General features: G+C 35.7%; 43 protein-coding genes and 2 pseudogenes. 7 read left to right on the top strand and 38 right to left on the bottom strand.

Annotation, left to right across the window (positions count from 1 at the left end):
- Positions 1-194: 194 nt before the first annotated feature.
- The 9 genes and pseudogenes from M3205_RS16930 to M3205_RS16890 all read right to left on the bottom strand — a co-directional run bounded on the left by M3205_RS16930 (position 195) and on the right by M3205_RS16890 (position 8,738).
- Positions 195-626: a GNAT family N-acetyltransferase gene (locus tag M3205_RS16930; RefSeq protein ID WP_251171010.1), complete on the bottom strand. Its 432-nt coding sequence runs from the start codon at positions 624-626 to the stop codon at positions 195-197.
- A gap of 176 nt (positions 627-802) precedes the next feature.
- Positions 803-1,362 (bottom strand): annotated as a pseudogene (locus tag M3205_RS16925) (histidine phosphatase family protein).
- Between the two features lie 177 nt (positions 1,363-1,539).
- The gene (locus M3205_RS16920; RefSeq protein ID WP_251171009.1) at positions 1,540-2,067 is read right to left on the bottom strand and encodes a hypothetical protein; all 528 of its coding nucleotides are present in this window, start codon (positions 2,065-2,067) and stop codon (positions 1,540-1,542) included.
- A gap of 598 nt (positions 2,068-2,665) precedes the next feature.
- Positions 2,666-3,661 (bottom strand): formylglycine-generating enzyme family protein, encoded by a 996-nt coding sequence (locus M3205_RS16915; protein WP_251171008.1) that lies wholly within the window; start codon positions 3,659-3,661, stop codon positions 2,666-2,668.
- A gap of 20 nt (positions 3,662-3,681) precedes the next feature.
- Positions 3,682-5,439, bottom strand: a complete 1,758-nt coding sequence (locus M3205_RS16910; RefSeq protein ID WP_251171007.1) for a WD40 repeat domain-containing protein — start codon at positions 5,437-5,439, stop codon at positions 3,682-3,684.
- Positions 5,432-6,187 (bottom strand): GTP cyclohydrolase II, encoded by a 756-nt coding sequence (locus M3205_RS16905; protein WP_251171006.1) that lies wholly within the window; start codon positions 6,185-6,187, stop codon positions 5,432-5,434. Before M3205_RS16905 ends, M3205_RS16910 begins: the two co-directional genes overlap by 8 nt.
- A 21-nt stretch (positions 6,188-6,208) precedes the next feature.
- Positions 6,209-7,159 (bottom strand): PLP-dependent cysteine synthase family protein, encoded by a 951-nt coding sequence (locus tag M3205_RS16900; RefSeq protein WP_251171005.1) that lies wholly within the window; start codon positions 7,157-7,159, stop codon positions 6,209-6,211.
- 14 nt (positions 7,160-7,173) lie between these two features.
- Positions 7,174-7,719, bottom strand: a complete 546-nt coding sequence (locus M3205_RS16895; RefSeq protein WP_251171004.1) for an NADPH-dependent FMN reductase — start codon at positions 7,717-7,719, stop codon at positions 7,174-7,176.
- Positions 7,720-7,742: 23 nt separating this feature from the next.
- The gene (locus tag M3205_RS16890; protein ID WP_251171003.1) at positions 7,743-8,738 is read right to left on the bottom strand and encodes an aldo/keto reductase; all 996 of its coding nucleotides are present in this window, start codon (positions 8,736-8,738) and stop codon (positions 7,743-7,745) included.
- Between the two features lie 297 nt (positions 8,739-9,035).
- Here M3205_RS16890 and M3205_RS16885 point away from each other — a divergent pair, with 297 nt between their 5' ends.
- The 5 genes from M3205_RS16885 (at position 9,036) to ribD (ending at position 14,918) form a co-directional block, all read left to right on the top strand.
- The gene (locus M3205_RS16885) at positions 9,036-10,886 is read left to right on the top strand and encodes a WD40 repeat domain-containing protein (protein ID WP_251171002.1); all 1,851 of its coding nucleotides are present in this window, start codon (positions 9,036-9,038) and stop codon (positions 10,884-10,886) included.
- Positions 10,887-10,902: 16 nt separating this feature from the next.
- Positions 10,903-11,712, top strand: a complete 810-nt coding sequence (locus tag M3205_RS16880; protein ID WP_251171001.1) for a multinuclear nonheme iron-dependent oxidase — start codon at positions 10,903-10,905, stop codon at positions 11,710-11,712.
- Complete coding sequence (locus M3205_RS16875; protein ID WP_251171000.1) at positions 11,709-12,470, top strand: hypothetical protein; 762 nt, start codon at positions 11,709-11,711, stop codon at positions 12,468-12,470. The genes M3205_RS16880 and M3205_RS16875 overlap by 4 nt, the downstream gene beginning before the upstream one ends.
- Position 12,471: 1 nt before the next feature.
- Entirely contained in the window at positions 12,472-13,725 is a 1,254-nt protein-coding gene (locus M3205_RS16870; protein WP_251170999.1) for an MFS transporter, read from the top strand.
- An 86-nt stretch (positions 13,726-13,811) separates the two neighbouring features.
- Positions 13,812-14,918: a bifunctional diaminohydroxyphosphoribosylaminopyrimidine deaminase/5-amino-6-(5-phosphoribosylamino)uracil reductase RibD gene (gene ribD / locus M3205_RS16865; RefSeq protein ID WP_251170998.1), complete on the top strand. Its 1,107-nt coding sequence runs from the start codon at positions 13,812-13,814 to the stop codon at positions 14,916-14,918.
- A 78-nt stretch (positions 14,919-14,996) separates the two neighbouring features.
- Here ribD and M3205_RS16860 read toward each other — a convergent pair whose 3' ends face one another.
- Complete coding sequence (locus M3205_RS16860) at positions 14,997-15,368, bottom strand: type II toxin-antitoxin system PemK/MazF family toxin (RefSeq protein WP_251170997.1); 372 nt, start codon at positions 15,366-15,368, stop codon at positions 14,997-14,999.
- A complete protein-coding gene (locus M3205_RS16855; protein WP_251170996.1) occupies positions 15,368-15,589 on the bottom strand; it encodes a hypothetical protein in 222 nt (73 codons plus the stop codon). The genes M3205_RS16860 and M3205_RS16855 overlap by 1 nt, the downstream gene beginning before the upstream one ends.
- Positions 15,590-15,900: 311 nt before the next feature.
- Here M3205_RS16855 and M3205_RS16850 point away from each other — a divergent pair, with 311 nt between their 5' ends.
- The gene (locus M3205_RS16850; protein ID WP_251170995.1) at positions 15,901-16,149 is read left to right on the top strand and encodes a helix-turn-helix domain-containing protein; all 249 of its coding nucleotides are present in this window, start codon (positions 15,901-15,903) and stop codon (positions 16,147-16,149) included.
- Positions 16,150-16,251: 102 nt separating this feature from the next.
- Here M3205_RS16850 and M3205_RS16845 read toward each other — a convergent pair whose 3' ends face one another.
- From M3205_RS16845 to M3205_RS16745, 22 genes are all read right to left on the bottom strand, one after another.
- Positions 16,252-16,434, bottom strand: a complete 183-nt coding sequence (locus M3205_RS16845; RefSeq protein ID WP_251170994.1) for a hypothetical protein — start codon at positions 16,432-16,434, stop codon at positions 16,252-16,254.
- Positions 16,435-16,644: 210 nt separating this feature from the next.
- A complete protein-coding gene (locus M3205_RS16840; protein WP_251170993.1) occupies positions 16,645-17,172 on the bottom strand; it encodes a hypothetical protein in 528 nt (175 codons plus the stop codon).
- Positions 17,173-17,195: 23 nt separating this feature from the next.
- Positions 17,196-17,951: a hypothetical protein gene (locus tag M3205_RS16835; protein WP_251170992.1), complete on the bottom strand. Its 756-nt coding sequence runs from the start codon at positions 17,949-17,951 to the stop codon at positions 17,196-17,198.
- Positions 17,952-18,066: 115 nt separating this feature from the next.
- On the bottom strand, positions 18,067-20,217 hold the full coding sequence (locus M3205_RS16830) for a type IA DNA topoisomerase (RefSeq protein ID WP_251170991.1): 2,151 nt from the start codon (positions 20,215-20,217) through the stop codon (positions 18,067-18,069).
- A 197-nt stretch (positions 20,218-20,414) separates the two neighbouring features.
- The gene (locus tag M3205_RS16825; protein ID WP_251170990.1) at positions 20,415-20,558 is read right to left on the bottom strand and encodes a hypothetical protein; all 144 of its coding nucleotides are present in this window, start codon (positions 20,556-20,558) and stop codon (positions 20,415-20,417) included.
- Between the two features lie 62 nt (positions 20,559-20,620).
- On the bottom strand, positions 20,621-20,755 hold the full coding sequence (locus M3205_RS25670) for a hypothetical protein (RefSeq protein WP_285885237.1): 135 nt from the start codon (positions 20,753-20,755) through the stop codon (positions 20,621-20,623).
- Between the two features lie 17 nt (positions 20,756-20,772).
- Positions 20,773-21,081, bottom strand: coding sequence for a DUF2325 domain-containing protein (locus M3205_RS16820; protein ID WP_019379899.1), 309 nt, complete (start codon positions 21,079-21,081; stop codon positions 20,773-20,775).
- Between the two features lie 94 nt (positions 21,082-21,175).
- A complete protein-coding gene (locus tag M3205_RS16815) occupies positions 21,176-21,592 on the bottom strand; it encodes a hypothetical protein (protein ID WP_251170989.1) in 417 nt (138 codons plus the stop codon).
- Between the two features lie 133 nt (positions 21,593-21,725).
- Positions 21,726-22,361, bottom strand: a complete 636-nt coding sequence (locus tag M3205_RS16810; protein ID WP_251170988.1) for a hypothetical protein — start codon at positions 22,359-22,361, stop codon at positions 21,726-21,728.
- Positions 22,362-22,388: 27 nt separating this feature from the next.
- Positions 22,389-22,946 (bottom strand): hypothetical protein, encoded by a 558-nt coding sequence (locus M3205_RS16805; protein WP_251170987.1) that lies wholly within the window; start codon positions 22,944-22,946, stop codon positions 22,389-22,391.
- A complete protein-coding gene (locus M3205_RS16800) occupies positions 22,937-23,626 on the bottom strand; it encodes a hypothetical protein (RefSeq protein ID WP_009336449.1) in 690 nt (229 codons plus the stop codon). Before M3205_RS16800 ends, M3205_RS16805 begins: the two co-directional genes overlap by 10 nt.
- A 317-nt stretch (positions 23,627-23,943) precedes the next feature.
- Positions 23,944-24,708, bottom strand: coding sequence for a hypothetical protein (locus tag M3205_RS16795; RefSeq protein ID WP_251170986.1), 765 nt, complete (start codon positions 24,706-24,708; stop codon positions 23,944-23,946).
- Between the two features lie 12 nt (positions 24,709-24,720).
- Positions 24,721-25,305 (bottom strand): hypothetical protein, encoded by a 585-nt coding sequence (locus M3205_RS16790; protein WP_251170985.1) that lies wholly within the window; start codon positions 25,303-25,305, stop codon positions 24,721-24,723.
- 139 nt (positions 25,306-25,444) lie between these two features.
- Complete coding sequence (gene ltrA, locus M3205_RS16785) at positions 25,445-27,250, bottom strand: group II intron reverse transcriptase/maturase (RefSeq protein WP_251170984.1); 1,806 nt, start codon at positions 27,248-27,250, stop codon at positions 25,445-25,447.
- Between the two features lie 568 nt (positions 27,251-27,818).
- Positions 27,819-27,986 carry a hypothetical protein gene (locus M3205_RS16780; RefSeq protein WP_251170983.1) on the bottom strand — a complete coding sequence of 56 codons (168 nt, stop codon included), beginning with the start codon at positions 27,984-27,986 and terminating at the stop codon, positions 27,819-27,821.
- 96 nt (positions 27,987-28,082) lie between these two features.
- Positions 28,083-29,981: a group II intron reverse transcriptase/maturase gene (gene ltrA, locus M3205_RS16775; protein ID WP_251170982.1), complete on the bottom strand. Its 1,899-nt coding sequence runs from the start codon at positions 29,979-29,981 to the stop codon at positions 28,083-28,085.
- A gap of 706 nt (positions 29,982-30,687) precedes the next feature.
- Positions 30,688-33,324 (bottom strand): helicase, encoded by a 2,637-nt coding sequence (locus M3205_RS16770; RefSeq protein ID WP_251170981.1) that lies wholly within the window; start codon positions 33,322-33,324, stop codon positions 30,688-30,690.
- A gap of 93 nt (positions 33,325-33,417) precedes the next feature.
- Positions 33,418-33,603 carry a hypothetical protein gene (locus M3205_RS16765; RefSeq protein WP_236566242.1) on the bottom strand — a complete coding sequence of 62 codons (186 nt, stop codon included), beginning with the start codon at positions 33,601-33,603 and terminating at the stop codon, positions 33,418-33,420.
- Complete coding sequence (locus M3205_RS16760) at positions 33,593-33,832, bottom strand: hypothetical protein (protein ID WP_159866689.1); 240 nt, start codon at positions 33,830-33,832, stop codon at positions 33,593-33,595. The genes M3205_RS16765 and M3205_RS16760 overlap by 11 nt, the downstream gene beginning before the upstream one ends.
- A 29-nt stretch (positions 33,833-33,861) precedes the next feature.
- A complete protein-coding gene (locus tag M3205_RS16755; protein ID WP_251170980.1) occupies positions 33,862-34,755 on the bottom strand; it encodes an ArdC-like ssDNA-binding domain-containing protein in 894 nt (297 codons plus the stop codon).
- Between the two features lie 624 nt (positions 34,756-35,379).
- Entirely contained in the window at positions 35,380-36,381 is a 1,002-nt protein-coding gene (locus M3205_RS16750) for a DnaA N-terminal domain-containing protein (protein WP_251170979.1), read from the bottom strand.
- Between the two features lie 451 nt (positions 36,382-36,832).
- Positions 36,833-37,366, bottom strand: a complete 534-nt coding sequence (locus tag M3205_RS16745; RefSeq protein WP_251170978.1) for an RsfA family transcriptional regulator — start codon at positions 37,364-37,366, stop codon at positions 36,833-36,835.
- 175 nt (positions 37,367-37,541) lie between these two features.
- Here M3205_RS16745 and M3205_RS16740 point away from each other — a divergent pair, with 175 nt between their 5' ends.
- The gene (locus M3205_RS16740; RefSeq protein WP_251170977.1) at positions 37,542-37,928 is read left to right on the top strand and encodes a hypothetical protein; all 387 of its coding nucleotides are present in this window, start codon (positions 37,542-37,544) and stop codon (positions 37,926-37,928) included.
- Between the two features lie 119 nt (positions 37,929-38,047).
- Here M3205_RS16740 and M3205_RS16735 read toward each other — a convergent pair whose 3' ends face one another.
- From M3205_RS16735 to M3205_RS16715, 5 genes and pseudogenes are all read right to left on the bottom strand, one after another.
- A complete protein-coding gene (locus M3205_RS16735) occupies positions 38,048-39,010 on the bottom strand; it encodes a hypothetical protein (protein ID WP_251170976.1) in 963 nt (320 codons plus the stop codon).
- Positions 39,011-39,364: 354 nt separating this feature from the next.
- Complete coding sequence (locus M3205_RS16730) at positions 39,365-40,783, bottom strand: DNA cytosine methyltransferase (protein WP_251170975.1); 1,419 nt, start codon at positions 40,781-40,783, stop codon at positions 39,365-39,367.
- 21 nt (positions 40,784-40,804) lie between these two features.
- Complete coding sequence (locus M3205_RS16725; protein WP_251170974.1) at positions 40,805-41,176, bottom strand: hypothetical protein; 372 nt, start codon at positions 41,174-41,176, stop codon at positions 40,805-40,807.
- A 27-nt stretch (positions 41,177-41,203) separates the two neighbouring features.
- Positions 41,204-41,404: a hypothetical protein gene (locus M3205_RS16720; protein ID WP_251170973.1), complete on the bottom strand. Its 201-nt coding sequence runs from the start codon at positions 41,402-41,404 to the stop codon at positions 41,204-41,206.
- Positions 41,405-41,473: 69 nt separating this feature from the next.
- A pseudogene (locus M3205_RS16715) lies at positions 41,474-41,910 on the bottom strand (DUF6094 domain-containing protein); the annotation flags it as partial.

Below are 41,910 nucleotides of genomic sequence, written 5' to 3'. Positions count from 1 at the left end.
GGGGCGAACAGTTTAGTTGACGAGATCTACCTCCCACGCACCCGTACGTTCTACCCTGGCTACTGAAATAATAGGTCCTATAAAAAAAAGAGCAACCAGTAAAAACTGGTTAACTCTATAATACGAAAGCACCCTATAGTTTAAGTACAATCCTTCACAATCTTGATTTATAACACAAACGGTCATTGGGTAATTTAGATGAGGCTTTTTGCAAATCCAACACTTTTATCTAAATAGCCCATATTTTTATAAAATTTATGAGCATTAATTCTCTCTGGTCGGTTCCCGCTATTTAGTCCTATTCCAGTTGCTCCGATTTTTTTTGCCCAACTTTCTGCTTCCTCTAATAACTGTTTACCTATTCCTTTATTACGATGATTCGAGTCTACAACAAGAGCTACAATACGAACGTACGAGCCATCCAATTCATAATAATACCCTTTAACAAGTCCTATCATTCCAACTATTTTGTCATCATAAGAAGCTAATAAAGTATGATAATCTGGACTTGAATCAATATTATTAAATCGTGTTTTCATATTTTCTATTGTGGTAGGATATCCAAGATGTTCCATCAATTTGGTGATTTCTTTAATATCATTCATTGTTGCTTTTCTAATTTTCACTTTCACACCTCCTATACTCTATTCCTTTTAGATTTCTGCAATTATCGATAATTTCCTTCTTAAGCTAACCTGCCCGTTTGTTCAATAACAAGTACAACAAAAAAGCCGTTAATCCTACCTGGATCAACGCACCCATTAATTTAGAAAGAAAACTAATTTTATTGGTTAACACCCTCTTATAGTCTTCGATTCACTAATAATCCCTTTTCATTAAATTCCATTCTATAAATATCAGGCTTTGGTGTGCTAAGTAAAAAGTTTAAGTCATAATAGGAATCGAAATATCCCATCATCAAGGTCATAACAGCCTTGTGAGTACCTATCAGTATTTTCTTATCTCTATAAGTTTCTAAAAGTTCTTTTAAGACTTTTATCGCTCTATTTTGACAATCAGCATTAGATTCTCCTCCCTCTAAAGAGAAATTTGATTCGAAAAATGACTCCTCCAAAAGTGGAAGCAACTCGATTATCAGATACACGATTGTCATTAGAAGAAAATATCTTCTCCTTTAAATCTTCAAATACTATAACTTCCTGCCCTATTGTTGAGCTACTTTTCAACAGTTAAAAGCGAGCGTATATATAGACTTGAAACAACTGCATCAATTTCTTCATCTTTCAATATATCAATTACTCGTTGAGCATCTAAATAACCTTTTTCGGTTAATCCCCTTGTTCTTTCATTTCCTGCTTTTGGAGACTCACAGTGTCTTACCATATAAACTAATGTACTCATAATTTATTTTCCACCAATACGTTCTCCTTTGTTCCTTCTACTAAACGTGACTTTTAATTGCCATTTTATCTCCTTAAAAGGTTAACCTTCACAATCCCATTCGGCTTAATAATGTAGCAAAAAGGTTTTTTAATCTTCAGCTTTAAGGGATTTATTGGTCCTTTTTTATAATTCATATCAATATACTCCAGCATTTACCACCCGCTCACCAACCTTTTCAATAGATTTTTCAACATACTCCATAAATCCATCTAGTGTTTGTGGATTCTTTATCTTTTTGGCGAATTCTACACCAAATAAAGTACATTCACCGAAAGAAGATGTATTAACAATTTGATAATCGATAGTTTCGTTTGAATAAAATATCGGCTGCCTTTTTATCAATGTGTAGACTTCATTTTTAGTAAAAGCTTTAGTTGTCATCTTGAATTTATGTTTTTGCTCAGCTGTAAGATTAAATTGAAACTCAGTAAAGTCCACATAACCACCACGCCCGACTGAGACTCCGTGTCCAGGCATCTTTTTATGAACAAAGCTTTCATCAAAATGAACTTTTAGATAAGAGGCAATTAAATTAGCTGAAGCATGGCAGCACCAAGGAAATGTATTTATTTTTCCTTTGTGGATCACATTAAAAAAATTGTATAAGTAATATGTATAGTCCTCTGCAATTAGTTCACAAAAGCCTCTAATCTTTTCTGACAACCCCAACACCCCTTAAAATATAGTTCATGCTCTAAGAATTTCTGGTGGATGATACTGCAGTAATTTAAAGATCATGAATAGTATCTAATTATAAACCACCTAATATCAATTAGAAATCAAATTTAATAGCCGCTCTTTTATAAGAACGGCTAATTCTACTATTAGGGCTATGGGTAAAATTCATTAAATAATTTATATATAAAAGTTAGTACCCTAAATCTTCATTATTAGGACCAATACAAGGTATATCATTTTCTTCAAGTACTTCAGCTGGGCAATTGTTATACATATAAAATCTCCCTTTCTGAACTAATAGTCAATCCTAGGGTCAAGAAGCACAACAATAAGTCACAGAATTAAAAAGCTTAATTCTTTCTTTAAATTGATTGCTTTTCCATCATTCTAGCGGTCACCTTTACAATGTCTTTATAATATAGTTCATATAATGCTTTTCTCTCACAATACACGCATCGAAGATCTAAGGTAGTAAGTTTTACATGCGGCACTTTTAACTTTTGAATTCCTTCTATCAAATGACTCTTACATACCCACAGAATTTTAAATTCCTCCCCAATTGCGGAATTTCATTGTTTGTCACTTAAATATCTTCAGCTAATCTGAATCCCATTACATATATATCTTTTGGATATTTTCCATGTCTTCTTTTACATCTTGCTAAATCTTTAAATCTAGTAAAACTTCCACCTCTAGCTACTCTATAATTACCATTGCTTTTGGCTAGATCATCGAAAACACCATTATTCAAATTACCATCATAAGGGTGATAGTAATCACGAACAAATTCTTCAACGTTGCCAGCCATATCTGTAACCCCATAAAATGAGTTGCCAGCTGCAAACATACCTACAGGAGACGATCTTAATAATCCACATTCAACTGTATTAGCGAAACTACTAATAAATTCATTTCCCCAAGGAAACTCCAAACGATCTGGTCCTGCTGCAGCGTTCTCCCATTCATATTCAGTTGGTAATCTGAAATTTCTATTCGTTTTTCTTGAAATCCATTTACAGTAATTATCAGCTGTTTCTGGAGAAATTGAATAGACTGGATGATTAGAAAACTCCATTGGATATCTACCAAACAACCAGGAAGAAGGAATTTCTTCTTGTGGATTCTCTTTAATAAACTCCAAATATTCCTGGTTTGTTACAAGGTATTTACCTATTCTATAACTATCTAAATTTACGTGTACTTCTGGTGTTTCTTTTATGATCCATTCCTCAATAATCCCTGTATCTTTATACTTATTACATACCTTTGCTACATCTTCCGGCTTTAAGCCAATTGTTACTAAGCCTTTTGGGATATTTATCATTTCAGGGTCATATGTGTTGATTCTTGGATCACCTTTTAATGCTAGTAACAGGCCTGCTAAATAACGTTCGCTAATTTCTTTATCTTCACTCTCTAATATATAAACGAGTTCTTCTATATTTATTGAAAATAGTTCTTTATTTACTGAAATGTCATCAAGTTGGGTACTTGAAAATGAGAATGGGAGACCCATTGCTTCTCTGCTGTCTAATTGGTTTAGCTGTCCAGCAAATACACTCATATCTTTAAGTTTCAAGAAATCATCATCTCCCTTATCTAGCATTGAACCAATTTATCAGGGTGCTGAGTAAAAATACGGAATGCTTCATCCAATTTTCCTTTTGAGTCTATAGTATAAACTGCTCCATCGTAGGAAGATGCGAAAACAGTTTCTCCTTTAGATTCTAAGGCACTTATACCGTTTGTACCTAGTCTGATTGGATTTGATATATTATCATTCTCTGGGTCCCAAACAACAATATATCCCCAATAGTCTCCACTAATAATCTGACCTTTATTATTTTGAGTAATACTCTTAATGGAATAGCGGTGCTTGTTGTGTTGCATTAAAATTTTACCAGTTAGCAAGTCGAATACCCTTACTATCTTATCTCTACTAACTACTATTAGTTCATTCTTGTTTTCCATTAAGTGGATGTCGTTTATTATTGCATTAGGTCCCACAAGTACAGTAACATCACTCTTATTATTTTTATTAAATACGTGTATAGTGGCATTGGCTGATACAGTTACTACATGTTCATTATTCACAGCCAAGGATTTTATTGCACCATCTTGCGCTTTCCAGTTTGTGATCTGTTTCTTACTGCTCAAGCTGATAACATGAACATATCCTCCATACGTACCAACATAAAAGTTATTATCTAATTTCGAAAAAAATATTACATTTATCGGTCCGGTGTTCAGGTTGAATCGGTTAATAAATCTATCTTTTAGGTCCACTAAAAATACTTCACCTGCATGGTTACCCCAAGCCGCGATATTCCCATCATCTGTAATACATACACTATTGGTAAGTACATGGTTCTCATCAGAGACAACTTGTCCATTTATTCTAAATTTTCCATCATCAGAAGCGGTGGCAATATCTCCTGTTTCTGAAACTGAGAGGTCGTTTATTGAAGGAGTTGCTAATTCCAAATCATTATTAACAACTTCTCCAGTCTCTAAATTCCATTTGCAAAAAGTTTTTCCGAAGCTTGCCCCAATAATGAATTTTTCGTCTGGTGTCCAACTTAAACAACGCTCCCACTGGTAAATATAAGGGTTTAACTCTTTTACTTTCTTACCTTCTTTAACATCCCAAATATTTATTTTATGATCATATCCTGCGGTTAGCAGTAGATTACCTGAAGGTGAAAAGCTAACTTTCTTTACTCCTTGTTTGTGGGCATCAAAATTAAGTAAAAATTGAAAGGAATTTGCATCATAAATATGGACGCTTCCATCATCTGCACCTAAGGCAAATAAGCCTCTTTCTTTGCTGCCATCTACAGTATCAACTTCATAATTAAATGGACCTAATTCTTTTTTTAGTTCGTTTGTTAAAAAATCCCAAACAAGAACCTTTCCATCATCCCCTGCAGTAAATGCAAGATCTTTATAAATCCATACAGATAAAACGTCCTTTTCATGATGTTGAAATTGGTTTACAATAGATCCACTTTCAATATTCCAAACTAAACAACGTTGATCTCGAGATGTAGAGATTAAGTACCGATCATCTTCAGAAAAAGAAATAGCTTCTACATCATCTGAATGACCAATTAGTTCTTTAATCAATTCGTTAGTAACCGTGTCAAATAACTTTATAGTGTAATCAGATGAAGAGCTTGCGAGGATTCGATTGTCATTTGATAAAGTAATATTGTTTATTAAATGTTCATGCTTTCCAATGAAATTTGAATTATTTCTATCTAAGTCCCATTCATAGATGAAACTATCGTAACCTCCAGTAAAAACCCTATCACCTGTATTATTAGAAACTACAGCAGTAATCGGCCCTTTATGCATTATAAACTCCTCCTACTATGTTAAATTCAGAATTTGTTGTTGCTCTTACATGTCCAGACTTACTAATTTTGGTTTTAATGTATTTTTCATTGTAGGTAGACACTTCATCCCATAAAATAATCTGTTGGGATACCTCTATCCCCATTTTTATTAAATAATTCACTTTTGTAGGATTATTTGAAATGATGTCAATTGGATTACTTCTAAAATATTTTAATAATAGGGCTGGTTCTTTATAATCTCTAAGATCATCTTCAAATCCTAACGCATGATTTGCTTCAACAGTATCCATTCCATCCTCTTGTAATAAATACGTAAGTGCCTTGTTGAACAAGCCTATGCCCCTTCCCTCATGATTTGCTAGGTAAAACAGTGCACCACTTCCGTATTCAATAATGGTTTCTAAACTCTTTTTTAATTGAAATCCACATTCACATCTTTGGCTTCCAAAAATATCCCCGGTATGACAGGTACTATGTAACCTTACAACTGATTGACTACTGCCTCTAAAATCACCATATACAAGAATTGAAGACTGTTGGTATTCATTGTGTTTTAGATTGGTTAAGTTATTCAACAGTGATTGAGTATCTGGAATATCTGATGTACTTATCCAAGAATACCAGTTAAACATTCTTACTTTTTCACCTATTTTTAATGGTAAAGAAACCGGACCAACTAAAAAGATATTCTTATTACCCTCTAATGGAATTACTTTCAGTTTCTCTTCTAGTTTTACTGTTTGCATAGCACATCCTCCCAAATGCTTCTATTGAAAAGCTAAATTCCATTCTTCTTCTGATCCCTGATCAGGAAATATTGTTACTACTGTTGAATTTTCCCCAAGCTTACAACTTATCTCTTTGGCTGCCTTAAGGTTAGCAGCTGCCGATGTTCCGATTTTAATACCTGTTTCATCATAAAACTTTTTCATTTCTTTCAGAGCTTCTGAATATGAACAAAGCCACTGCTGTTTAATATCATTTTCATACTCCATAATAAAAGCTTGTTTTCTACCTAACCCAAACCCGCCGGTTCCGGCCAATTTCTTAAAGCTATTAGGCGGTTCCGTTGATCCATATGGGGCTTCTTCAGGCATTACAAGGTGGAGTTCTACAGAGTCATTTTGTTTTTTTAAAGCTTTATAAACACCTAATAAACTACCTCCTGTTCCAGCAGCTGCCACCCAAGCATCAATTTTAGTATGCTCAAGCTGTTTAATTATTTCTTTTCCGGTTTTATTAAAATGAGTATTTATATTTGTTCTGTTCTGATGTTGATATAAAAAAGTATATTTATCATTTTGTGATAATCTTATTGCCTCCTCTATGACACCATAGAAACCTTTTTGTTTATCTACAAAATGTAAAGTGGCTCCATAACTTTCCAGTTTATCAATTATAGATTGGGATGTACTTTGACTCATAACTAAATCTAATTTTATGCCTAACTCAAAGCATTGGTATGCAAGTGATATACCTAGATTTCCTCCACTGTATTCCAGTATATGGAGTTCCTCTTTATTTTCATTTTTTTCTAGTACTTCTTGTAGCATTGCAAAAGCAGCACGATCTTTTATTGATCCAGTAGGGTTTTCCCATTCGCACTTCGCGTATATAGTTCCACCTCCCGGTACTGCTATTTTTTTTATCGAAGTATTCCCTAAACTATCTTGAAAATCTTGGATAAAGTTATCTTTTTTGGCAATTAATTTTTTCATAGTCTCACTCTTTCTTATTTAGTAGTATGGATAACATTATTGGCGTTATTCAACTGCAGCACTAGATTTTCCACTAACCCAGATAATTGTTTTTCCATATCTTTATCAATAAGCTCTCCATATTCGTTAAAACAAATTGAATCACATACTAATTGCTCAGGTAGCACAATAGAATGTAGTCCTCTTAATACAAGTCTTAGATTGTTTAAAGAGTTGACTCCACCTTTCCCTGAACCAGCTGATGATGTTATAACAGATGGCTTGTTTCTGAAATGGTTCTTGCTTAAGTAGTCAAGTGCATTTTTTAGGGCGCCACTCATGCCATTGTGATATTCAGGTGTACAGAAGAAGAAACCATCTGCTTTTTCTGCTGCACGTAACAGTTCGGTTACTTCAGTATTATTAGAGTTTTCCCCATTGAATAAAGGAAGTGGATTTTCATACGCATCAAAGTATTCCACATTCACATTTTTCGAGGCTAAAACATTCTTTACAAATGTGGCCATCCCCCTAGTTATTGAAGCTTCCCTAGCACTACCACAAAATAATAAAACGTTCATTTTATATTCCTCCAATACATTTATTAATTATTAATCACACTTTTAATTTCTTGAATCAAATCCTCATTTAGCTCTATATCAGATGCTAAGCAATTTTCTTCTAGCTGTTCAATTGATGTTGCTCCTATCAAACAACTCGAAACAGAAGGCTCACTTAACAAGTAAGATAAAGAAAGTTGTGATAATCTCATGTTATATTCATGGGCAATTAAATTAAGTTTTTCGATTTTATCTAAGTAATTATCTTTCAAAAATCTAGAAGCAAATTGTTTTGTTTCTAAATTTCCACCTCTTGAATTTTCTGGAAAAGGTTGGTTCTTTGTATATTTACCAGTTAGAACTCCACGTGCAAGAGCCGAAAACGCTATAATTCCAGTTCCATTTTCTTCACAATAAGGAATTAGCTCGTCCTCAGCCTCTCTTGAAAATAAATTGTACATAACCTGGTTAGCAATAACTCGAGATAATCCAAATTGATTAACTATTTCTAAAGCTTCTTTCAGTTGACGGTCTGTCCAATTTGAGACGCCTATGTATAGGATTTTTCCTGCTCTTATTAGATCATCTAGTGCCCTTAAGGTTTCTTCAAGAGGAGTATATTCATCAAACCTATGACAAAAATAGATGTCTATGTAATCCATCCCTAACCTTTTCAAGCTTTCATTACAATGATGAACAATTTGCTTGCGGGATAATCCCATGCTGTTTGCATGAGTATTTCCACTTCTATTTCCAGGAAAGTAAAGTTTAGTAGATACTACATATGAATCTCTACTATACTTCTGTAAAGCTTTCCCCAATAATTTTTCGGATTCCCCTACTGGTAGGCTGGAGTTTCGATTAGGTAAACCTAAAGGATATATATTTGCTGTATCAAAATAATTTATTCCTAAATGGATTGCTTTATCTATAAGCTTTATAGATTTTTCCTCTGATAAAGTACCTCCGATAGTTATCCAAGTTCCCATACTAATTTCACTAACCTCTAAACCGCTATGCCCTAGATATCTATATCTCAAAAAATCCCTCCTTATTAAATTTTTACCAAATTCAACAACAATATATCAGATTTGTAAAAAAATGTCCAATATTCTCAAAATTCTTCCTAATCTGTTGACCGGCTTCCAGAAATGGGTTATATTGGTAGCATTGAATAGAAAGGGGTGATTAAACATGAAAAAATCTACTAAAAAGCCAGTACGTCGTGTAGTAAATCTTGAGCAGTAATCTAGCATTATTTCACAGTTGCCTTAAGGTCTATTTCACAGGCTATTAAGGCAGCTGTGAAACCTAAATTAATTTATTGGAGGTTTAATATGAATATTCCAGACAGAATTATAAGGATTATATATTCTCCTTCACATGATGTGTTAATCGGAACAGATGTGAAGGGTAGATTACATAAATTTGATCTTGCCTTAAACTTAATTGCCTCTTCAAAAACTACAGAATATAACGAACCAATCAATGCCATTGTTACAGAAGGAAATTATGTATTTACAAAGAATAGAAGGGGCAGCATAGCAAAATATGATCTGAAGAGTTTGCAACCTCTAGATGTTTATGATGACTTTATGCTAAGAAATGAAAGCGATATCCTTGATAAAGATGAAGAGCCTTCACCTACTGCAGCAAGAGGAATAGGCGTAGCTGGTGGTAAATTATATACAAACAATGGTTACAGTCAATTAGTGGTTCTAGATATTGAAACTTTTGAAGTACTAGATATTAGAAAGCCAATGTACGAAGATGCATTCATTGATAATATTTGTTGCGAAAATCCTGACAAGCATGTAGTAGGACAAACAAATGGGATTATCCAGATTGGTAATTTAGAAAATGGAGAGTTTCCTATAGTTAAAAGCATAGATGAGAATAACATTCACTGGATACGGTATGACAAGAGACACGACAGGTTCTGGGCTACTCAAGATGCAGGTGAGGGAGATAATGAATTTAAAAATAATGGAGTAGTTACCTTTGAGTTAGACGGTTCAAATCTAAAATCTCGAACCTTTACTTATGATGATGTAGAAGCTCTTGAATTTGATGAAGATCATCGTTGGATATATGTAGGAGCATTTGATGGAAATATTTATGTGTTTGACAACAAAGATAAAGACTTTAGGCTAAGCAGAATTATTGGTCCTTTAAAGTATCAAATAATTAACATGTGTTATGCAAAAAGCCACTTGTATGTCCTCCTTCAAAATGGTGAACTATTATGTATGGATACATACGGTGATATCAAACATAAAGCCCTTTACCAAGGAAAATGTATTTGGGAAATGGCTCCCCACCCTGAAGATGAAAATTTATTATATATAGCTAAAGATAACGGGATCGAGAAAATTCGTTATAGTGACGGAAAATATAATAGTGTTAACATTGAAAGATTAGAAATTCATCATCATTCTTTAGGCATTATAAAAAGGGTACGACCATTAAGGGACGGATCTTATCTTGCTATAACACAAAATAAATATGTGATGTTAGTAGATACTAATGGAAATATTAATTGGTTTAAAACTATTGAAGGCCACCCAAGAAGTCTAGAAGTAAATACAGAATTTGAGAAAGCGTTAGTAGGTACAGATGCCGGCGTAATTTATGAGTTTGAGATTCAGACTGGTGATATTTTAGAAAGAGCAAGTACCGATGGAACAGCAATCTGGGTTACTGGTTATACAAAAGACGGACGAAAAATGTATGGAACTAAGAATGGTGATCTTCACTTTTATGACACAGATGTAAATCACCCCCTCCATATTATGCGACTAGATGGAGTCCCTAAGAGGTGGATTAACTATCCAGAGGGAAAAACTTATATAGTTGGTACATTTGGATTTTTAGAGTTGGACTTAGAGAACTACGAAGTAATTAAAACTTGGGGAATGGACATATTAGTTAATACAAAAGAAAACGCAATTGTGTTAGATGATCATGTTCATATTGTTTCATATGGATATCAGATGGCATCTTATTCTTATCAGGATCAAGAATTTACTGCATTACATGAGAATTTGCCTGATTTCCCTAAAGCAATTGCAGGAAAAGTGGAAAATGGTAATAAAATTTTGTTAATTGGCGGTAGAGGTAATTATATAAATGCCTATAAAGTTCTAAACGGTGTCCCATATAAAGTAAGAGAATTTTATTTATCTTAATTATAAGGGTGAAAATATGAATAATAAATTTCCAACATTAGGGGTTGGAGCAACCTTCCCCGTTTTTAATCATCAAAAGTATATAAAATTTCTTTCTTCCTTAGATGAAAAAATTGATGTCGTTGAATTAATAATTTCTCCATTCTTAGAAGAAGATATGAAAAGTGTTGTAAAGGAATTAAAGACACCAATTATAGCCCATTGTACATGGCTCTCTTTAGGAACGGATTGTTCGCCAAATAAAGATGTGGTTAAAAAAATAATAAATCAAATTGAATACATCTCTCCTGTGTGGTGGGGAGATCATATTTGCTTTAATGGTGTTCCTGAAATAAGTTCAGGGACACTTCTTCCACCCATTTTAACTAGGAGTTCATTAGAAACCTTTATTAGGAATATTAATAGTATTAAAAAGGAAACAAAATTCCCATTTATGCTAGAGAATGTTCCTTTTTTATTTAACCCTTTAGGTGAAATTGATCCATTGGACTTTATTAACATTTTATTAGAAAGGACTGACAGTGGTTTAATTTTAGGCGTTGAAAATATAGTGGAATCTAATGAGTATTACCCAATTGATTATAAAGAATTTCTAAACTCTATTAATCTTGATAAAATAATCGAAATTCATTGCCCTTTAGTTAAAGATACAAAAAAACAAAAGCAATATAACGAAATCCTAGAATATGCTGCATTATTGGGAGTAAAACCAAAAGCATTTTTGTGGCAATTAAAAGATAATAATACAGGTTTACCTGATAAACAATATTTTAGTGAGTGTGTTAAGTGGGCTAAGAATACTTTCTTTAGTGAGGTTTTAACGTGACTGTAATTAATTTACAAAAATTTATAACCGATTATGTTAGAAACCCTAAAATTAGAAGGTTTCCGTTTGGAAGTATTGATCAATATAACTTTGATCCTGGTGAAAAACAACTACTTAAAGATCTAGATTTCAACATTTTAAATAAATTAGCAATAGATTTACAAAGAAAAAGAGCTAAAAGATTAGAACAACAATTTCCTGAGTTTTTCGAAATGATAAAGTATTCCGGTTCCTACTCAGATTATTTAGAAGAATACTTGAGTAAATTTAATGAGGCATATATTACTCCAGAAAATGAAATGAAAAATTTTATCCAGTTCTCTACTTGTTACATAGAAAATAATAATTTACCTGAATATTTTATCGACGTAGCAAAATATTGCTATTATTTATCTTTGACTCTTATACAAAGCTTCGAAACCTCCCCTAACGAAGGAGATATAAAAATTGATTGTCCATTACAAATAGTGAGGCCCTTCAATATTATTAAACTTAATTATGATTTTGAGTCTATAATGGAAATGATTGATGGAGAAAGAGATAAACCTATTATTCGAAAACATTCTATTATTGTTCAAAAGGATTTTTATGAACCAGGTGACTTAATAATCAATGAAGTGGATGAACAATTGTTAGATATGCTGGTTAGTAATTATAGTTTGTGTGAAATTTTAAACTCATTCAATAATAATGAAGATGTAAAGGAGTTTGTAATCGACCTTTATAATTCAAATTCAATATCCCATAAGGAGAATTAGAATGTATAGCATTCTGCTAAAAGACCCGAGAGTTCTATTTTTGTTAGGAGCGAACTTTTTTTCTGGAATAGGTGCAGGAGTCACTTCAGTTGGAGTGGTTTGGTTGATCCTTGAAAAAGAGAATGGAGAGCAAATCCTTGGAGTAACAACTTTAGCGATAACATTGATAATGTTTTTTATCAACCCTTATGTTGGTGTAATTGTCGATCGTTTTTCAAGGAAAAATCTATATATTTTTAATCAATTACTATGCTTTTGTATTATTTTACCTATAGGGTTATTTGGTTTATACTCCAATAGTTTTCAATTATGGCAATTGATTATCATGGTGTTTTCTGGTTCCTTATATTGGACATTACACTTCCCAACACTACTGGCATTTGTTCAAGAAATATTTGATAAGAAAACATACAGTTCTTTAAGTGGTTTACTTGAAGTAGAAAGTCAAGCTGCTACAGTTGGAGTAGGTGGGTTGTCAGGTATCGTTTTAGGGCATATAGATTATGCCTATGTGTTTTTATTTGATGCTTTTACTTATCTGTTAGCATTTATTTTGGTTTTACTAGTACCGTATACGAAAACTAGTAAGCCAATAAGCAAAACAAAAGTAACATTTGTTAGTGATATTGTAGAAGGCTTTAAATTTATCAAGGGAAAAGCTTTACTGGCTATGTTTTTATTGTGCAGTTTAGTACCCTTTTTGTTTATTATGATTTCTAACTATCTCAAACCTATTTTTGTAAACAACACCCTCAACGCAAGTGTTAACGTTTTTGGTTTTTCAAGTATGATTTATGCTATAGGTGCAGTATTAGCTGGTTTATTCATTCCTTATGCAATAAATAAATTTGGTAACAAACGTTCAATAATACTTATAATGTCAATATTTGCCTTAGCAATAATGATTATGGTTTCAGTGCACACGGTGTTTATATTTTTAGCAGTACAAATTTTCTTAGGAATCGGAAATGCAGGGACGCGTGTTATTCGAAGAACGGTGATGTTACATTTAGTAGATAATAGTATGATAGGGCGAATAAATGCTTACTTTAATACTATTGGCCTGTTATTTAGAGCCTTAATTTTAGCTTTGTTTACTTCAACAATAAGTATAATTGGAGCTAATACAGGCTATTTTATAATGGGTATATTTGTGATTTTGGGTATTATTGGTGTAATTTTCACTAGAAAAATCCTTGATTATCAAATTGAAGAAGTTAAATCAAATGTTCAACCTAGTGCTATGTCTAAGTAACAAAAAAATTATCGCGGCGACATCGAATAAAAGAAACCAGTTAGAATTGATTTATGCATTTATCATTTGAAACGGAGGTAGGGAAAATGAATCGAGATGAAAAATATATGAATATGGCCATTGAAATGGCAAAATCTACTATCGGCCAAACAACTCCCAATCCTTCGGTAGCAGCTGTTGTTGTCCGTGATAATCAGGTTGTTGGCATTGGCGTTCATGTAAAAGCGGGTGAACCTCATGCAGAAGTCCACGCTTTAAGGATGGCTGGAGAAAAAGCCAAAGGAGCAGAAATTTATGTTACATTGGAGCCGTGTAGCCATTTTGGAAAGACACCACCATGTGCAAAAGGTATTATAGATGCCGGGATTAAGCGGGTTGTTATCGCTTCAGTTGATCCAAACCCTAAAGTGAGCGGTCAAGGGATCAATACGTTAAGAAAGGCTGGTATTGAGGTGAAAATCGGCCTTCTCAAAGATCAAGCAAATAATCTCAACCGTGCATTCTTTCACTATATTCAGTCGAACCTTCCATACGTGAGACTGAAGACTGCCATCAGCATGGATGGGAAAATTGCAACTTATACTGGTGAGAGCAAATGGATTACGGGAGAGCAAGCTAGAAATGATAGCCACTCCTATCGCCATCAATCAGACGGTATTCTAGTTGGAGTTAATACAGTTATATTAGACAATCCCAAGTTAACAACACGCCAGGATGGTGGTGGAAAGCAGCCTGTAAGAATTGTCCTTGATACGCACCTCCGGACTTCTCCAACAGCCCAATTAATCACAGATGATACAACTCCTACTTGGATTTTCACAGGTTCCCAAGTATCAGAGGTAAAGCTCTCCCCCTTTTTCTCCTTCCCGCATGTAGAAGTGATTAAGCTAGAGTCAGAGCATATCGAAATAGAACATGTTCTTTCTATTTTGGGGGAAAGGAAAATTACATCTTTATTAGTTGAAGGCGGGGCAACTATTGCTGATGCTTTTGTCCGGGCAGGTGCAGTTAATGAAATGATAATCTATATGGCGCCTAAGATTATCGGTGGTAAAGAAGCGTTAACTTCAGTGGCTGGAAAAGGAATAAGCAACTTGAAAAATGTAGAGGATTTTGAGTTTACTTTAGCAGAAAAAGTTGGTTCAGACATGAAACTTATAGCAGTCAAAAAGGATGCATATTCATATAAATGAAATTGCGATTTTTTAAATATATTTATATATTCATAGTTTAAAAGCCCTCAATAGAGGGCTTTTAAACTATGAATATTATTATCTAGCGGGTCTTCTAGTATGCCTTGTTCTAGATTTTAATTTAATATACTCACTTAGAATATTATTAAAATCTAATGGATTCAAAGTCCCACGATATGTATTCGCTTCTTTAAGATCAAATTGTTCTTCTGTATCTATTTCAGCATACGATTCCTTGTCAAGATTAGCTTGTGACCAATGGACAATTTCAATGCGATTAGGATACTTGAGAGTTGGAGCAGAACCCGTAATCTTTACCATAAGTGCCAAAGCTGTGCCATCTGGAGAAATTGCAATAATTAAAGCCGGACGCTTTTTGCTATTATTACCGTCCGGCGGAAACGGTGGTTTAAATGGAAAATCAACATTGTAAATATCCCCTGGTTTCATTAATCTTCTAGCCACCTCATGTGATTAGGATTGTTGTAGTCTAGATTTGTGACTACACCATCTTTATTTACTTTAAGAGCTTCTGTATTATTTTTAAACATAGCTTTAGCGATTTGATTTGATAACAATTCGTTCTTTGCTTCTAAGCTCATACCCCTTCTTCGGATGCTATGGCCTCGGGCAACCTTACCTGCAGCTCGAGCTCTCGCTAGTTTAACCATTTTTTTTCTCCTCCTTTTATTCACTTACAACCCCTCTTCCATTTTTAATAATGGATAGTATATGCTGCAAGAGATAAAAATAAAGCGGCACTTACATACTTTTCCTATTTATATATTACCCCTCTATGGATAAAATAGTCAAATGCCGGAACCTGATGTATCTCAAATTGCAGGGTTTATTCCTCATTTGAATTTATTGGTAATTAATTAAGTCGATATCCTCTTATTGGTTGAAAAATTGCTTAAAAGCTTGATTTTTAAACCTTAGTTGTTTTACTTTTCCTTTATAACTATATATTGGGAGGAATATTTTGTCACAACAATCAAAAAAACGAATAACTGATAAAGATAAGAATATCCTTAAAGCCCTAAGTGATTTATACATAGAAAGGCAGTCAGGTGTAGGACCTTCCGAGATAGGACAAAAGGTAGGGAGAGATAAATACGATGCAGCTGCTTACTGTAATTTATCCTTGAAGAAGTTGATCGAGTTTAATTTAGTTGAAAAACTTCCAGAAGGTAAATACAAACCGGTGGATAAAGACCTCCATAACTACTGATTTTAATATTGCACCAAAAACTTAAAGGTCAAACGGATGAACCCCTGGCTAAAGAGCCAGGGGTTCATATGGACTACAATTAATAAGTATACGATTAATAGATTAAATTGACTTCTTTAATCCACAATTTGAGCATTCTCTTATAAATTTACCTTCACCCACTGAACTCTTGAAGTGAGCACTATTGCAGTTATCACATCGATCGCTATTCTTATCTGGCATTTCTTTATAGTCGTAAATTTTGTCGAAATCAAAGTCTATAAAAGCTTCAGATGTTTTTTCCATGGTTTCCCCCTGTATAAATGCCTCTCTTTAGACTTTTGGTAAGATATAAGGAGAATATCGAACCTGGCTGAGCTGCAATTCAAATTAGTTTTAAATCCATAAGACAATAACTCCAATTATACTTAAAAATGTGAAGTGTTTCTTTACTTTTTTAGTGGTTAAATATAAGAATACTTGAAGCAAAAGTGGATTACTTTTTTAGTTAGAACACTAATTAGCATTAACCAAATAGAGTATTACCATTAATGTAAACAAGATCATTAATAGTATGCTTCCTATCTTTTCTATACTAGTTTGCTTAGAGGAAATATAGTCAATTAAGCTCGAATTGATTATAATATCAGTGTTTTTACTTAGAGCCACATTGAAAAAATCCTTGGATTTCTTCGTTGTAAAAAGGTAGGAAGGAATACAGAATTGATTACCATCAGTCAAGATTACATCAATCCAAAATTTTCTTAAACTATTGTTACCATAGTGCTTGTCTACCCTTAAAAATATTTTATTTATTTCCTGGTACTGAACACGGTTTCGTGAAAAATCTTTGTAAATAAAATGATCATCTTTAACAATGATTTTGTGTTGTAGCATTAAATATAATATACCTGCAAAAATTGCTCCCATAGCCAGCCCTATAATAAGGTGTAATGTAAGTAATTTATAAAATAATAATGCGAAAACAACGATTAACCAGCCTGTAAACAAAGGCTCTCTTCTTATTACCATTGGATAATTCATAATTTCATACCTCTATAAGCTATTTAGTTCTTTCCTAAGAATTCTATGTATTGATTTGATTTTATTACAAGTTCTGACGTATTTTTCCCCTTATACTCATTCTTTTTTAATCGGGAACCGTAAGCTAAAACTTTTCTTCCTATAAGTTGATCATCTTTATAAGTGAAGTGTTTAAAGTATTTTGAGAATATCCCCAAACTAAAAACCACCCCATTAATTGGTTCGAAGTTAATATAATACACTGACTCTCTTCTTACAACATTCTGGATTACCCCGTATACAAAATAACTAAGCTTAGGGTCTGCTCGGTCGGACCATGCTAATTCATGTGCTTTATCATGGCTAATGACAATCTGGGAAAGAGGAATTTTTCGCCCATTAATGCTAATCAATATTGTTGCCAGAGTATCTGGTTCATATGAAGTTAGGAGTTTAACTATAGCTTTTAAAGTACCAATACTGTTAGGCGTCTTGCTTCCCTGCTTCACTTTTACCTCATTTGGATCTTTAGCCTTTTTTTCACTCTCTTCTTTCTCAACTGTTCTTGCAACATAATCAGGATCTAATTTTTTTAAATTTAGGCGAATTAGGGTTTCTTTTATGCCTTTCTCCATTAAGTCAGATTGATATTCTTCTACCTTTTTTATACTTTCCTCAAAAGTTAATATTCTATAAAATCCACATTTTTCATTGTGTTTGGAATGATCATTCTTGCCGGTTGTTTTAAAGTAAGGAACAGATGAATCTGTTCCTGGAACAAAATTAGTTCGGTATGACAACTTTTATCAATGCATCTAATTCGTTTGCCATTCTTATCTGGATTGTATTCAGCTGCAGTAATAATTTGGCCATTGTGAAGCAAGGCTGAATTCACTTTTATTCCTCCTATTCTTTTTATTGTGGAAATTTAAATATAAGTTTGTTTTTATCCTCATCCCAGGCTAAAAAGGCTTCGAACATTTTATCTGGTTTCTTCTGACTTTTAAATCCCTTAATTAAAGAGGTTTGTCCAGTAGTAAGCAATTTCTTTATGTTCTCCATACTAATCGGCTTTCCCGCGACAACCTTGCTTAATCTGAAACCACAGTTTGTCTTTTTAAAGTTGCTGCAACCGTAAAACGTTTCACGCTCTAAAACTGGTGCACCACACTTTTTACATAGACCTACTTCTTCAGTTTTTTGAATATCTTTGGCATATTCAACAAAATTCCAAGAAGCGGCATCCTTAATAAGTTTTTCAACTATTTCTTTCGTTATGTCTTCCGTTCTCTTAACGAAGGAGGAAACAGAACCTTCTCCTTTTTGGATTTGTTTTAGGTAACGTTCCATCCTACCGCTGGTTAATACAGAAGTTAGATAGTTGTTATCCCCTAATGCTTCAATCAACACACGGCCTTCGGGTAGCATATAAACTAGGTTTTTGCTTACATTTACATACCGTTTGGTGAGAATAGATACGATGCCGCTCCTGGTTGCTTCCGTTCCCAGCTGCAACTCAGAGCTCTTAAAATCTTCTTTATCAGCGCAATATGGGGCGGGATTACACATAATTTTGATCAAGTCTCCTAGTGAAAAACGAGAAGGCGGATTTGTTGATCCAGCTTTAATTTGGCCTGAAAGCATTGTTCCGACTTCCCCTTCTTTTATATCTGGCAACTGAATCTCTTCCTCCGCCGAATTTGTGGAAAGCCCCTTATATATCTTTTTCCACCCCTCTTCTTTAACGAGAGTATCGCTGCTTCTAAAACCAAACTTTTCTGCAACCGTAATAATGATTCCAGTAGTATCATAAATGTAATCTAGATAGTGTGCGGCAATAATGGATTTAGCAATTAGGTCATATATTTGTTGTTCCCCTTTTGGCAAAGTAAGCGGGTTTACCTTTTCTTCCGTCAATATGATTGCATAATGATCACTTACTTTTTCAGAATCCACATATCTTTTATCTTGAGAAATATCTCGAGTTGCCCCCTTTATTAAATCTTGATAGCTCTCCAGCTCTCCCAAATTTTTTATTATGACTGGCATCCAAGCTGCTTCCCCAGCAGTTAAGCGCTGACTGTCGGAACGTGGATATGTAATCAGGGATTTATCATATAATGCTTGAGCAAAACCTAAAACATTAGCGGGAGTCATTCCATATAAACGATTAGCATGCATTTGAAGGGAAGATAAGTTGTAGAACATAGGAGGTCGATTCTTTTTTTCTTCTTTTTTAATGGTATTTACAATAGCTGGTTGACTTTGACAATACTTAGAAAAGGCTTCAAGCATATCTTCATCCATGTCAAAGATGTGCTCTGATTCATTACTAAACCATTTGGCATTTAATTTGGCCTCTCCAAATTGAAATTCACCGATTAGGTCGAAATATGGTTTACTAATAAAGTTCTCAATTTCCTTTTCACGTTGATAAATAATACTCATTAAGGCGGTCTGTACTCGTCCCGCACTAAATGTTTTTTCAATTCCTTTTTGATTAAGCAGACAAGTTAAGGCTCGGCTAGCAGACATGCCCACTAACCAATCGGCTCTTTGTCGGGCTAATCCCGCATAATAATAATGCTGATAATGCCTATTGTCCTTCATGCTACGAAATGCTTCAACCACACTATCTTTGGTCAGGCTACTAGTCCACAATCTTTTTACTGGCTTTCTATTATTCAAATAGTAGAAAATCTCATCTAATAATAAACATCCCTCAATTCCAGGATCAGCAGCATGTATGATAACTGAAATGTCGGGGTCCTTTAAAAACTTCTTAAAATTATTGAAAATGCTTCTTTTACTTTCAATTACCTTTAACTTGTACTCTTTTGGAATAATAGGCAAGTTATCTAAACTCCATTCCTGGTACTCTTTTGAGTAATCTTCAGGGCGATAAAGTTCTAGAATATGTCCAACAGCCCAAATAACCACTGCACCTTCGGGGAACATGACACAAGGTGCAATGGCTATATGTGTTTTCATATTTTTATTAGGAAATGGAGCAGCAAGCGCTTTTGCTTGGCTGGGCTTTTCAGCGCAAATGAGTGCTTTCCCCAATAGACGCTTCCTCCTTTCCTAAAAAGAAATTGATTATTACTCCTTTTTGGCCTGGAAATAAGGGATTCTTTTTTATCTGTTTCTTCTTCAGCCGGCTTTTTTGGGTCTCCATATTCCTCTCTTATAATTTTCTTTTGATACTGAAGTTGGTTCACTTTTCTCTCCCCCCTAATATACGAAGAATAAGCTGTATTTTATTAAGCTATCTTTGAAAATGATTCATGGTTATCATTAAATTCTGTTCCAGGCATAATGTCTTGAATGCCACATCCGCTTATGATTAAAGCTCCTAATAAAACCCCTAAAACTATGTAAGCCTTCTTCCCACATTTATCAGACATTAGCAAATCCTCCGGTTAATCATTTATTCAACAAATGCCTTTAAGTTTTTCTGCAGCTATATTTAACAAGCAATTCTTGATATTGATTGAACATCACAACAGGCGCGAACCAGCTCATCAGGATCTTCAAGATTCCGCAAAGTTTCAATCAACAATAATTCTCCTTGAGTTAGCTCTTTAACATTTACTGAAATCATACTAGTCATGTCTCCTCTTAAGCTGCGGTGTTTAAGTGTTCTACACACCTTTGAATAGCGCCAGAAGCACCAAAGCCATTATGATAAAGCACATCTTTACCAAGATCTTTACAAACTTCTTTTACAATATCCATACTTACGTGTCCAACTGCACCTAGTAATACGACTACACAATCTGCCTTCTTTACTAGCGTTTTGAACTCCTTTTTGTTACCTCCGTTTCTTGTTTTACCACTATGGAAGATAATGTTTACGTTATTTTTTTGCCCTATTCGCTTGTACGTAGCCTCTTGAGATCCTCCGAAAATTGCGACAGTTTTTTTCATTAAAAACCCCTCATCTCTAGTGTTTGAATTACAAATAAATATAACATAAATTACACTAAAAACAAGTATTTTCTTATATATTTTCCCAATTTAATTATGCGTTTATTAACTTCTTCAAAAATATATCACCAAAGTCTGGGTGCACATAGCTTTCTTTATAATCCAGTAAATCTTCCATGACTTTCAGCATTTCTGAAGTACGTATATTCTTAACAAGAAACGCGTTAAAAAGGTTTAACTCTAATTCAGTTATTTCTGAAGCATCTAAAGTAACTAATATTAATTTGGAACCCATATTCTTCATTTTGATTAGAAACTCAACTGTCTTTGGATTAATTACTTTTTCAAGAATAATTAGTTTGGGAACACAACCATTTTCATAAAGTTGTAATTTACTAGTCTCCGTTTTAATAACTTTGAACAAATGTCCAAACTTCAGATCAATTAGCTTAACCAACCCATCCTGAAACGGTGACTTTTCATGTATCACCAAAATGGTATCTCTGTTCACTATCTCCCCTCCTACATAAAAAAACCCTGCTGTAAAAGTGCATACAAGTAGATGTATGCATTTACAACAGGGTGGTCCCTTTATATATTTTGTTTGATTTAATTATATCAATACTTTTGCAAAATTATCAATATCACTTCGTCCAATTTACCGGTTTAGGAGATGAAATTGAAGAAATTTGGCCGTTAATTAGTAATCCATACTGCCCGTATCCTTCTGCGTCTATAATCCACGCGACTTTGGAGGCCAAAGTGAGAGAAGATTTGTGATCGTGCAGTGGAATTGGGGACTTATATACTTTTGAAGTCCAGCCTTTTACTGCATTTTCAAGGCTTTTTGGATGTAGCAATGGTTTTTTGCACAAATTGACTATCCAGCAACCGTAAGTACCACAAGAAGATACATACCATCTGGCGTCTTCTCTTTGAGCTGGAAAGTCAGGCTCATTTGGATATGTATACTTTTCCTTTTGTACCGGCTTTCCGATTAATTCATGAAACATATTCGGATCGTCCAATAAATAATCAGCTTCTTCTTCTATTAGTGAGAATTTAAAGCCAATATGATTATTGTTTAGCGGGGGAGAGGCCATTATATCTCTAGATAAGAAAAAGCCGCACCTGGCTGCCTCGTAAGAACTATCGACATTTACGTTTTGACTGATCGAACAAGTTTCTGTAAGTTCATCAAATAGGTCACACGATGTCCGGCATGTTACCGCTGCAGGATGTACTTGCTTTTTACTATTATCTATTACAAGTTTTAACATGGCATTCACCCTTTTCCTAATAGCTTGTTATACAGCACCTAATACAATTGGAGAAATAAACGTCAATAAGGTTAATCCGCCAGCAAAGACCCACATTCTTTTGCTCCACCTGCCGAATTCAGGATGTTTTATCAAGTGATAAAATAGATAAAATACTAATCCAATTGATATCATCCAATCAACAGTAGAGTGACTGGCAGCAGAGATTAACTGAATAAAATCACTTGCGAGTAGTGTAACATTTTCACTATTTGTTGTAAATAATAATAGTATTAAAATTCTGATGAAAAAGAAAGTGATTGGAACCCAGATTAAAAGCCCGGTGGATCCTTTCATCACCTGGCCAGTCTTAGTAACAATTGAGTAACCTAGCCTAACCACTCCAAATAGAAACATTATTGTAAATATGGCAGAGAACAAAAAGGATATTTTTGGTGCAGTATTATTTAGATTCGTAGACCAAACATTGAGCTGTTCATTTAATGTGATACCGTTACCCTGCTGCAACGGACTTGCGCTTGCAGCAGAGGGTATCAAAATCACTAAAGCAAAGAGTAGTAATAGGAAACGAAATTTTAAGACCATCTTCTTTTCCCTTTTCCATCAAAGCGGAAGCAAAGGCCCGTTTCAAAAGTTGCTGTACTAATTCGGCCATTAATGATTGGAAGGTCCACTAAGTGCTTGTACCTTCCTTGATTGTAATCCAGCACTTGAGAAAGAGAAGATAGCCATTGACCAAGAACCTGTGTGTTAACAGTTTGCTCATTGCTTAAAATGGTATTAACCTTTTTACCATCCAAGTTCAACTTAAATCGAATATTGCTTAATCGGTAATTATGCCATCCAAATTCAATCTGGGTAAGAAACGCTCTAAATGGAATTAGTTTCTTAAACAGTGGCGTAACATAACTTAGTATTCTATGATTATCTTGAACTTCACTTGGAAGAGCTGTATGTAATTCTAGATCAATACTATTATGTTCAAAGGATCCATCCGGGTTAACTGCTATAGAAGCATCCAGGTTTACATTTAAATGGTTACTTAGTGGGGTCAACCAGGCTAAATCTACATAGGTTAGGTTATCTTCAATTGATTCATAATATTCTTCTGTTTGAGGTATTCCTTCTACCCCCATCGCATTGATGTATAACTCCCCTTTGACAAACCTGAAATTGATATGCAGTTTATTTAGTCCAATTTGTTTTTTCTTAATTTCTTGCTTTATTTCTAAAATTTGCTTTTCGCCTAACCGTTGAATTATCATTGGATAAATCTCCTCTCATTTATTGTAGCTAAGCCTTAATTTAAAATCCTTTATAAATCTCCATATATTCTCAATCTCTATATTTTGGATAAAAAAAGCTATTAATGAAAACATTTCCAAGTAAAACTAAAACTGCCATTATTATATTACAATAGACTCATCCTCTCTGTCGAAAAGTGTCGAAAATCTGATTATCTTATCTAAAAATGTAAAATATGAGGGTCTTTATTACCAAAAGAATTATTCTTTTGGTCCAAACCAAGGTTTTGCACCCAGGCTTGGACCAAAAGGCGACAAAAGTCGCTCTTTTGGAGTTCTTATATTGCTAGTACTCTATCGTCTTGAATAAGATGCTCTTCATCTGGAATCATGTATTCCTCTGACACAGATGCTTCAACTCTTACTAGGTTTTGTACACTGATTTCCTTACCAGTCCTTACTACATCTAGAATGAGAATATCCCCATTGCCTATTTTTTTTGCTTTTTCCCCCACATTTACCCAAAGCCTTTTTCCGTCTGAAATATGGATATAGTTTTCTTCAATACCAACTACAGAAACTACCCATTGTTGTGCACCTTCTAGGCAATCCATAATTTTTGCAGAGGCAAATGATTCAAAACCATTTTGTGAGGGTGTTGCCTGTTCAATCATTAAGTCATTCATATGAATACAATCTTCATCCAGGTCGTCGTCCTCTATCCATTCAGAAACGAAAATTTCTTCTTGTTCCGCTTCTTGGCTGACACCACCTAATAGTAATTCACCAGATTCATATTGGAGGTGACAAATATCACCTTCATCAACAGCTGTTATTTCTTTTTCAATCTGCATAAATAATTCTTCTGATTCCTCATTTAGTGGTGATTTTAAAATTAATGGTTCCTCTTCCGCATTCACTGTAGGCTTCGCAGCACTTATAGGAATAACTTCTGCAAAGTTTGTACAATCCTCGCCAGAATATGAATAGTCATCATCCACGGGGTAATGTAAAACTTTAATTTCCTCTACCCGTACATAAAAATAACTTTCAAGAAACCAATAAAAATAAACAGCCCAATCCCAAGTTATTAAAATTGTCATAACTGTCTCCTCCTAAAAAAGTTCAAACGCGAGTTGCCCGCTTACCGCTGCTGTTCGCTTCTTCTTTGTTTTTGTAGTCGTATCAACTTCAACTTCGAATATCGATACTTGCTCAGCTGTTTCTGCAAATTTTGCTCTTTCATATTCCGTTAAGTAAGCCACGATTTCCCCATCTTGAATACAATCGAATCCAAAAGCTTCTACTAAATCTACTTCCAGGATTTGATTGGTAAACATAAACCCATTGACCTTTCCATCTGCAATATGGCTTGTAATGGTTGCCGCTTTCCGGATAAGGACGTTTTTAGAGGAATCCGCGGAAACTTGCTGATTAACCCAGGTAATAAATTGTTCTTTTGGTGATTTCCCCATTTTCTTTTTCTTTCCGATACTTGCTAAGATTTCTCTTGCACGATCAGAAGCTTCTGCCGTCCATTCCTCGGTAGATCCCTTAAGCACTTTTCCTTTTTTAATGGACTCAATCAGCATGGACTGCAGGTCTCCTTCATCTCCCAACATTGCATTAAGCCCATCTGAACTTACTTCTCCGTTTATGGCACCGGCAGCTTTATTCTTCTGAGCTATCAAGGTAGCCATTTGTTCTTGGAAAGTTTCTTTATAGTAGGGTAAGAACGGAGCGCCTTATTTGCTTACGCAAGTAGGTTTCCCCGTACTCCCCTCCGAACCGTACGTACACCTCTCAATGTATACGGCTCTCCATTTACCCCTGAATTTGTTAGTGTTTGTGGTTGCCATGATGAAATTTAAGATGGCAATCTTCACAAACTGCAACTGTTTTTCTGTTTCTGGCAATCATCAGAAATTCAATTCGAGTGAGATTTTTCCCCTTCAAATCCTTAAGGCGCTTAGTGTGATGCATTTGTAGAGGCTTATTAATCGCTCCACATGCTTCACAAACTTTCGCTTTAAGCCTGCTACCAAGACTATTTATACTGTTAAAGTTAAACGTATCGGCTAATCTATCGATGTTCGAGTTTCCAGCAGATATAAGAGTCTTGCTCCGCTTGAACCCTTCATCATAGAATGCTCGCTCTTTTGTTCCCTTTTTAGTTTCATAGCGAATGATGAGTCTACCATTGCTCTGAACTTTTCTATGTTGCTCAGAGACCTTTGAACGATATTTATTAGCCATAGTTTTTAGGAAGCTCCACTTCATGAAGAAGTAGAATTTGTGCATTTCGTACCCGACATTTACTGCAAGTTTGTAGTATTTGTAGAAACCACGAATTTCAGCATTATACGTGCTTACTATTTCGATATCTTCAAGGGGTACAAGATATGCCCTGTGAGTAGACTTCCATCTCTTTTGTGTCATATTGATAGCCTGATATTGTTGAAGTTTTTTAACCCATCTTTCTCTAGGCATTTCTAGTTTTATAAGTCCGCTGTATTTTTTACTATCAGTAGATGGTTGATAGACGGTTATCACATATCCTAAGAATTTTGCTTCTTTGGTATTATGTGTGATCAGTGTCTTATCTTGTGAAAGTTCAAGTTTTAGCTCGCTATATAGGAAGTTTGTTATTTCCTGTTTTACCGATTCCGCATCCGCTTTACTACCAATAACTCCGACTATAAAATCATCAGCATATCGAAGATACTGAATTCTTCTGTAGTTAGAATCCATCGGATCCATAGCAGGCATAGATCGCCATTCATTTTCGTAGTGTCTGATTTTCTCTTTGATTTGTATCTTTTCATCATCACTCATCAAGTGAGCTTTCTCTCTTAACTTCTTTTTATTTCTAAGGACATTCTGCTGAGCATTCAAGTATGGACGAAACTTTTTCCTCTTGATACCTGTGTTGAATGAGTTAGCAAATTTAATCATAAATTTGTCTAATTCATTGAGGTAGACGTTAGAAAGAATTGGACTAATGATACCCCCTTGAGGTGTACCACTATATGTCTTATTCCATTTCCAATCCTCTACATACCCTGCTCTAAGGAACTTCCAGATTAAATCGATGAAGCGCTCGTCCCTAATCCTTCTCCTAAGAAGATTAACTAAGATGTGATGATCAATATTATCGAAGAACCCTTTTATATCTCCTTCAACAAACCACTTTGTACCAGTGAAGTTTGCTTTTAGTTGAGATAGTGCGGTGTGACAGCTACGGTTAGGTCTAAATCCATGTGAAGTATCAGTAAAACTTCCTTCATAGATTGCTTCAAGCATCATTCTGACTGCTTCTTGAACTATCTTGTCATCTGCTGACGGCAATCCTAATGGCCTTTTTCCACCATTTTTCTTTGGAATATGTGTACGTCTGACAGGATTAGGCTGATAAGAAGAGTTTTTAAGTCTAGCTATTAGCTGTTCTAATCTCTCCAGGCTCATTTCACTGACAGTTTTACCGTCAACACCTGGGGTCATAGCTCCTGCATTTTCACTTATATTCCGATAAGCCAAGAGTAAGAGTTCCCTATTATAAAGATTCCTGTATAACTGCTGATACTTATAATTCTCATCACTCGAATGCCTCTTCAGGTTTCCCAATAGTACTTCTGGATTTCTCATGGTTCCTCTCGAACCTCCCCATGTTCTTATTGGACTGGTAAACTGCCTTCCTTCGCCATGTAATAGGCTTTCCCTATTTCGGACTACTACGAAGGCTCCGTTACCATGCGGGATATTCAGGTCTATAACCAATAGCCGTTTTAAAGGCTTTCCCGTTTAGGTAATCCCCATTTAGTTACATTAATGACATGACAGGTTGTAATGTCGGATGGAACTTTCGCCTTTCACTCTCTGATTGAGTTTGCGGGAATGTGGAATCCTACATCGCATGAGTCTAGCCTAACCTCATGTGTCACATTCCATAGACGCTCCTTGTAATTGTCTTGCGCCTATGCCTTCTATAAGGGCTGCTCAGGCTATTCTTCAAGCAGTCTAGCTTTCATCCTCATTTACAACATTTCACCAAAGCTCAGTCGCATCTTGACAACTAGATGACTTGCTCTTTAATCACATGCTACAGTCCCCCCATTGGTTTCCCAATGAAAGTAAGTGAACGGTGATAGGAAAGTTGGATTCATTCCTACGGGGTGTCATTCCCGATTCATTAATGCACCTTATGGGCGCACGGCTAAGTAATAAAGACGACACTCTTCCGTTTGTCCGATCCGCCATGCTCTTCTAGCAGCTTGATTAATCGTGAATAAGCTCCAACTAAATTGGTAATATCGATAGGTAAGACTTTGAGGTAATCTCCATCTTTTCCCCCGATCCACACCGTACTTGTGCCTTTCAACACATACGGCGTTCCCTCGTATCTAATAAAATATCTGTTTTCCTCACAACAATTTAATTTGGATAGTTTGTTTTTCCTAAAATATTAGGTGATTAGGATTTAGATTGTGTCATTTCCCGCTTTCTTCCTTAATTTATTAAGCTTTTCTAGTTGCTCATCATTCAATTTCAGAGCCTTTTGATATTTCTTAATAATTTCAGGGTTGGTTGCATGGATTAGTGCGTGGACTTCATAGCTTACGATTGTAAGGTTTTTATACGAATCATCCTTTGTTTTGTGGTAGGGGTTGATGTGGTGACATTGCATGGTTTCGAGGTCTAATTCGATTCCAGTGATGGCACATTTCCCTCCCTGGGCAATGAATTTGGATATTCTATTATCTGCAAATTCAATGGATACCCTTTTGTTTACTACAGGATTCTCTCGCAACCACTTTAATTTCCATTCAGGAATGATTGACTGATTTTTGTGTATTCCTAATCTACCTTCTTTTGTATACTTGTTAATCGAGACTTTGGCATTCATTGGACTTTTGTGTTGTACATAAGAAATGGGGAGGATGGGATATTTACGGTAGTATCTCATACTGGATGATTCCATATATGCGAGAATACCTTTATGTTTTCCTTCGTATTTCCCTTTCTTACTAAGCCCATCCAACCTGTTATATAAGGTTATTAGGATGTGACCCCCTAGTGTACCGAAGTCACCTGCAACATTTGATGCTAATCGGTAATAGTTGTGAATACCGTTTACCATACTGTTGTATTTGTTCATTTCAGCTAGGGCTGTATATCCTCTGTTTGCCTTTTGAATTTTCTTAATTTGGTCGCGCAGTTGGTTATGGATTCGTTTTATGGCTTTTGGTGAGACGTTAGAGCTAATGACAAATTTTGTTTCGCCTGATGCTCTTTTTCCCTTTTGAGCCATTCGGAAAGTGAAACCTAAGAATTCACTTGGTTCTCTTTTGAGGTTGGTGATTCTTGATTTTTCGCTTGAAATGGTTAGTTTCAATCTTTCTTCCAACCATAATTTAGCTGCATGATATGTTTTGACTGCTTCCTTTCTGGTTTGACAGGAAATCTTAAAGTCGTCTGCATATCTTACAAGGTAAATTTCTTTAAGGTTGGTCGATTTCCTCAGCTTCACATTTTCGTTTTTACGATTTCTTCTGCCATCTTTGCGGTATTGCGGCGTAATTTCTTTTAGATTTCTTTCTTCCCATTGGTTAGCGATCCACCAATCAAATTCATTCAGGTTGATGTTCGCTAGTAAAGGTGAAAGAATCCCACCTTGCGGAGTGCCTTTTGTTGGGTAAGTGATTTTACCATCGGGCATAACGATTGGAGCTTTTAGCATCCGTCTGATTATGACCAATAGCTGTTTATCTTGTATTCCTAGTGACCATATTTGGCGCATCAGCTTTGTATGATTCACGTTATCGAAAAATCCTTCTATATCAATATCAACAACATATTGCATGTTACTACTATTGACCCGATGTGAAACATCAGCAAAGGCTTGTTCGGTTGAGCGGAATGGTCGGAAACCGTAGCTGTGTCTATTGAACTTAGCTTCACAAATTGGTTCCATTACCTGCAAGATACACTGTTGAGCGATTCTATCCCATATTGACGGTATTCCAAGAGGTCTTGTTTTACCGTTGCTTTTAGGAATATCTACTCTTCTTACCTTTCTTGGGTTGTAGAAATTAAATCGTTTTTTAACCATTGTAAGAAATTCATTAGTCTCAATTTTCTCTATATCCTTGATAGTGATTCCATCAGTGCCAGGTGTCGGACTACCAGTGTTTCTTTTGATATTCCGATAGGCTAGTATGATGTTATTATCAGATGTTATGAGTTTCATTAAATTCTTGAAGCTCTTACCATCTTTACTATCTTGGTATAGTGCATCAAATTCGCTTTGCATATCGTAATACTCTGCATGGCGAAGGTTAGCATTTTTCCTTGCTTTGTTCTCCAAATTGAATCTCATGGTCTATCACACTCCTTTCTGGATCTGTGACCTTTTAAGTCTTACAAGAATCCATGAAGTGTGAGGTTTCAATTTAATTAGATACGACTTGTGGCTGTTCCTCCGTCCTCATTACAAGGACTTCAACGGTCGTGCCACTACTTTCACTATGGTTAAACAAGGTTATGAATTCCCTTGTAATGCTTCGACGGGTGTGTTCCCTCCACCTCCATAGCTTCCAACGTTCCTTTATTCCTATCAGACCTAGACTTAGGCGCTTGCTTTAACCCCGTATCCTTGATGTAGCCTATAACTACATATGGTTTTTCCTAATCTTCAATCGTACTAAACCACAGATACCACGCATTTATTGCGTGCCATACAATTTCTATATGGTCCCTTCAGGAGCCGTACATTCGCAAGTTCGTCAGTGTTCCCACACATTCTCGCCATATCTAGTTTTTTATGACCCCCGGCATATCATAAACGGACACTGCCTCCAGCGCCTTTTCGTATTTCATTCATAGGAATGAATTTACGGCTTACTTCTGCCGACTTTAACGAGCCTCGTACAAAGAAATGAACACCTCTTTCAATGCACGTCGTAGCTTTAGGGGAAGCGTTTCAGGACGTTACTCCGTCATTCCACTTCTCAGAATAAAAGTTCTCCTGTCAGCTCTGTGTTGCTATTGATATAGAAACTTCTGTTTGACAGTGCATCATCTTTTCAATGATGAACGTTTCGCACGAAAATGAGGGTAGGTGTACATAATAGGTCAAGACCTACCTGTACAAGCTCCTGTGACACAATACAAACATCGTATCCCTCTTTTTCTATCTTCTTTTTTAGCCATTCACTACGCTTATTTGTGGCCGTGGTAGAAGTGTCTAAGATACAAACCTTTGCTCCAACCTGCTCAAGAATGTGTTGTAAACGCGGCCTTACATCTCTGCCTTCTACACTGGAACCTGTATCTCGAACATAGACAATACTTTTCCTGCCTTCCTCTATCTCACCCTTAATGATTTCCTGGAGCTTCTTTTCCTTGTTAAGTATTAGCTCTTTAGGAAATTCATCTGGGCTCCAAATTAAATCTCGGTCCCCATCTTCTGTTTTGATAGAGAATGGGGGATAGGTGAAAGGGTTATCTGGATATGCGATGCCTGTTTGAGTCAATGGAAGATAAAGCTTATGCCCGTCATCTCGTCCATCGATAGCTGATTCAAATGTAGATACCATGTTGTTATAATGCTTCTTTAAATCCTCGTCTAAATCTACAAGAATTGTAGGAACATTGATCAACTCCACAGGGTCTGGCCATACATCTGTTAAGCGGACAAGCACACTGTTTTGGACAAGAAACTTTGAGAACACAAATGGTGATATACCGGGAAGAACCTTTTCTGTTCTCCTGGTGCCTCCTCGCGATTGCTTGTTGCTGTACTCGCCTTTATCGTCCTGATTGTAAATAGTCGTTTCAATGTTTCCATACTCTTCATTCCACTTCCGAACTTCATTGAAAGCGTATCCGTTCTCAACCATAAGGTGTGGGAATAAGCGCCAAAGTGTATAGTAGATATCCTCGGCCTTGCCTCCAAAAAGGGTTCCTGTACCACCTATAAGCTTCTTTGAAGCAGCTGCAAGGCTCCCTAGTGAATTTCCCTGGGCTGACATGCCAGATTTCAGCATATGGATTTCATCACAGATAGTAATATCAAAAAACCATCTCATTTTCCTTCGGATGTATTCAATAGAAGCGATTCTCCTTGGATTCCCGACTTTCTTAGGAATCTCAGGTTGAGAGAGCTGAATTTGTTGGACCAAAGGCTGATTCTGCTTTAAAGCATGTTCAATCTGCCTTTCGTACTTAAACCAGTCTTTTATTGATTGGTATCTAGTAGGTACCTTCTTGGTCCATAAACTTTCACCGCATTCAGAACAAAAAGCATTGGCTGGATTTTTTGAATTATGAAGTCGCCTGCTTGTTCCAAATTCATCTTCATCCATCGTCCGTTTATTCTGAACCTCTTCTTCCTCTCCATCCTCATTGGTTTCCACTGCAGTAGATTCAATAACCTGGTGTGCATTACCGCAGCTTGGACAATAGTATCCAAAACGATATGGTAAGGAGTTTGACTCACTTTGAAGTACCGTTTTCTTATAATCAAAACGAACTGCAGGAACCATCGCACAATCGCCCCTCATTGTTGTAAAGGAAATGATAAAGAATGTTGGTTTCAATGGCTTAGGCCTTCCTTGACTGGTCCATTTACGATGAAACTCAATGAGTTGCTCTGTCCGTTCAATAACTCTTACATCAGCATGAGGTAAAATTTCTTTTATTTCCTCCGGCCATTTTTTTGTTAGGCTTGGGGGACACATTAGACAAGCAAAATACCCTTTTTTATTTGACATAGCAGCAACTACATCAGGAATTGCTGTCATCATGGTTGATTTACCCGTGCTCATTTCACCTTGTATTAAAGCTACCTTCTGCTTTTTCAAAACTTTAGCGATCGCGGTAGTAACATGAGACTGGACAGGAAAAAGTTCCCGCTTATAAGTTGAGATTTGCGGGTGTATAGCGTCTGTCATTGGGTCATGGCCTGGAGTAACTTTATTGCTTACCTTTGTGACCATATCATCCATGAAGGTTGTCATATACTGTGTCAAATCTTCTATGGATTCCACTGCCTGACCAGTTCCTGTCTTAGGAAACTTCAGCATCCCACTTGAAATCATTCCAGAAATAATATCATCCGCTTCCTGCTCTCCAGTTTCCTCACTAAAATTCAGTTTATAGATGGAAAATCCGTCAGGAAAAAGGGCGGAATCATAATAAAATTTGAATTCCTCAATACAACCTCTTCTTAAGAACTCATTTAGAATAATATCTTTCCATTCAGGTAGAATATTAAGCCCATACTTTCCGCCACCTAAAATTTGTCGTAGCCCTTCTCCAGGATCTGCATCGAACGAAAGAATATAATCCCCGTTTCCAAGCAGGTCATCATGAACAATTGCGACCGCTTTTCGGTTTTGATTAATGGTGATTGGGAACTTTGAGTACTTCCCTTTATCAGAGTACATACGGAATTCTTGGGAAAATTTATAGTCAGTTAAATCTTTCTTCCCTTGCCCAAAGGACAAACCACCACTCCCGGTATCAACTGCAGCTTTCATAGCCTGTAAAGTAGAATCATTACCAGCAATAATGGTCATGAGTAATTTAGCTCCTTGCCATTCATGCTTTGGTTCCTCTACCGCTAATGCGTAACAAAAAGCACTTTGCCATGCCTGCTCCAGGTAAATTTCAATCATCTTTGGGTTTTCATCTGTCTCAATCACTTTATTTAATTCCATGCTGCTGACTCCCTGCATCAAATTGAATAAGGTATGCCAGCTGGCGATCCCTATCTCAAATGAGGCAGGGATACACCTCCCTATATAGTTTTCTTAATGAACATACTCTTTAAGCTGTTTGTGGATCTTTAAGAGTGCACGATCAATAGCTCCTCCTACTGTATCCTGAAAAGTCGTTTGGATAGATAGAGGGCTCACAAGAGCTTTAAACTTTCCATTGTGGTCACCTTCGTTGATATAGTAGACTTTTATCGAAAAATCTTCATACTCAGTCTCCAATATGAATATCATCCGTATTAATGCTCCCATCTAAAAATTCTTTAAATGCCGTAATAACTTCTTGCCTTGCCTTTTCAATTGAGTCATAACAGCCGGTAGTCAGATTATGAATTACACCATTACTCATATGGATTCTGAACAAGCTTCCGAGAGGCAGGGAATCAACATACTCCACGAAAAACTTCTGGCCGGCGTACTCCTCTAATTGAAAAGAAGAAACCTGGTGCATTGGTTCTGCACTTCCTTTCTCAGAAAAAACTAAGCTGTTTGAAGATTTTTTTCCTCTTTATTCGCTTCCATTAAAGTTCTAAACTCATTTATGATTCGTCCTGAAATATCACAAATCATAGATCCGTAATTTAAAAGAGAATCGGGGTCATGTTTGCTCCATGAGTTAACATATCGGAAGGAATAATCTGATGTGTCTAAGCCGAAGAACGAACAAACAATAAAGGCTGTTCCTTCTGCAACAACTTCCTTCTCCGATGTAGAAGACTTAGTATCATATCGATGCACCTTTGAATGCACCAATTCATGTACTAATGTCTTGCATTTATGATTAACACTTAAAGTGTCACTAACGACGATTTCATGGTTTGCTCGGCTATAGTAACCATTGGCTCCTTGCGCGTCTCCATATGTGATTGGACAATTATCTTTTTCAGCAATCTGTTCAGCATATTCAATAATCTCTCTAGCTGCCTCAGAATCGCCTTCAAGCTTTATAATCACCTTATCAATAGGAAGCGGATCGCCTTCCGTCTGTTCAAGCGCGAAAACTGGAACAGTTATGAAACCACCTAGCTGTGTTTCACCGGTTTCATTGCCATGTTCATCTTTCACCTTTATGAATTTCGGCTTGAAGATTCTAATGGCTTTAGAACCTAGTTTGATATTGCGGCCTAACTCATTCCAACGTTTGAAGCTCGCTATATAGCTGGCATTTGGAAATTGAGTTTTAGCAACCATAATGTTTTTAAAAGAGTAATTCGGCATCAGTGCTTTCATTTCTAAAAGAGCTTTGAATTCTTCTGGAGAATATTCAAAGTTTCTTACACCTTCATCCAGGACAGAAACAAGTTCTTTTACTCTTTCTTCAACGCTTGGACCTCCTTTGCTCCATCTCTTGCTCTTACCTTGACGATTTGCCATGTACAACAGCCCCTATCTTTTAGTGTGTATATATAAAAAAGAGAATAGGAAACCCATTCTCTTTGAATACGACCATCTTCAATTGCTTTGAAAACACAAAAAAGCCCTTGAAGTTTCTGAAAAAATAGCAATAAAAAAGCTATTTATCCATCAACCGCAAAGGCTGCTAATGATTAAAAATACCCGCTAATCCTCATAGGATTGCCATAAAATGAAAAAATGAAATGAATATATTGGTATTATATCCTTTGTTTTCTATTTAGACAAGAATGATAAGTGACTCATCTCAAATTATTCCACAATACTACCTATCAAGGAATTACACCTACCCATCATAAGATGACAGGCGGACACATCATGAAATGACCCCCACCCGTCAGGAAATGACGGGCTACGCCTATCAGGAAATGACGAGCGGACTTATCCACAAGAAATCTTTATTTTGTTAATAAAACCGACTGTCAGGAGATGACACCCTAGCCCGTCAAGAAATGATAGGCGGATTTTCCGGGCGTCATTTCCTGACCCACCCCCCCATCATAAGATGATGCCGAATAATATAAATCTTTAAAAAGACTTTAATATATATATTTATATAGAAAAAGAGTAGAGGAAATGATCCCTCTACTCTTCAATAGAAATAATTTTGATATCTAAGAAATTAATATTTAAATCATTCAACGCCTGTGTAATTAAATCTATATGTCTATCATTAATCCAGCTAGCCGCAAATTTATTTTGTGCATAGAGTGTAATCACGGAATCACGGTTTTTAAATAAAGAATCTTTAAACCAGGTATCGAAAGATGGTTTCGAAATTTTAGCTTGTATGTATTCCAATACCTGCTTTGTAAGATTCAAGTCATCAGTTGTCATTGATTCTTTGATATCTAGTTTATGTTTTTGTGCCGCGGCATTTCTCTTTTTTACCGGCTTATGGAACGTTTCTCCCTGTTCAATAAAGTCCTCATAAATCCCTTCATAATTAACGACTTTTCCAAGGTTGTCTGGGCTATAAACAGACATATACTTTTCCATAAAGTCATCATGCCTTCTCTTTAGTTCCTCCGGAAGCTCTTCATACAATTCCATCGGAAGAAATGGCACCCGTCTTCTCACTTTATAAATTGGAGTTTCATCCATATTTTTTTTCTTCTCATCTGTAGACATGCAGTTAAATCTGAATACAAATCCATATCTTTCTAAAAGACTTAACCTGCTTTTAACAGTGTTTACAGAACCAAAAGAACACTGAAGCTGCAGAGTCTTTAATGCTGGCCAGCAATAGTCTTTCTCAATACAATAGCTTTTAAGTGTGATAAACAGTGCTAAACCATCAGCTTTAAGAAAGTGCTGCCAAAAATGAATAAGGTAGTTATGTATGATTGTAAAATTCCGATCTTCGAATTCAATGTTTTGACCATAACCATCTAAGCTAAATTCTTTAACCTTCTCTTCATTAAAAAGGATTTTATTAACTACAGGGTCATGATAAAAGAATTCTTTAAATTGACCTGTTTTGTCTATTAACCACCTGGACTTTTCTATTTTAAGATCTTCTTTGACAGGACGGTAATAGATAAGGGGATAATTTTCACCCTTTAGATTAGGACGAGCATCTTTCAAAATTAAAACCTCCAAATCATTTACCCTTAAGGCTCTGAACGGAGATTCCTTCTTGAAATAAGTAATTCAAACTGTTAAAATATGAATTAAATTATCAAGTATCAGAAATCCCGCCTATTGAATTTCATTTAATCTTTCAGCGGCCAAACTGGAAGAGATTAAATGAAAGCCTCTGGTGGGTTTTTTTTGCCATTTTATAGTGAATTAACACTATTATGTCTATAGATGCTATATTTTCTATCATAACAAAACTAGACAGGTAATTCTAATATACTTTGGCCTTTTAACCAGATAAATGTCGAATAGACGACAAAAAGCCCCCTACAAAGAAACCGAAGGTATTTCGGCTTGTTTGATAGGGGGCTTCCCTTTTGGTTATCCAGTTGTTGTACCTAAATTAAAACATGACTAGTGGAAATATTCAACACCTAGGGAAGATATTGTTAAGTTTCTATTTAAGGCGGACTCCCGAGGTAAGTAACCTAGTAGAAGATTCTATTATTTCTTTTAGCTTGTTATATTCTTTTTCGATTTTGTCTTTCTCTGCTGATAGTTTTTGGTTTTCCTCTTTCAAAAATAAAACTTGTTTTTTTAGATTATCAACTTGGTTATGTGGTTCCACTTCTTCAAAAGCTTTCTTATACAATAGTTCAATATTATTGAGAAGTATTTGAAGCTCTTTAATATCTCCAGATGGTGATTGCTCCTTACTAACAAACTGTCCTATTGTCTTTGTATTATTTTCTGCCTGGGTTGGAGCTAGCTCTTTTCGTTGGGTTTTTGCTTGTAAAATCTCCTCTTTATACTGCCTTCTAACACAAGCATTCCACCTAAAGCCACAGGCAGAAGCGGTTCTTGATAGTTGTTTACCTACCTCTTCAAATGCCTTTAATTGTGTTCCCCCGGTTCGAATATTAGAAAGTACTACATTTGCTAATAGCTCATCCTCTTCCCCGGTCCAAGCATCTTGTCTTGTTTTAGTCATGGCCCTTCCCTCCCAATAATTTTTATATAATTATAAATATGAATGGATTTACAAATGTAGAAGGCTATAAAGCGGTATTTAAAGTTAAAAACCTATTAGGTTAAAAATTTAAACGATAGGCTGGTTCCATATGTATAATTAAGAATATACGTAATAGGTTATGGGGGATGATGTTTTGAAAACAAAAGATTATTTTTTCGATCTCTTTAAGACTACTAAAGCAAGAGAGTTAGCAAGAGAAGTTGATGAATATCTATATAATAAAAGTACATATAGGGAGGAAGTTGAGGATTATCATGATCGCTATAAGCAAGGCGAACGAACGGATTGTATAGGTTATATTAGTAAAAAAGGCTCCTTTAAATTTTTGTCTTTAACCGCTGCAAGACATGTATGTCTGGTTCTACACCTGGGTAAAAAGCTTCATACCCAATCTGCAATCTCTATGCAGCACGAGATTGATGAATTATTGCAGAGGAAATACCAAGATACAGATGGTACAAAGCTTACTCCTGGGGAGGCTTATATACGATTAGAATGGTTGAAAATTTGGAGGAAATAATTCCTTTCATTGATAAAGCTTACAAATTAAGGTTGTTAAAGTAAGCCTACATATTAATTTGTTTGACATGGTATGGTCTTGCAAAGCAAAACTCGCCTCTAATTTGGCGAGTCTTTGTTTTACCATGAGGCTATGGTTGTAGGACCGAACCTTGAAACAATTCTTCCGCCAACCTTTATTTCACCTCGTGCATATATTGTTTTCCCACTTGGTTTTAAACCGACTACTAATTTAGCCTTTGTTCCACCTTCTGATCTCTCATATACTAGCTCTCTATCTTGGAGTGTATATGTTTCATCTACTACATTTACACCGAATAAAAATCCTTCAATATGAATGTGATTTCTATCTGGATAAACTATGCCTTTAATCCTAAATATATCGAGGAACCTTTGATCAAATGGAATTGGTTCTACTTTTTGAATAGTAGCATTCCAAGTTCTAGTTTGACCTGGTATTGTGTTACATGTGTAAGTTCCTTTGACTGTTACACCGTCCTCGGAAATAGTACCTTGATATGTGCACATTGTAGTTCCATCAGTATCTTTACGTTCAATACGAACAGAGTTACCAGCTGCCTTAATTGTTAAAACAGCAGTAACAGGGGATTCTACGGGATGCGTCCACCTTGCATCAAAAATATCGCTATTCCCTCGCCTTTTCCAAACTCCTGTCCATTCTCCTTCGTGTTCAGTCCAGTTAGCCCCTAAATCGATCTGTCTATTTGAGAAATAAATGCTCTCAGGTCTGTAATAAGAATATGGGTATTGATAATAGCCAGTTTGATTTTCTATAACTGTACCTTGATTCCATGTAGGAATTAAAGTTGTAGGAAGTAAATTATAAATAGAGCCTCTAGTCCATCTCCCTCCTAAATACGGATTGTATCCACCTTTAAAAACACCATCCGATATTGTTCCTTGAATTGATGGAGAGTCATCACGATGATAACGTAATTCAAAGGGCTCGTGTAACGAAGGAATAAAACTTCGGTCACCTAATTTTGGTGGATTAGCAGCTAGTGCACACCTATATGGGCCGTATCTGTGGTTTTTAAACATACTAATATAATTGATATTCAATTATAGGCCTCCTTAATTAGTTAAATATCATAACTCCGATATTGTATGTATAATGGAGATTCTGGCATTGGTTATACGCCTATTAAGTAAGCCTAAATTTAGGTGTTTGATTAAACCTAAACTTTTATCATGTCTAGCCTCTATACTGTATAGGTGTTCATGTCCTTTAGTTAAAGAAGAAAAAACCGCTTGATTAGCAGTACTCTTGAATATAAGGACCTGTTTGGTTTAAGTATTTGCATATTGCTAACTTACACTACGTTTCCCATGAATTTTATTTATATTGTGGTACAGAAACACCTTTGGCAAGCGCAGTAATGTTATAAAATATTTTATGAAAAAAGCCCTCCTAAACTAGGAGAGCAATAGTTCAAGCTGACCACAATTGTTAACATTGTAGCTCTGAACATTCTTTTTCAATGTTTCAGTAGTAGTTGCAGCTTTAGTTTTAACTTTCATAAATGTATATGCTAGCCGATTCGCAATAGCCTTGATGATCCGTCCATCAACACTTTGTCCCAGCATTTCATACTTTCTTATTTTTTGTATATTTTCCGTGAAACTAAAATGGTCCGGAATCCCCATTATTCTCTTTATTTCCTCAATTGAAAGAAAGCGAAAATTCTCACCATCGTCACTTAAAACATGACTATTTGAAGCACACTGACTTGTATACCGTTTCGGAATGCATTGTATCTTTTCTGCATCCTTACCAACAAAAGTTAGATCCAAGCTTCTATCCTTCCAGGCTTCACGACTGTTAAAAGAATCCATAAATTTTCTTACACTCTTCCATTCATGCTGCACACTTGAGCGGTCAAGAAAATCTTTTAATTTTTTCCTTCTGAGTTTAGGAGCAGCTGGGAAGTCAAATGACAGGAATCTCTTTTCATCTTTAAATGCTACAGCATACGTCCTTTTCCTTGTGGCAAGGGATCCAAAATCCCATGCTTCCAGTTCTTTTTGACCCCAGAATGGATAATCATCCTTTAATAGGTTTTTTAGCGATTCCCAGGCATTACTTTTATAGTATTGAGGAACATTTTCAAAGAATAAAACTTCAGCTTTTGAGGATTGAATGATCTTTGCAGTTGCAAGGACTAAATCATTCATTACATTACCCTCTTGGAAGCCTAAACTACTATGTTCGCTGCATGGCGCTGTAATGAATGCCATATCAACTTCTGCTATATCTTGACAATCACGAAGATCACCACAGAAAACCGTCGAATTAGGAAAATTATGAAGTAATACTTCAGCCGAATCATCCTCTAATTCTATTTCTTGAACAGGGGTAAAGTAACCTGTATCTTCCAAAACGCTAGTTCCCACACCTGCTCCAGCACATATAGATAATAATTTGATCCGCTCGTTTCTCGGAGTTGGTATTGTGCTGTTTTCAAATAACTTATATTCAAGGGGACGTATAATTACCTGTCCTTTATTGCCTTGTTTATAAACATTAACTTCTATTTTTTGATTAATATCAAGAAAAGAACAATATTTATCTCCGGCAGTATCAACTAGAGGCCGTTCTTTTCCGCTTATCTTGCTCTTTCTACAGGCCACATGAACAGTATGAACATCTTCTCCATCTTCAAACGGAAAATTTTGCAATACTACCTCTTCAGTTAACCCATTTATTTTAATATACACTTCACCTTTCACCTTAAAACCGGCAGCTTCACATACAAGATGTTGAAGGAAAAGTCGAGGTTTCTCTGGCTTCCCTTTTTTTGATACGGTATATACTTTCTTTAACTTTAAATTCATTTGTTATCCCTCCAGTTTAAATTATCCCTGTAATAAAAAAGCAAGGTTCCAACAAAAGAACCTTGCCTTTATTCCTGTATTTAGATGATAGAGTCCATCCTCTTGATAAAAAACTCTACGTTTTTCAGAATAATAACCAGGGTTTAATTTTTCCAATGCATCTCCATATGGTTCAATAACGTACAAAGGAGATACCTTAATTTCTGACTTAACTATACTATCCATAGAGTTTATAAATTTCTGTATGGTTTGGGGTATAGGTAAGTTGGCAGCGGCCTCAATAGTTTCCTCAATCACTTGAGAGTTATAGATATCTGACCAGTAAATATCTATTAATTCTTTTACAACTTTTTCTGTGTTAGAAGGTAATTGGTTAGCACTATTTTTTAACATACTTTTTCCCCCTAATTTAAAGATTACTTACTTGGAGGCTTTACGATATTCTTCCTCCATGATCGGATCATCAAGTACATAGCCATTAAATATGATTTTTAATGCATCTTCACATGAATGATTCCTATTGATTGTCATATCTTTATACACTAATTTTAGTAGTGCATCCTTTGCTACGAGCTTCTTCATTTGCTCTTCCATGAATACTATTTCGTTATGGGTATCCATATTCTTTCCTCCCAAAAAAAAGGTTGATCTTTAGGTTCAGTCTTTCAGAAGGTTTTTGGTTCAGTGTCTCTAAACGAGCTTCAAAATTTTCCCCTGAGGCGTGATTACCTTAACGCTGACTTCACGTCGCGTACGAATTTTTGTAATCGTCGTTACACTGCCATTATCGTGCACTTTCTTTTCCTCATTCGGAATTTTTTTCACAAGCTCTAGCCCCTGTACAAGGTGATAATTATCTCCCTCTCCAATTTCTCCATTAACGGCTCCAGAGGCTAGTAGGAGAGCCAGTTGGCCAACATTTAAGGGTAGAATAGGGTTACCGCCAATCTCTAGCTGGCGTGGTTTAGAACGGTTTTTAAAGGCCTGAAACCCTTTACTGTTTCGAATCCCTTCAACAAAATCTGATTTATTTGCTAACTTGGTATAGAATGTCCTTAATTTTTCTACTCCTGCAGGAACACTCCACTTTTTATTGGCAGCAACGAAGCGGTCTACCGGTGTAACAT

Source organism: Cytobacillus firmus (assembly GCF_023715565.1).
Classification (GTDB): Bacteria; Bacillota; Bacilli; order Bacillales; family Cytobacillaceae; genus Cytobacillus; species Cytobacillus firmus_C.
This window is presented reverse-complemented; position numbering and strand designations above follow the sequence as displayed.

What these genes read in the sequence shown, in the direction of transcription:
- M3205_RS16820 (WP_019379899.1), bottom strand. Translation starts at nt 21,081, where the DNA reads ATGAAAAAAACTGTCGCAATTTTCGGAGGATCTCAAGAGGCTACGTAC.
- M3205_RS16845 (WP_251170994.1), bottom strand. Translation starts at nt 16,434, where the DNA reads ATGGAAAAAACATCTGAAGCTTTTATAGACTTTGATTTCGACAAAATT.
- M3205_RS16910 (WP_251171007.1), bottom strand. Translation starts at nt 5,439, where the DNA reads ATGCATAAAGGGCCGATTACTGCTGTAGTTTCTAATAATACAGGTGAT.
- M3205_RS16855 (WP_251170996.1), bottom strand. Translation starts at nt 15,589, where the DNA reads ATGGTTAAACTAGCGAGAGCTCGAGCTGCAGGTAAGGTTGCCCGAGGC.
- M3205_RS16795 (WP_251170986.1), bottom strand. Translation starts at nt 24,708, where the DNA reads ATGACAATTTTAATAACTTGGGATTGGGCTGTTTATTTTTATTGGTTT.
- M3205_RS16900 (WP_251171005.1), bottom strand. Translation starts at nt 7,159, where the DNA reads ATGAAAAAATTAATTGCCAAAAAAGATAACTTTATCCAAGATTTTCAA.
- M3205_RS16760 (WP_159866689.1), bottom strand. Translation starts at nt 33,832, where the DNA reads ATGCACCAGGTTTCTTCTTTTCAATTAGAGGAGTACGCCGGCCAGAAG.
- M3205_RS16885 (WP_251171002.1), top strand. Translation starts at nt 9,036, where the DNA reads ATGAATATTCCAGACAGAATTATAAGGATTATATATTCTCCTTCACAT.
- ribD (WP_251170998.1), top strand. Translation starts at nt 13,812, where the DNA reads ATGAATCGAGATGAAAAATATATGAATATGGCCATTGAAATGGCAAAA.
- M3205_RS16745 (WP_251170978.1), bottom strand. Translation starts at nt 37,366, where the DNA reads ATGACTAAAACAAGACAAGATGCTTGGACCGGGGAAGAGGATGAGCTA.
- M3205_RS16805 (WP_251170987.1), bottom strand. Translation starts at nt 22,946, where the DNA reads ATGGTCTTAAAATTTCGTTTCCTATTACTACTCTTTGCTTTAGTGATT.
- ltrA (WP_251170982.1), bottom strand. Translation starts at nt 29,981, where the DNA reads ATGAGATTCAATTTGGAGAACAAAGCAAGGAAAAATGCTAACCTTCGC.
- M3205_RS16790 (WP_251170985.1), bottom strand. Translation starts at nt 25,305, where the DNA reads ATGGCTACCTTGATAGCTCAGAAGAATAAAGCTGCCGGTGCCATAAAC.
- M3205_RS16880 (WP_251171001.1), top strand. Translation starts at nt 10,903, where the DNA reads ATGAATAATAAATTTCCAACATTAGGGGTTGGAGCAACCTTCCCCGTT.
- M3205_RS16720 (WP_251170973.1), bottom strand. Translation starts at nt 41,404, where the DNA reads ATGGATACCCATAACGAAATAGTATTCATGGAAGAGCAAATGAAGAAG.
- M3205_RS16810 (WP_251170988.1), bottom strand. Translation starts at nt 22,361, where the DNA reads ATGTTAAAACTTGTAATAGATAATAGTAAAAAGCAAGTACATCCTGCA.
- M3205_RS16725 (WP_251170974.1), bottom strand. Translation starts at nt 41,176, where the DNA reads ATGTTAAAAAATAGTGCTAACCAATTACCTTCTAACACAGAAAAAGTT.
- M3205_RS16770 (WP_251170981.1), bottom strand. Translation starts at nt 33,324, where the DNA reads ATGGAATTAAATAAAGTGATTGAGACAGATGAAAACCCAAAGATGATT.
- M3205_RS25670 (WP_285885237.1), bottom strand. Translation starts at nt 20,755, where the DNA reads ATGATTTCAGTAAATGTTAAAGAGCTAACTCAAGGAGAATTATTGTTG.
- ltrA (WP_251170984.1), bottom strand. Translation starts at nt 27,250, where the DNA reads ATGAGAAATCCAGAAGTACTATTGGGAAACCTGAAGAGGCATTCGAGT.
- M3205_RS16895 (WP_251171004.1), bottom strand. Translation starts at nt 7,719, where the DNA reads ATGAACGTTTTATTATTTTGTGGTAGTGCTAGGGAAGCTTCAATAACT.
- M3205_RS16825 (WP_251170990.1), bottom strand. Translation starts at nt 20,558, where the DNA reads ATGTCTGATAAATGTGGGAAGAAGGCTTACATAGTTTTAGGGGTTTTA.
- M3205_RS16800 (WP_009336449.1), bottom strand. Translation starts at nt 23,626, where the DNA reads ATGATAATTCAACGGTTAGGCGAAAAGCAAATTTTAGAAATAAAGCAA.
- M3205_RS16730 (WP_251170975.1), bottom strand. Translation starts at nt 40,783, where the DNA reads ATGAATTTAAAGTTAAAGAAAGTATATACCGTATCAAAAAAAGGGAAG.
- M3205_RS16905 (WP_251171006.1), bottom strand. Translation starts at nt 6,187, where the DNA reads ATGCAAACAGTAAAACTAGAAGAGAAACTGAAAGTAATTCCATTAGAG.
- M3205_RS16840 (WP_251170993.1), bottom strand. Translation starts at nt 17,172, where the DNA reads ATGAATTATCCAATGGTAATAAGAAGAGAGCCTTTGTTTACAGGCTGG.
- M3205_RS16870 (WP_251170999.1), top strand. Translation starts at nt 12,472, where the DNA reads ATGTATAGCATTCTGCTAAAAGACCCGAGAGTTCTATTTTTGTTAGGA.
- M3205_RS16755 (WP_251170980.1), bottom strand. Translation starts at nt 34,755, where the DNA reads ATGGCAAATCGTCAAGGTAAGAGCAAGAGATGGAGCAAAGGAGGTCCA.
- M3205_RS16860 (WP_251170997.1), bottom strand. Translation starts at nt 15,368, where the DNA reads ATGAAACCAGGGGATATTTACAATGTTGATTTTCCATTTAAACCACCG.